Source organism: Nesterenkonia flava (genome assembly GCF_031432335.1).
Lineage (GTDB): Bacteria > Actinomycetota > Actinomycetes > Actinomycetales > Micrococcaceae > Nesterenkonia > Nesterenkonia flava.
Window position 1 is genome coordinate 33548 of sequence record NZ_JAVKGT010000008.1, and the last position, 54863, is coordinate 88410.

The 54863-nt window shown below is 64.5% G+C and carries 63 protein-coding genes and 4 tRNA genes (2 of these 67 running past the window's edge); 7 read left to right on the top strand and 60 right to left on the bottom strand.

Annotated elements, in window-relative coordinates; genetic code table 11:
- The 13 genes from RH857_RS04325 to ilvD form a co-directional block, all read right to left on the bottom strand.
- Positions 1-55: transfer RNA gene (locus RH857_RS04325), tRNA-Glu, on the bottom strand; it reaches 121 nt to the left of the window's first position.
- A gap of 91 nt (positions 56-146) precedes the next feature.
- Positions 147-219, bottom strand: a tRNA-Glu gene (locus tag RH857_RS04330).
- 92 nt (positions 220-311) lie between these two features.
- Positions 312-383, bottom strand: a tRNA-Gln gene (locus RH857_RS04335).
- Between the two features lie 125 nt (positions 384-508).
- Positions 509-2050: a glutamate--tRNA ligase gene (gene gltX / locus RH857_RS04340; RefSeq protein WP_310536745.1), complete on the bottom strand. Its 1542-nt coding sequence runs from the start codon at positions 2048-2050 to the stop codon at positions 509-511.
- A gap of 35 nt (positions 2051-2085) precedes the next feature.
- Complete coding sequence (locus RH857_RS04345; protein ID WP_310536746.1) at positions 2086-2859, bottom strand: fumarylacetoacetate hydrolase family protein; 774 nt, start codon at positions 2857-2859, stop codon at positions 2086-2088.
- A 32-nt stretch (positions 2860-2891) separates the two neighbouring features.
- Complete coding sequence (locus RH857_RS04350; protein ID WP_310536747.1) at positions 2892-3965, bottom strand: branched-chain amino acid aminotransferase; 1074 nt, start codon at positions 3963-3965, stop codon at positions 2892-2894.
- A 13-nt stretch (positions 3966-3978) separates the two neighbouring features.
- The gene (locus tag RH857_RS04355) at positions 3979-5058 is read right to left on the bottom strand and encodes a 3-isopropylmalate dehydrogenase (RefSeq protein WP_310536748.1); all 1080 of its coding nucleotides are present in this window, start codon (positions 5056-5058) and stop codon (positions 3979-3981) included.
- Positions 5058-6668, bottom strand: a complete 1611-nt coding sequence (gene metG, locus RH857_RS04360; protein WP_310536749.1) for a methionine--tRNA ligase — start codon at positions 6666-6668, stop codon at positions 5058-5060. The genes RH857_RS04355 and metG overlap by 1 nt, the downstream gene beginning before the upstream one ends.
- A gap of 55 nt (positions 6669-6723) precedes the next feature.
- Positions 6724-8313 carry a phosphoglycerate dehydrogenase gene (gene serA, locus RH857_RS04365; protein WP_310536750.1) on the bottom strand — a complete coding sequence of 530 codons (1590 nt, stop codon included), beginning with the start codon at positions 8311-8313 and terminating at the stop codon, positions 6724-6726.
- Positions 8314-8495: 182 nt separating this feature from the next.
- Entirely contained in the window at positions 8496-9524 is a 1029-nt protein-coding gene (gene ilvC / locus RH857_RS04370; RefSeq protein ID WP_310536751.1) for a ketol-acid reductoisomerase, read from the bottom strand.
- A gap of 80 nt (positions 9525-9604) precedes the next feature.
- A complete protein-coding gene (ilvN, locus tag RH857_RS04375; protein ID WP_310536752.1) occupies positions 9605-10141 on the bottom strand; it encodes an acetolactate synthase small subunit in 537 nt (178 codons plus the stop codon).
- Positions 10142-10152: 11 nt separating this feature from the next.
- Positions 10153-12033: an acetolactate synthase large subunit gene (locus tag RH857_RS04380; RefSeq protein ID WP_374761117.1), complete on the bottom strand. Its 1881-nt coding sequence runs from the start codon at positions 12031-12033 to the stop codon at positions 10153-10155.
- Between the two features lie 316 nt (positions 12034-12349).
- The gene (gene ilvD / locus RH857_RS04385) at positions 12350-14101 is read right to left on the bottom strand and encodes a dihydroxy-acid dehydratase (protein WP_310536754.1); all 1752 of its coding nucleotides are present in this window, start codon (positions 14099-14101) and stop codon (positions 12350-12352) included.
- Between the two features lie 160 nt (positions 14102-14261).
- Between ilvD and RH857_RS04390 the strand changes: the two genes are divergently transcribed.
- The 5 genes from RH857_RS04390 to RH857_RS04410 all read left to right on the top strand — a co-directional run bounded on the left by RH857_RS04390 (position 14262) and on the right by RH857_RS04410 (position 16931).
- On the top strand, positions 14262-14717 hold the full coding sequence (locus RH857_RS04390) for a hypothetical protein (protein ID WP_310536755.1): 456 nt from the start codon (positions 14262-14264) through the stop codon (positions 14715-14717).
- An 85-nt stretch (positions 14718-14802) separates the two neighbouring features.
- Positions 14803-15588, top strand: a complete 786-nt coding sequence (locus RH857_RS04395) for a hypothetical protein (protein WP_310536756.1) — start codon at positions 14803-14805, stop codon at positions 15586-15588.
- Between the two features lie 12 nt (positions 15589-15600).
- A complete protein-coding gene (locus RH857_RS04400) occupies positions 15601-15954 on the top strand; it encodes a DUF2243 domain-containing protein (protein WP_310536757.1) in 354 nt (117 codons plus the stop codon).
- A 116-nt stretch (positions 15955-16070) separates the two neighbouring features.
- On the top strand, positions 16071-16244 hold the full coding sequence (locus tag RH857_RS04405; protein ID WP_310536758.1) for a hypothetical protein: 174 nt from the start codon (positions 16071-16073) through the stop codon (positions 16242-16244).
- A gap of 18 nt (positions 16245-16262) precedes the next feature.
- Positions 16263-16931, top strand: coding sequence for a cytochrome c oxidase assembly protein (locus tag RH857_RS04410; RefSeq protein WP_310536816.1), 669 nt, complete (start codon positions 16263-16265; stop codon positions 16929-16931).
- Here the strand turns inward: RH857_RS04410 and RH857_RS04415 are convergent.
- The 5 genes from RH857_RS04415 to RH857_RS04435 form a co-directional block, all read right to left on the bottom strand.
- Positions 16912-17535: an ANTAR domain-containing response regulator gene (locus RH857_RS04415; RefSeq protein ID WP_310536759.1), complete on the bottom strand. Its 624-nt coding sequence runs from the start codon at positions 17533-17535 to the stop codon at positions 16912-16914. The genes RH857_RS04410 and RH857_RS04415 overlap by 20 nt on opposite strands.
- Positions 17536-17745: 210 nt before the next feature.
- Positions 17746-17828: transfer RNA gene (locus RH857_RS04420), tRNA-Leu, on the bottom strand.
- Positions 17829-17877: 49 nt separating this feature from the next.
- Complete coding sequence (locus tag RH857_RS04425) at positions 17878-18564, bottom strand: hypothetical protein (RefSeq protein WP_310536760.1); 687 nt, start codon at positions 18562-18564, stop codon at positions 17878-17880.
- Positions 18565-19725: a baseplate J/gp47 family protein gene (locus RH857_RS04430; RefSeq protein WP_310536761.1), complete on the bottom strand. Its 1161-nt coding sequence runs from the start codon at positions 19723-19725 to the stop codon at positions 18565-18567. It lies immediately after the preceding gene.
- Complete coding sequence (locus RH857_RS04435) at positions 19722-20048, bottom strand: hypothetical protein (protein ID WP_310536762.1); 327 nt, start codon at positions 20046-20048, stop codon at positions 19722-19724. Before RH857_RS04435 ends, RH857_RS04430 begins: the two co-directional genes overlap by 4 nt.
- Before the next feature lie 73 nt (positions 20049-20121).
- Between RH857_RS04435 and RH857_RS04440 the strand changes: the two genes are divergently transcribed.
- On the top strand, positions 20122-20511 hold the full coding sequence (locus RH857_RS04440; protein ID WP_310536763.1) for a hypothetical protein: 390 nt from the start codon (positions 20122-20124) through the stop codon (positions 20509-20511).
- Between the two features lie 6 nt (positions 20512-20517).
- Here RH857_RS04440 and RH857_RS04445 read toward each other — a convergent pair whose 3' ends face one another.
- The 16 genes from RH857_RS04445 to RH857_RS04520 form a co-directional block, all read right to left on the bottom strand.
- The gene (locus tag RH857_RS04445; RefSeq protein ID WP_310536764.1) at positions 20518-21258 is read right to left on the bottom strand and encodes an SOS response-associated peptidase; all 741 of its coding nucleotides are present in this window, start codon (positions 21256-21258) and stop codon (positions 20518-20520) included.
- A 262-nt stretch (positions 21259-21520) separates the two neighbouring features.
- Entirely contained in the window at positions 21521-21919 is a 399-nt protein-coding gene (locus RH857_RS04450; RefSeq protein WP_310536765.1) for a hypothetical protein, read from the bottom strand.
- A gap of 9 nt (positions 21920-21928) precedes the next feature.
- Positions 21929-23137, bottom strand: coding sequence for a LysM peptidoglycan-binding domain-containing protein (locus RH857_RS04455; protein ID WP_310536766.1), 1209 nt, complete (start codon positions 23135-23137; stop codon positions 21929-21931).
- Positions 23137-23349 carry a hypothetical protein gene (locus RH857_RS04460; protein ID WP_310536767.1) on the bottom strand — a complete coding sequence of 71 codons (213 nt, stop codon included), beginning with the start codon at positions 23347-23349 and terminating at the stop codon, positions 23137-23139. The genes RH857_RS04455 and RH857_RS04460 overlap by 1 nt, the downstream gene beginning before the upstream one ends.
- 82 nt (positions 23350-23431) lie before the next feature.
- Positions 23432-23689, bottom strand: a complete 258-nt coding sequence (locus RH857_RS04465; RefSeq protein WP_310536768.1) for a hypothetical protein — start codon at positions 23687-23689, stop codon at positions 23432-23434.
- 24 nt (positions 23690-23713) lie between these two features.
- Positions 23714-24166: a hypothetical protein gene (locus RH857_RS04470; RefSeq protein ID WP_310536769.1), complete on the bottom strand. Its 453-nt coding sequence runs from the start codon at positions 24164-24166 to the stop codon at positions 23714-23716.
- A 78-nt stretch (positions 24167-24244) separates the two neighbouring features.
- Positions 24245-25495: a pyocin knob domain-containing protein gene (locus RH857_RS04475; protein ID WP_310536770.1), complete on the bottom strand. Its 1251-nt coding sequence runs from the start codon at positions 25493-25495 to the stop codon at positions 24245-24247.
- 51 nt (positions 25496-25546) lie between these two features.
- A complete protein-coding gene (locus tag RH857_RS04480; RefSeq protein ID WP_310536771.1) occupies positions 25547-25948 on the bottom strand; it encodes a hypothetical protein in 402 nt (133 codons plus the stop codon).
- Positions 25949-26312: 364 nt separating this feature from the next.
- Complete coding sequence (locus RH857_RS04485) at positions 26313-26711, bottom strand: hypothetical protein (RefSeq protein WP_310536772.1); 399 nt, start codon at positions 26709-26711, stop codon at positions 26313-26315.
- Complete coding sequence (locus tag RH857_RS04490; protein WP_310536773.1) at positions 26708-27097, bottom strand: hypothetical protein; 390 nt, start codon at positions 27095-27097, stop codon at positions 26708-26710. The genes RH857_RS04485 and RH857_RS04490 overlap by 4 nt, the downstream gene beginning before the upstream one ends.
- Positions 27094-27450: a hypothetical protein gene (locus RH857_RS04495; RefSeq protein ID WP_310536774.1), complete on the bottom strand. Its 357-nt coding sequence runs from the start codon at positions 27448-27450 to the stop codon at positions 27094-27096. The genes RH857_RS04490 and RH857_RS04495 overlap by 4 nt, the downstream gene beginning before the upstream one ends.
- On the bottom strand, positions 27447-27809 hold the full coding sequence (locus RH857_RS04500) for a hypothetical protein (protein ID WP_310536775.1): 363 nt from the start codon (positions 27807-27809) through the stop codon (positions 27447-27449). Before RH857_RS04500 ends, RH857_RS04495 begins: the two co-directional genes overlap by 4 nt.
- Positions 27806-28186 (bottom strand): hypothetical protein, encoded by a 381-nt coding sequence (locus RH857_RS04505; RefSeq protein ID WP_310536776.1) that lies wholly within the window; start codon positions 28184-28186, stop codon positions 27806-27808. The genes RH857_RS04500 and RH857_RS04505 overlap by 4 nt, the downstream gene beginning before the upstream one ends.
- Positions 28187-28604: 418 nt before the next feature.
- A complete protein-coding gene (locus RH857_RS04510; RefSeq protein WP_310536777.1) occupies positions 28605-29435 on the bottom strand; it encodes a hypothetical protein in 831 nt (276 codons plus the stop codon).
- Positions 29432-29854 carry a hypothetical protein gene (locus RH857_RS04515; RefSeq protein WP_310536778.1) on the bottom strand — a complete coding sequence of 141 codons (423 nt, stop codon included), beginning with the start codon at positions 29852-29854 and terminating at the stop codon, positions 29432-29434. The genes RH857_RS04510 and RH857_RS04515 overlap by 4 nt, the downstream gene beginning before the upstream one ends.
- Positions 29851-30582, bottom strand: coding sequence for a hypothetical protein (locus tag RH857_RS04520; protein ID WP_310536779.1), 732 nt, complete (start codon positions 30580-30582; stop codon positions 29851-29853). The genes RH857_RS04515 and RH857_RS04520 overlap by 4 nt, the downstream gene beginning before the upstream one ends.
- A gap of 242 nt (positions 30583-30824) precedes the next feature.
- On the opposite strand from RH857_RS04520, the gene RH857_RS04525 reads away from it, so the two are divergent.
- A complete protein-coding gene (locus tag RH857_RS04525) occupies positions 30825-31781 on the top strand; it encodes an HNH endonuclease signature motif containing protein (RefSeq protein WP_310536780.1) in 957 nt (318 codons plus the stop codon).
- On the opposite strand, the gene RH857_RS04530 is transcribed toward RH857_RS04525, so the two are convergent.
- The 26 genes from RH857_RS04530 to RH857_RS04655 form a co-directional block, all read right to left on the bottom strand.
- The gene (locus tag RH857_RS04530) at positions 31782-32453 is read right to left on the bottom strand and encodes a LysM peptidoglycan-binding domain-containing protein (protein ID WP_310536781.1); all 672 of its coding nucleotides are present in this window, start codon (positions 32451-32453) and stop codon (positions 31782-31784) included.
- On the bottom strand, positions 32453-36685 hold the full coding sequence (locus tag RH857_RS04535) for a phage tail tape measure protein (protein WP_310536782.1): 4233 nt from the start codon (positions 36683-36685) through the stop codon (positions 32453-32455). Before RH857_RS04535 ends, RH857_RS04530 begins: the two co-directional genes overlap by 1 nt.
- A 254-nt stretch (positions 36686-36939) precedes the next feature.
- Positions 36940-37539 (bottom strand): hypothetical protein, encoded by a 600-nt coding sequence (locus RH857_RS04540; protein ID WP_310536783.1) that lies wholly within the window; start codon positions 37537-37539, stop codon positions 36940-36942.
- A gap of 155 nt (positions 37540-37694) precedes the next feature.
- The gene (locus RH857_RS04545) at positions 37695-38102 is read right to left on the bottom strand and encodes a hypothetical protein (RefSeq protein WP_310536784.1); all 408 of its coding nucleotides are present in this window, start codon (positions 38100-38102) and stop codon (positions 37695-37697) included.
- 33 nt (positions 38103-38135) lie between these two features.
- Entirely contained in the window at positions 38136-39593 is a 1458-nt protein-coding gene (locus tag RH857_RS04550; protein ID WP_310536785.1) for a hypothetical protein, read from the bottom strand.
- A gap of 2 nt (positions 39594-39595) precedes the next feature.
- Positions 39596-39958: a hypothetical protein gene (locus RH857_RS04555; protein WP_310536786.1), complete on the bottom strand. Its 363-nt coding sequence runs from the start codon at positions 39956-39958 to the stop codon at positions 39596-39598.
- A 49-nt stretch (positions 39959-40007) separates the two neighbouring features.
- Positions 40008-40622 carry a hypothetical protein gene (locus RH857_RS04560; protein ID WP_310536787.1) on the bottom strand — a complete coding sequence of 205 codons (615 nt, stop codon included), beginning with the start codon at positions 40620-40622 and terminating at the stop codon, positions 40008-40010.
- Positions 40619-41068 carry a phage virion morphogenesis family protein gene (locus RH857_RS04565; RefSeq protein ID WP_310536788.1) on the bottom strand — a complete coding sequence of 150 codons (450 nt, stop codon included), beginning with the start codon at positions 41066-41068 and terminating at the stop codon, positions 40619-40621. Before RH857_RS04565 ends, RH857_RS04560 begins: the two co-directional genes overlap by 4 nt.
- A gap of 3 nt (positions 41069-41071) precedes the next feature.
- The gene (locus RH857_RS04570) at positions 41072-41665 is read right to left on the bottom strand and encodes a hypothetical protein (protein WP_310536789.1); all 594 of its coding nucleotides are present in this window, start codon (positions 41663-41665) and stop codon (positions 41072-41074) included.
- Between the two features lie 5 nt (positions 41666-41670).
- Positions 41671-42186, bottom strand: a complete 516-nt coding sequence (locus RH857_RS04575) for a hypothetical protein (RefSeq protein WP_310536790.1) — start codon at positions 42184-42186, stop codon at positions 41671-41673.
- A gap of 6 nt (positions 42187-42192) precedes the next feature.
- Positions 42193-43098: a phage major capsid protein gene (locus tag RH857_RS04580; protein ID WP_310536791.1), complete on the bottom strand. Its 906-nt coding sequence runs from the start codon at positions 43096-43098 to the stop codon at positions 42193-42195.
- A gap of 20 nt (positions 43099-43118) precedes the next feature.
- Positions 43119-43514, bottom strand: a complete 396-nt coding sequence (locus RH857_RS04585; RefSeq protein ID WP_310536792.1) for a DUF2190 family protein — start codon at positions 43512-43514, stop codon at positions 43119-43121.
- A 3-nt stretch (positions 43515-43517) separates the two neighbouring features.
- The gene (locus RH857_RS04590) at positions 43518-45032 is read right to left on the bottom strand and encodes a phage protease (protein ID WP_310536793.1); all 1515 of its coding nucleotides are present in this window, start codon (positions 45030-45032) and stop codon (positions 43518-43520) included.
- A gap of 56 nt (positions 45033-45088) precedes the next feature.
- A complete protein-coding gene (locus RH857_RS04595) occupies positions 45089-46030 on the bottom strand; it encodes a hypothetical protein (RefSeq protein ID WP_310536794.1) in 942 nt (313 codons plus the stop codon).
- Entirely contained in the window at positions 46027-47430 is a 1404-nt protein-coding gene (locus RH857_RS04600; protein WP_310536795.1) for a phage portal protein family protein, read from the bottom strand. Before RH857_RS04600 ends, RH857_RS04595 begins: the two co-directional genes overlap by 4 nt.
- A gap of 694 nt (positions 47431-48124) precedes the next feature.
- Positions 48125-48331 carry a hypothetical protein gene (locus RH857_RS04605; protein ID WP_310536796.1) on the bottom strand — a complete coding sequence of 69 codons (207 nt, stop codon included), beginning with the start codon at positions 48329-48331 and terminating at the stop codon, positions 48125-48127.
- Positions 48331-49116 (bottom strand): antA/AntB antirepressor family protein, encoded by a 786-nt coding sequence (locus RH857_RS04610; protein ID WP_310536797.1) that lies wholly within the window; start codon positions 49114-49116, stop codon positions 48331-48333. The genes RH857_RS04605 and RH857_RS04610 overlap by 1 nt, the downstream gene beginning before the upstream one ends.
- 225 nt (positions 49117-49341) lie before the next feature.
- On the bottom strand, positions 49342-49551 hold the full coding sequence (locus RH857_RS04615) for a helix-turn-helix domain-containing protein (protein ID WP_310536798.1): 210 nt from the start codon (positions 49549-49551) through the stop codon (positions 49342-49344).
- A 574-nt stretch (positions 49552-50125) separates the two neighbouring features.
- A complete protein-coding gene (locus RH857_RS04620) occupies positions 50126-50260 on the bottom strand; it encodes a hypothetical protein (RefSeq protein WP_310536799.1) in 135 nt (44 codons plus the stop codon).
- A 454-nt stretch (positions 50261-50714) separates the two neighbouring features.
- On the bottom strand, positions 50715-51773 hold the full coding sequence (locus tag RH857_RS04625; protein ID WP_310536800.1) for a hypothetical protein: 1059 nt from the start codon (positions 51771-51773) through the stop codon (positions 50715-50717).
- 267 nt (positions 51774-52040) lie between these two features.
- Positions 52041-52451, bottom strand: a complete 411-nt coding sequence (locus RH857_RS04630) for a hypothetical protein (RefSeq protein ID WP_310536801.1) — start codon at positions 52449-52451, stop codon at positions 52041-52043.
- Positions 52445-52573, bottom strand: coding sequence for a hypothetical protein (locus RH857_RS04635; RefSeq protein WP_310536802.1), 129 nt, complete (start codon positions 52571-52573; stop codon positions 52445-52447). Before RH857_RS04635 ends, RH857_RS04630 begins: the two co-directional genes overlap by 7 nt.
- Entirely contained in the window at positions 52566-52907 is a 342-nt protein-coding gene (locus RH857_RS04640; RefSeq protein WP_310536803.1) for a hypothetical protein, read from the bottom strand. The genes RH857_RS04635 and RH857_RS04640 overlap by 8 nt, the downstream gene beginning before the upstream one ends.
- A complete protein-coding gene (locus RH857_RS04645; RefSeq protein ID WP_310536804.1) occupies positions 52904-53605 on the bottom strand; it encodes a hypothetical protein in 702 nt (233 codons plus the stop codon). Before RH857_RS04645 ends, RH857_RS04640 begins: the two co-directional genes overlap by 4 nt.
- Entirely contained in the window at positions 53598-54107 is a 510-nt protein-coding gene (locus tag RH857_RS04650) for a hypothetical protein (protein ID WP_310536805.1), read from the bottom strand. Before RH857_RS04650 ends, RH857_RS04645 begins: the two co-directional genes overlap by 8 nt.
- Positions 54107-54863: the 3' portion of a phosphatase domain-containing protein gene (locus RH857_RS04655; protein ID WP_310536806.1), read on the bottom strand. It continues 173 nt past the right edge of the window; only the last 757 of its 930 coding nucleotides appear in the window; the start codon falls outside the window, past its right edge; it ends in the stop codon at positions 54107-54109. The genes RH857_RS04650 and RH857_RS04655 overlap by 1 nt, the downstream gene beginning before the upstream one ends.

Consider the following 54863-nt stretch of genomic DNA (forward strand, 5'->3'; position numbering starts at 1 on the left):
AACCCGCGTTACCGCCGTGAGAGGGCGGCGTACTAGGCCGCTATACGATGGGGCCAAGTATGATGTTGTGCGCATACGTGAGCTGCACTCATTACCACACAGCTGAGGCCCCAGATCAGAAGATCCGAGGCCTCACGCGTGGTGAGTGACCCCAGCGGGATTCGAACCCGCGTTACCGCCGTGAGAGGGCGGCGTACTAGGCCGCTATACGATGGGGCCGTATGCTCTGCGAAGTCCTTGGACTCCGCTGTTCCCGTGACGAGAACGACGAAATCTTACCAGACCTCGTGATCGATTCGTGAATCGATCCGCTGGGCTACTAGGACTCGAACCTAGAACGACGGTACCAGAAACCGCTGTGTTGCCAATTACACCATAGCCCAATGTTCACTTTTCGAACCCGCGAGGCCCTCCCGGGGAGCGCCTCGCACGGGTAACTACTTTACACGCTGAATGGGCCCTGGCGCAAAACCGGACAGGACCAGGGCCCACCGCGCGATCAGGCGAATCAGTCCCGTGACTCCACGAGTGAGCGGAAGCGGTGCAGCCGTGCCATGGAGGACTCCTTGCCCAGCAGCTCCATCGACTCGAATAGCGGAGGTGAGACCTTGCGGCCCGAGACGGCCGAGCGCACCGCACCGAAGGCTTTGCGGGGCTTGAGGCCCAGACCATCGATCAGCGCCACACGCAACGCCTCTTCGATGCTCTCGGTACTCCAGGAGGACTCATCAATGCCCTGCAGCGCCGCGGTGGCGGCGTCGAGCGTCTCCAGGACGGCGTCTTTCTCGCCGAGGCCGCTGAAAGCCTTGTCCTCGATGGCCAGCTCTTCATCGGAGACAAAGAGGAACGCCATCATGTCGGCGCCCTCGCCCAGCAGAGCAATACGCTCCTGGACCAGCGGGGCGGCTCCATCCAGCAGCGCTGCCTGCCGCTCGGTGAGCTCCTCATCCACGAGTCCCAGGGCCTGCAGATAGGGTACGAGCCGGTCGCGGAAGTCACCGGGATCAAGACGGCGGATGTGGGTGCCGTTGATGGCTTCGGCCTTCTTCAGGTCGAACCGTGCCGGGTTGCCCAGCACATCCGCCACGTCAAAGTGCTCGACGAGCTCATCGACGGTGAAGATGTCTTCGTCGGCCGAGAGCGACCACCCCAGCAGGGCCAGGTAGTTCAGCAGTCCCTCGCGGACGAAGCCGCGGTCGCGGTGGTGGAAGAGATTCGACTCCGGATCACGCTTGGAGAGCTTCTTGTTCCCCTCCCCCATGACATAGGGCAGATGGCCGAAAGCCGGCATGTACTTGGCCAAGCCCACGGCATGCAGGGCCCGGTAGAGCGCCACCTGACGCGGGGTCGAGGAGAGCAGGTCCTCGCCGCGCAGCACATGGGTGATCTCCATCAGTGCGTCATCGACCGGGTTGACCAGGGTGTAGAGCGGCTGGCCGTTGGCCCGTGCCACCACAAAATCTGGGGTGGACCCGGCCGCGAAGGTAATCTCCCCGCGCACCAGGTCAGTGAAGGTGATGTCCTCGTCGGGCATACGGAACCGCAGCACCGGCTCGCGTCCCTCAGCGCGGAAGGCGGCGATCTGCTCTTCGGTGAGATCACGGTCGAACCCGTCGTAGCCCAGCTTGGGGTCGCGTCCGGCCGCCCGGTGACGGGCTTCGATCTCCTCCGGTGTGGAGTAGGACTCGTAGACGAAGCCGGTGCCCTTGAGCTTCCTCAGCACGTCCTGGTAGATCTCTGAGCGCTGGGACTGGCGGTAGGGCTCGTGCGGGCCTCCGGTCTCCACGCCTTCGTCCCAGTCGATGCCGAGCCAGCGGAGCGCCTCGAGCAGCTGCTGGTAGGACTCTTCGCTGTCTCGCTTGGCGTCAGTGTCCTCAATGCGGAAAATCAGCTTGCCGCCGGTGTGACGGGCGTAGGCCCAGTTGAACAGCGCGGTGCGGATCAGGCCCACGTGAGGTGTGCCGGTCGGGGACGGGCAGAACCGCACCCGGACCGGAGTGTCAGCGTCGACGGCAGGGATGTCTTTGGGGGGAGCTACGGGGGCGCTCATCGGGGTGAGGGGTCTCCTTGGATGGATTCGCGAGATTACGAGCGGAAGATGGTGGTGAGGGTGCCGATGCCTTCAACTTCGGCCTCGACGCGGTCACCGGCTTCCACCAGACCGACGCCGGCAGGGGTGCCGGTGAGGATGACGTCGCCGGGCAGCAGGGTGAAGGCCTGGGAGATGTAGGAGACCAGCTCGGGAATCCCGAAGATCATCTCGGAGGTGCTGCCGTCCTGCACCGTCTTACCGTTGAGACGGCTGGTGATCCGCAGGTCCTCAGTGTCCAGCTCGGTTTCGATCCACGGTCCCAGCGGAGTCGAGCCGTCGAAGCCCTTGGCGCGGGCCCACTGGTTGTCGCTGCGCTGCGCGTCGCGGGCCGTGAGGTCGTTGCCCACGGTGTACCCGAAGATCACCTCGGGCACACGCTCCACGGGAACGTCCTTGCAGATGCGCCCGATGACGACGGCGAGCTCCACTTCGTAGCTAATCTCCTCGGAGAAGGAGGGCAGCGTGACGGGTTCTCCCGGACCGACGACGGCGGTGTTGGGGATGAAGAACAGCAGCGGCGAGACCGGGGGCTCGCCGCCCATCTCCCGGGCGTGGGCGGCGTAATTCTTCCCTACACCGACGATCTTCGAACGCGGAATGATGGGAGCCACCAGCCGCACGTCGTCGAGCTTGTGGGTCTCCCCGGTCTGCTGGATCCCCTGGTAGAAGGGATCCCCAGCGAGGACGGTGATGGTCTCTTCACCCGGCTCCCCGGCGACGATGCCGTAGGCGGGGTCCGAGTCGTGTACAAAACGGGCAATGCGCATACCCCAACTCTAACCGAGCCGGGCAGCGGCGCTCAGGCCAGTTTGTGCATCCAGCCGTGGCGGTCCTCGACGGTGCCCAGCTGGATGCCCAGCAGCTCGTCGCGGATGGCCTGGGTGACCTCACCGGTGCCGGTGGAGGCGATGGTCTTCTCCCCGTCGATGAGCTCGCCGATGGGGGTGATGACTGCCGCGGTGCCGCAGGCGAAGACTTCGGTGATGGTGCCGTCGGTCACCCCGCGGTCCCACTCGTCCAGGGTGATGCGGCGCTCCTCGACCTGCATCCCGCGGTCCTTGGCCAGCTGTATGACCGAGTCGCGGGTGATGCCTTCCAGAATGGTTCCGGTGAGCGCCGGGGTCAGCAGGCGGTTGTCACTGGTGACCAGGAAGACGTTCATACCCCCGAGCTCTTCAATGGCGTTGTCATGCAGCGGGTCCAGGAAGAGCACCTGGTCGCACCCCTTCTGAGCAGCCTGCTGCTGGGGAAGCAGCGAGGCGGCGTAGTTGCCGCCGGTCTTGGCATCGCCGGTGCCCCCGGGTGCGGCGCGGGCAAAGTCTCGGGAGACCCAGATGCGCACGGGCTTCAGCTCGCCGCCAAAGTAGTTGCCTGCCGGGGAAGCGATGACCCGGAATGTCACCTCTTTGGCGGCCCGCACACCGAGGAAGGCCTCGGTGGCGAACATGAACGGCCGCAGGTAGAGCGCTTCGCCCTCGCCGGTGGGCACCCACTCCTTGTCCTGGGCCAGCAACTCCTCCAAGGCCTGCACGAAGACCTTCTCATCCAGCTCGGGCAGAGCCATCCGGACGGCCGACTTGTTCATGCGTGCGGCATTGGCGAAGGGCCGGAAGGTGTAGACGCCGCCGTCACTGTGGCGGTAGGCCTTCATGCCTTCGAAGATCTCCTGGGCGTAGTGCAGCACAGCTGCGGCGGGATCCAGGCTGATGGGCCCGTAAGGCTCTACCCGTGCGTTCTGCCACCCGTTCTGCGCCGTCCAGTCGATGACCGCGGTGTGATCAGTGAAGTTCACGCCGAAGCCGGGGTCAGCGAGAATCTCCGCCCGGCGCTGCTCGCTGGTGGGAGTGGGGTGGGTCAGAACGTCGAACTGCATGGTGGAGCCTTTCTTAGAGTGAGGCGATTCTATCGGCGAAGGCATCTCCGCGCTGGGTGGTCGTCAGGCCCTCTCCCCCGCCAGCGGCGGCCCACTCGCTCAGCTGCGCGTTGACCGCATCAGTGATTCGCGTGGCGGCGGTCTGAAGCCCGAGGTGCTCCAGCATCATGGCCGCCGAGAGCACCGCTGCGGTGGGATCGGCGATTCCCTGTCCGGCAATATCGGGGGCAGAGCCGTGCACGGGTTCGAACATCGATGGCGCGGTGCCTTCGGCGTTGATGGAGCCCGAGGCGGCCAGTCCGATGCCGCCGGTGATTGCCGCGGCAAGGTCAGTCAGGATGTCTCCGAAGAGGTTGTCCGTGACGATCACGTCAAACCGCTGCGGGTTGGTGACCAGGTGAATGGTGGCCGCATCCACGTGCATGTAGTCCCAGCTGACGTCGGGGAACTCCGCAGCCACCTCCGTCACGGTGCGGGTCCACAGACTGCCGGCGTGGGTGAGCACATTGTTCTTGTGCACCAGGGTCAGCTGACCGCGCCGCTCCTGGGCCCGGCGGAAGGCATCCACGACCACCCGTCGGACTCCGTGGGCGGTGTTCAGCGAGACCTCAGTGGCGATCTCTTCAGGGGTGTCCCGGCGAATGGTGCCGCCGTTGCCCACGTAGGGGCCCTCGGTACCTTCCCGCACGACGACGAAGTCGAAGTCCTCGTTCTTCGCCAGCGGAGTGGCCACACCGGGGTACGTGCGCGAGGGGCGCAGGTTGATGCTGTGATCCAGGGTAAAGCGCAGCTTCAGCAGCAGCTCACGCTCGATGAGCCCCGAAGGAATGGTGGCATGCCGCGGATCAGCGCCGACGGCGCCAAAGAGAATCGCGTCGTGACCCCGCAGCGCCTCAAGCGTCGCGTCCGTCAGCGTCTCACCGGTGGACAGCCAGTGCTCAGCGCCCAAGGTGTAGTCGGTGAAGGTCACCGACGCCGACTCCGGAACCAGGGCCGCCTTCAGCGCCTTGCGCGCCTCGGCGATCACCTCCGGTCCGATGCCGTCACCGGCGATCACGGCGATATCCAGGGTGGGGGAAGTGCTCTGGGCCATCAGTTCTCCTCTGCTTCCTCATGCCGCGGGAAGATCGGCTGAGGCTTTTCGATGGGGGTTCCCGGCTGGAGCGCCTGGTCGAAGGAGGCGAAGCTGCGTGCTCCGGCGCCCGAGGCGTTGGTGCGCCCCGCGTCGCCTTCAGCGGGGATGCCCAGGGCGTCCAGCAGCTTGGTGGCGGAGGAGGGCATGACCGGCTGGACCAGCAGTGCCACCTTGCGAATGATCTCGGCGGTCACGTAGAGCACGGTGTTCATCCGCTCCACGTCGGTCTTCTTCAGCTGCCAGGGGGCCTGGTCGGCGAAGTAGGCGTTGGCCTCCCCCAGCACGTACCAGGTGCGTTCCAGCGCATGGTGGAAGTCCTGGGTCTGGTAGGCCTCACGCGAGGTCTCCAGCAGTTCCTGCGCCTGAGCCAGAATGGCGCGGTCGGCGTCGATGTAGTCACCGGGCTGCGGAATCGCGCCGTCGCAGTTCTTGACGATCATGCTCAGGGAACGCTGGGCGAGGTTGCCGAGGTTGTTGGCGAGGTCGGAGTTCTTACGCCCGACGACGGCGTCGTGGGTGTAGGAACCGTCCTGGCCGAACGGGAACTCCCGCAGCAGGAAGAAGCGCACGGCATCCAAGCCGTAGGTGGCCACCCAGTTCTCCGGGGCGACGACGTTGCCCACGGACTTGGACATCTTCTCCCCCGCGTTGTGCAGGAATCCGTGAATCATCACGCGCTTGGGCAGCTCCACGCCCGCGCTCATCAGGAAGGCGGGCCAGAAGATGCAGTGGAAGCGGGAGATGTCCTTGCCGATGACGTGCACGTCTGCAGGCCAGAACTTCTTGAACCGCTCGGATTCGGTGTCGGGGAAGCCCACACCGGTGAGGTAGTTGGTCAGGGCGTCCACCCAGACGTACATCACATGCTTCAGGTCGGTCTCGCCGTCGGTGAGCTCTTGAGGCACCGGTACTCCCCAGTCGAACGTGGTGCGGGAGATGGAGAGGTCATCGAGGCCGTTCTCCACGAAACGGATCACCTCGTTGAACCGGCTGCGGGGCCCGCCAAAGTCGGGGTTGGACCGGTAGAACTCCAGCAGCTTGTCCTGGTACTGGGACAGGCGGAAGAAGTAGGACTCCTCCTCCGTCCAGGTCACCGGAGTTCCGGTCTCGACGGCGTAGCGCTGCCCGCCCTCGCGGACCTCGGTCTCATCCTCGGTGAAGAAGCGCTCATCGCGCACCGAGTACCAGCCCGCGTACTTGTCCAGGTAGATGTCCCCGGCCTCGACCATGCGCTTCCAGATGGCCTGGGAGGCCGCATAGTGATCCTCGTCCGTCGTCCGGATGAAGCGATCGTAGGAGATGTCCAGCACCTCGTCGTCGACGCGCTTAAAGGCTGCCGCGTTACGGGTGGCCAGCTCGTAGGGAGTCAGCCCCTCCTTCTCCGCAGACTGCTGCATCTTCTGACCGTGCTCGTCGGTGCCGGTGAGGAACATGACCTCGTAGCCGTCCAGCCGCTTGAAGCGCGCCATGGCATCGGTGGCGATGTATTCGTAGGCGTGGCCGATGTGCGGCTCTCCGTTGGGGTAGGAGATGGCCGTGGTGATGTAGTAGGCGGGTTTCTCTGCCATGGGTGTCCTCGTATCCTCGCGTCAGCTAGGAGGTGTCAGTCGGCCGTGGTGGGTGTCAGTCTTCGAGGTTGACTTCGGCGGCCAGGCTGGCGCCAACCTCGGCGCTGATGGTCTCCAGCACTCCTGCCGGCAGGGCGGAGTCCACGGCCAGCACCGCCAGTGCGCTGCCTTCCCTGTTCTGGGAGACCTGCATGCCGGCAATGTTGACCGAGTGCTCGCCGAGGATCCTTCCCAGGGCGCCGACGACGCCGGGCCGGTCCGCGTATTCGAAGACCACCAGGTGCTCGGTGAGGGTGATCTCCAGGTCATAACCGTTGATGCCGACGATCTTTTGGATCTGCTTGGGTCCGGTGAGGGTGCCGCGGACCTCCAGGTTGGTGCCGGAGGAGGTTGCCGCCCGCACGGTCAGGGCATTGCGGTAGTCCTCGACCTCGGTGGTGGTGCTCAGGCGGGTTGAGATGCCCCGCTGTTCGGCCAGCACGGGGGCGTTGACGTAGGAGACGGGCTCGTTGACCACGTCGGTGAAGACGCCCTTGAGGGCCGCCAGCTGCAGGGCGGAGACGTTGAGTTCGGCGATTTCACCGGCCGCCTCGGTCTCGATGTCGGTGAAGGCCTCGTCGGCCAGCGCATTGAGCACACGGCCCAGCTTCTCGATGAGCGGGATGCCGGGGCGGACCAGCTCGTCGATGGCTCCGCCTGCCACGTTGACGGCGTCGGGCACCAGCTCTCCGGCCAGGGCCAGGCGCACGGACTTGGCCACGGAGATGCCTGCCTTCTCCTGGGCTTCGTGGGTGGAGGCGCCCAGGTGCGGGGTGACCACCACGTTTTCCCGGGTGAAGAACGGCAGGTCGGTGGAGGGTTCGGTGGAGAAGACGTCCACGGCGGCCCCGCCGATGGTGCCGGCCTCCAGGGCGTCTTCAAGATCCTCCTCGTCGATGAGTCCGCCGCGGGCCACGTTGATGAGGAAGACGCTGTCCTTCATCTTTGCGAACGCCTCAGCGTTGAGCATGCCCAGCGTCTCAGGCGTCTTGGGCATGTGGATGGTGATGACGTCTGACTTCTCGTAGAGCTCGTCGAGGGTGACCAGCTGGGCGCCGAGCTGGTGGGCGCGGGCCGAGGTGACGTAAGGGTCGTAGGCCAGGATCTCCATGTCAAAGGCCTTCATCCGCTCGGCAACCAGACCGCCGATGCGGCCCAGACCGATGACGCCCAGCGTCTTGTCCTGCAGCTCCACGCCGGTGTACTTGGAGCGCTTCCACTCGCCGGCCTTCAGCGCCTGGTGCGCCGGAGAGATGTTGCGGGCCAGACCCAGGATGTGGGCGCAGGTGAGCTCGGCGGCGGAGACGATGTTGGAGGTCGGGGCGTTGACGACCATCACGCCGGCTTCGGTGGCGGCCTTGATATCAACGTTGTCCAGACCCACACCGGCCCGGGCCACGACCTTGAGGTTCTTGGCGTGAGAGAGGACTTCCGCGTCCACCTGAGTGGCGGATCGGACCATGAGCGCATCGGCCTCGGCGATGTCGGCGAAGAGGCGGGGACGGTCGGTGCCATCGGACTGCCGGATGTCGAAGTCGGGCCCGAGAGCCTCAACGGTGGCAGGCGAGAGTTCTTCGGCGAGGACGACGAGAGGGCGAGTGCTCACAGGTTCCTTCTTCTTCAACGTAGTGATTCTTCTGATGCGGTAGGCGGTGAAGACTGGTGGGGGCCGGCCGGTAATATCCGGACCAGCCCCCACCTACCTTAGTACGCCTTCTGGAGTGAAGGCCGCGGCCATCACACGCGGCCATCAGGCGAGCGCGACGTGTGCGCGCTGCCGAGACATGCTCAGCGCGCGGCGGTGCCCTCGGTGTAGTCGTCCTCCTGGTCGTTGATCCAGGAGAACAGCTTGCGCAGCTCGCGGCCGGTGGACTCGATCGGGTGGGACTCGTTCTTCTTCCGCAGCTCCGCGAACTCCTTGGCGCCGTTGCGCTGGTCGTCCATGAACCGCTGGGCGAAGGCGCCGGACTGGATGTCAGCCAGCACGGCCTTCATGTTCTCCTTGACCTCCGGGGAGATCACGCGAGGACCGGAGACGTAGTCACCGAACTCCGCGGTGTCGGAGATGGACCAGCGCTGCTTGGTCAGGCCGCCCTCGACCATGAGGTCCACGATGAGCTTGAGCTCGTGGAGTACCTCGAAGTAGGCGATCTCGGGCTTGTAGCCGGCCTCGGTGAGAGTCTCGAAACCGTACTGCACCAGCTGGGAGGCGCCGCCGCAGAGCACAGCCTGCTCACCGAACAGGTCGGTCTCGGTCTCCTCGGTGAAGGTGGTCTCGATGACGCCAGCGCGGGTGCCGCCGATGCCCTTGGCGTAGGCCAGGGCAATGTCCTTGGCCTTGCCCGAGGGGTTCTGCTCCACGGCGACCAGCGCAGGCACACCGCGGCCTGCTTCGTACTCACGGCGCACGACGTGGCCGGGACCCTTGGGGGCGACCATGGCGACGTCGACGTCGGCCGGGGGCTGGATGTAGCCGAAGCGGATGTTGAAGCCGTGGGAGAAGAGCAGTACGTTGCCTGCGCTCAGGTGGGGTGCAATCTCTGCGGAGTAGACGTCAGCCTGGTGCTGGTCCGGGACCAGGATCATGATGACGTCGGCGGCCTGAGCGGCCTCGGCCACGGTCTTCACCGTCAGGCCCTGCTCCTCGGCCTTGGGCCAGGACTTGGAGCCCTCCTTCAGGCCCACGACGACGTTCACGCCGGAGTCGCGCAGGGACAGGGCGTGGGCGTGGCCCTGGGAGCCGTAGCCGATGACGGCCACGGTCTTCTCAGACAGCACGGACAGGTCGGCGTCGTCGTCGTAGTAGAGGTCAGCCATGTCGAGATCTCCTCGTAGTTGGGGTTTCAGTGGTGGTGGTCTAGCAGGTCGTTGCTGGTCCGCGGAGGGTTCCGCGCAGGTCAGCGGGTCTTGGCCGGCAGGGCCTTCTCGGTCATCGATTTGGCGCCGCGAGAGATGGCCAGTGTTCCGGAACGCACGATCTCGCGAATCCCGAAGGGCTCCAGGACGCTGAGCAGAGCATCGAGCTTGTCAGCAGCGCCCGTGGCCTCCACGGTGAGGGAGTCGGTGGAGACGTCCACGATCTTGGCGCGGAACAGCTCCACGGCCTGGGTGACCTGCAGGCGAGCTGCGGCGTCGGCCCGGACCTTGATGAGCAGATGCTCGCGCTGCACGGAGCTGGTGGGTTCAAGCTCGATGATCTTGATGACGTTGATGAGCTTGTTCAGCTGCTTGGTGATCTGCTCTAGCAGCACGGCATCAGCATCCACGACGACGGTGATGCGGCTCAGGCCTTCCAGCTCGGAGGGGCCCACGGCCAGGGAGTGGATGTTGAAGGCGCGGCGGGCGAAGAGTCCCGAGACCTTGGAGAGCACGCCGGGGACGTCCTCGACCAGGACGGAGAGGGTGCGCCGGGCGGTGGTGTTGTTCTCACTCATAGTCGCTTGCCTCACTCCTCGTCGTCCCAGTCGGGGGTCATATTGCGTGCGACCTGGATGTCGCTGTTGGAGACGCCCGCGGGGACCATCGGCCACACCATAGCGTCGCGGGAGACCACGAAGTCGATGACGACGGGGCGGTCGTTGATCTCCATGGCCTGGGCGATCACCGTATCGATATCTTCCTCCCGCTCACAGCGCAGTCCCACGCAGCCGTAGGCCTCGGCAAGTTTGACGAAATCAGGGATCCGCACCACGTCGGCGCCGTCGGGGCTGACCGCCGTATTCAGGTGAGTGTTCGAGTAGCGGGATTCGTAGAAGAGGGTCTGCCACTGGCGGACCATACCGAGGCTGGAGTTGTTGATGACGGCGACCTTGATCGGGATCTTGTTGATCGCGCAGGTGGCCAGCTCCTGATTTGTCATCTGGAAGCAGCCGTCGCCGTCGATCGCCCACACCGTGCGGTCAGGCTGCCCCACGGCGGCACCCATCGCAGCCGGCACGGAGTAGCCCATGGTGCCCAGTCCGCCGGAGTTCAGCCACTGGCGGGGGCGTTCGTAGCTGACGAACTGTGCGGCCCACATCTGATGCTGCCCCACACCGGCGGCGTAGATGGCTTCAGGACCGGAGGCCTCGCCGATCTTCTGGATGATCTTCTGCGGCGCGATCTGTCCGTCCTCCGGCTCGGTCCAGCCCAGGGGGTAGGTCTCGCGCAAACGGGTCAGGCGCTGCCACCAGGATTCCAGGGAGGGGCGTCCCTCCGCCTCGAAGACCTGAGCCACCGCGGAGGTCAGCTCGGGCACGATCTCCTTCAGCGAGCCCACGATCGGCACGTCGGCGAACCGGTTCTTGGAGATCTCGGCGGGATCGATGTCCGCGTGGATGACCTTGGCCTCGGGGGCAAAGGTGTCCAACTGCCCGGTGACCCGGTCGTCGAATCGCGCACCGAGGGTGATCAGCAGGTCGGCCTGCTGCAGGGCGGCGACGGCGGAGACCGCGCCGTGCATGCCGGGCATTCCTACGTTCAGCGGGTGCGAGTCCGGGAAGGCGCCGCGGGCCATCAGGGTGTTGACCACCGGAGCTCCCACGGCCTCAGCCAGAGCCATGAACTCCTCGGAGGCTTCGGCCTTGATCATGCCGCCGCCGATGTAGAACACCGGGCGCGTGGACTGCTGGATCAGCTTGGCGGCCTCGCGGATCTGCTTGGCGTGACCGCGGGTGACGGGGCGGTAGCCGTTGAGCTCCATCTTCGGCGGCCAGGAGAACGTGGTCTGAGCAGTCTGAGCGGATTTGGTGATGTCCACCAGCACGGGACCGGGGCGACCGGAGGAGGCGATGTGGAACGCCTCGGCCATGACCTGGGGGATCTGGTCGGCGTCGGTGACCAGGAAGGCATGCTTGGTGATGGGGGTGGCGATGCCGACGATGTCGGCTTCCTGGAACGCGTCGGTGCCGATGACCTGTGCGTTGACCTGCCCGGTGATCGCCACCATCGGCACGGAGTCCATGTGGGCATCGGCCAGCGGGGTCACCAGGTTGGTAGCACCGGGTCCGGAGGTGGCGAAGCAGACACCGACTTTGCCGGTGGCCATCGCATACCCCTGGGCGGCGTGGCCCGCACCCTGTTCGTGGCGGACCAGAATGTGGTTGACCTTCTCCGAATCCATGAGCGGGTCATAGGTGGGCAGAATGGCGCCGCCGGGAATGCCGAAGACGTCGGTCACTCCCAGCTCCTCGAGGCTGCGAATGATGGCCTGGCTGCCGGTGACCTGCTCCGGCGCTACGCTGCGTCCGGGGCCGTAGAGGCGCTGGTCTGCGGTGGTGATGCGGCCCTCGCGGGGGGCGGCATCGGCACGGGCGGGGCTCGCGGCTGGTGCTGTGCTCATAGTCATACCTGTCCCTGTGGTGGTTCTCGTATACCCCGACACAGACGAAACCCCGGCGTCAGGAGCTTCCCTGTGGGGCTCTTGTGCCGGGGTCAACGGTTGGCGTGCGCGGTGCGTGAGCAGGCCGTCAGTGCCCGGCGGGGCTAATGACGGGTACTACTACTAGCTGGATGCGCATGGCTTCTATCCTTGCCGCCGGTGTGATGTGTGTCAATGCGGGATTATTCCCGTCTCATATTGTGGACAGCTCTGCCGGTAAAGCACTTCGCGGAGCTGACTCGCCCTGGGGCCGCGGTATTAGCGCAACCCCAGGGCTGGATGCTCAGCCGCAGTAGGCGCCCTCGGCTGCCGAGCGCACCAGCTTGGCGTACTTGCCCAGCACACCGGTGGTCACGAACGGCGGCAGGGGCTGCCAGGCGGGGTCTGCGCGACGCTCGGCCAGCACCGACTCCTCCACCTCGAGCTCAATGCTGCGGGCCGCGATGTCCACGCGGATGCGGTCGCCGTCAGCGATGTAAGCGATCGGGCCGCCGTCCACCGCTTCCGGGGCGATGTGGCCGATGCACAGACCGGTGGTTCCTCCGGAGAACCGACCGTCGGTGATAAGCAGGACGTCCTTGCCCAGTCCGGCGCCCTTGATGGCACCGGTGATGGCGAGCATCTCGCGCATACCCGGGCCACCCTTGGGTCCTTCGTAGCGGATGACGACGACGTCGCCCGCCTGGATCTTGCCCTCTTCCAGCGCCTTCAGCGCCGCCTGCTCTCGCTCGAAGACACGGGCCGTGCCTTCGAAGACCTCTGCGTCAAAGCCGGCGGACTTCACAACGGCGCCCTCCGGAGCCAGGGATCCGCGGAGCACGGCGATGCCGCCGTTGTGGTGCATGGGATTGTCCAGGGTGCGGATGATCTTGCCGTCAATGTCCGGCGGGTTGATCGCTTCGAGGTTCTCGGCCACGGTCTTGCCGGTCACGGTGAGCACGTCACCGTGGAGCAGTCCGGCATCCAGCAGGGCACGCATGACCACGGGCACACCGCCGACCTTGTCGACGTCGGCCATCACATGCTGACCGAAGGGCTTGAGATCGCCCAGGTGGGGCACGCGGTCGCCGATGCGGTTGAAGTCGTCCAGGGTCAGATCCACCTCGGCTTCGCGGGCGATGGCCAGCAGGTGCAGGACCGCGTTGGTGGAGCCTCCGAAGGCCATTGTGACGGCGATGGCGTTCTCGAAGGCCTTCTTGGTGAGGATGTCGCGGGTGGTGATGCCTTTGCGCAGCAGCTCCACCACGGCTTCACCCGACTTGTGGGCGTAGTAGTCGCGTCGGCGATCCGCTGACGGCGGTGCGGCGGAGCCCGGCAGGGACAGTCCCAGCGCCTCACCGATGCAGGCCATGGTGTTGGCGGTGTACATGCCGCCGCAGGCACCTTCGCCCGGGCAGATCGCGCGCTCGATGACGTCCAGGTCCTCTTCGCTCATGGTGCCGCGGGCGCAGGCGCCCACACCCTCGAACGCATCGATGAGGGTGACCTGCTTCTCGGTGCCGTCCTTGAAGCGAGCGATGCCCGGCATGATCGAACCTGCGTAGAGGAACACGGAGCTTAAGTCCAGGCGCGCGGCGGCCATGAGCATCCCGGGCAGGGACTTGTCGCAGCCGGCCAGCAGCACGGAGCCGTCCAGGCGCTCGGCCTGCATCACGGTCTCCACCGAGTCAGCGATGACCTCTCGGGAAACCAGGGAGTAGTGCATACCCTCATGACCCATCGAGATGCCGTCGGAGACGGAGATGGTGCCGAATTCCATGGGGTATCCCCCACCTGCGTGGACGCCCTCCTTCGAAGCCTTCGCCAGACGGTCCAGGGAGAGATTGCACGGGGTGATCTCGTTCCAGGAGCTGGCGATGCCGATCTGGGCCTTTTTGAAGTCGTCGTCGCCCATGCCTACTGCGCGCAGCATGCCGCGCGCGGGCGCGCGGGTGTAGCCGTCGGTGACCTGCCAGCTGCGCGGCTTCTCCGGAACGGAGGGGCCGGTGACGGGCTTGGGCGGGGTGAAGGGCGTTTCCTCAGTGGGTGCGGACATGACTTGATTCTATGCCTGGGCCTCTCGGGCGCGCGTGAGGGAACGCGAGCTGTCTCACTATCCGAGTAGCGCCCCTGCTGTGCACGGGCTCCCCTAGGTGGGTGCGGCATCGGCCGCTAGGGTGAGTAAGGGAACGGGCCATCTCGTGAACGGAAGCACCATGACGGATCAGCCGAAGCCGCCTCATTCCCCCGAACCAGACGCCGACGGGACCACACCTGAGGACTCCCCCACCCCCTCCGGGGCAGGGTCAGTGGAGCCGCAATCAGGCCCGCGACCCACGGAGACTGATCCCGAGACTCGGACCAGCCCAGAGTCGGCTGAGCAGCGGTCGGCGGGCCAGCAGGCCACTGCGGAGACGACCTCGCCACCGGCCGGGTCTGCACAGCCCCAGGCCGAGGCAGGCTCCGGCGCGCAGTCCTCCGTAGACCACTTCCCCACCGAGCATCTGCCCGCTGAGCAGTTCCACACACAGCAGCTCCACAGCCAGCAGCCGGGACCTCAGGAGTACCCTGCTCAGCACACGGGACACCAGCCGCACTTCGGGCAGCACGAGGGCTTCGGCGGAGCCGCGCCCTACGGCGGCGGCCAGCCCCCCTTCGCAGCCGCCCTATGACGCAGGCGCGGCCGGGCAGTTCGGTCCCGGTGAACCACCCCGCCCGGCCCGGAAATCCCGTCTGGGGCTGATCATCGCGCTGATCGTGGGCCTGCTGGCCCTGGCTGGCGTGGTGGTGACGCTGCTGCTGACCACTGACCTGCTCGATCGGGGACCCACCGGCAGCGAGGCGACCCTGACCTCCGAGGAGCTGGAGACGGTGCTGGTGGACGCCGAGGACTTTCCCGTGGAGGGTAGCGTCGTCGGCAGCCTTGCCCTGGATCCCTGGCCGCTGAACCTCTGGGCCGATGCTGATCTGGACGAGGCGGAGGCTGAGTTCCGGCAGATGCAGCAGGAGCTCGCCGAGGAACTCGACCGGTACGACGCCGGCTCCTCCTCGACCTTCGACGCCGCCGAGCTCTCCGAGCCCTGCATGACCTTCCTGCGCGACGTGGCCAATGATGATGAGATGGCCGCGAACTTCAGCCGTTTGCCCAGCACCATCGGCGGCAAAGCGGTGGTCTCCTCCCCGAGTTCCTCGCCGTCGTTCATGGTGGTGGGCATCGCCAGCTACGAGGACGCAAGTCCTGCCTTCGCAGGTCTGTGGCAGGAGGCCTCCTCCAGCTGCGGCGAGGACGTGATGGAGGCGCTGATGGAGTCTGAGCCGGACTCAGAGTTTGATCCCGAGGACCTCGAGTTCTTCGAGTACCGGGATTTCGTCGGAGTGACCCTCTCTGGCGACATTCCCCAGTGGAGCGGCTGGGGCACCCGCGATCGAACCATTTCACTCGCCATCATGGAGCACGGCAACAACTCCGTCTATGTCTACCAGGAGGGCTACGGACGCGAGGAGCTCGAAGAGCTCATCGACGCCCAGTTGGCCGCCTTCTAAGTGAGCTTTCCGATGACCCCGGTCCCCAACAGCGGCCCCCAGCCCCGGCGGTCCATGGGAGCTGCCGCGATGGTGGGTGTGGGGATCATGGCGGCGGTCGACGAGATCGTCTTTCACCAGCTGCTGGGCTGGCACCACTTCTACGACCGTTCCACCCCGGAGATCGGACTGTTCTCCGACGGCCTGCTGCACGCCGCACAGCTGGTGCTCATCGTGGCCGGGTTCTTCATGATTGCTGAGCTGCGGCATCGCAGGGCCCTGGTGCTTCGGCCCGCCTGGGCGGGATTCTTCCTCGGCGCCGGCGGGTTCCAGCTCTTCGACGGGCTGGTCAACCACAAGCTGCTGCGAGTGCATCAGATCCGGTAGGACGTCGAGAATGTGCTGGCCTACGACCCCGCCTGGAACGGTGCAGGAGCCCTGCTGCTCCTCATCGGCGTGGTGCTGGCTGTGCGCTCCCGGTCCCCGAGGAGTCCGGAGTCTTCGTGAGGCTGGCCCACGTGCATGCCCCCGCTACACCTACAGGTGCCGTGGACGGCGTCGGGTGGATCCTGCCTGCCGCGCTGGTACTGGTTCTCGCTGCGGGGTATCTGCTGCTGCTGGTGCGTCGGCGACTTCAGCTGGAGCGCGGCTGGAACCCGTGGCGCACCGGCAGCTGACTCTTCGGCGCCGCGCTTCTGGGCTGGGGTCTCTCACCGGCGGTGAGTGCCGCAGAGGCGACCGGGTATATGCTTCAGCACCTGCTGATCGGGATGTACGCCCCGCTGCTGCTTCTGCTCGGGGCACCGGTGACAGTGGTGCTGGGGGCGGCCAGCACCACCTGGCGCGCTCGTCTTGGTCGGGTGCTGAAGAGTACAGGTCTGCACCTGGTGTCCCATCCCGCCACGGCCGCGGCCCTGCACATCGGGCCGCTGTTCCTTCTCTACCTCACACCGGTCTACACCCTCATGATGACCTCGTGGGCTTGGCACGTGATCTTCATGGTGCACTTCGTCCTCGCGGGGACACTGTTCGCCTGGTCCATCGCCGGGCCTGACCCCGCGCCTCGCCGACCGGGAGTAGTGACCCGAGCCGCGGTGCTGGTGCTCAGCGGAGGCCTCCATGCGTGGCTGGCCACCCTCATCTACTCGCGGGCCGAGTCCCTGCCTACTGCCGCACATCACGGCGCCGATGGCGCGGCAGGAGCCGAGGAGCTGCGCAGCGCAGCTCAGCTGATGTACTACGGCGGTGATGGAGCCGAGATTCTGCTGGCCATCGCGCTCTTCGCGGGCTGGTACCGCAGCCGGACTCGAGGGCCGATTCGGCGCCGGGAAGCGGGCCGGCGCCTCAGCCCATCTGGTCGATGACGGTCTCTGCGACCTCTCGCATCGTGAGTCGACGGTCCATGGAGGTCTTCTGGATCCAGCGGAAGGCCTCGGGCTCCGAGAGCCCCATCTTGGTGGTGAGCAAGCTCTTGGCCCGGTCCACCAGCTTGCGGGTCTCAAACTTGTCCGCCAGGGAGGTGACCTCCTGCTCCAGGGCACGGATTTCATCGAAGCGTGCGACGGCGACCTCGATGGCGGGAATCAGATCGTTCTCTCCAAAGGGCTTGACCACGTAGGCCATCGCTCCAGCCTCGCGGGCTGACTCGACGAGGTCCCGCTGGGAGAAAGCGGTCAGCATGACGACGGGAGCGATGCGCTCCTCCGCAATGGTCTTTGCTGCGGTGATGCCGTCCATGACGGGCATCTTCACGTCCATGACGACCAGGTCAGGCTCGGTCTCGCGCGCCAGCTCCACGGCCCGTTCGCCGTTCTCGGCCTCGCCGACCACGTCATAGCCGGCACCGGTGAGAATCTCCACGATGTCCAGCCGGATCAGGGTCTCGTCCTCGGCCACCAGGACGCGGCGGGGAACCTCGCCCTCCACGGAGGGCTCGCCCTGCTGCTGGGTCTGGTTCTCTTCAGTCACGGGGCTCCTTCAGGAATGCTCACAGGTGTGCCCGCGGTGGGACTCGAACCCACCAGGCCGCCTGATTCTCCGGGCTGGGCCACTCCTGACCCCTTGCAACCAGTAAGTCTACCGTTGCGAACCATTGCGCTGAATCGCGCTCATGGTTGACGGCGTCAACACCGCTCTGAGGCCCTCAGAACCTTGTTGACACGGTAGGAGTGAGGGTTGTGCCCGCGGGGAGACTCGAACTCCCACGGCCTCGCGGCCGGCGGATTTTGAATCCGCTGCGTCTACCATTCCGCCACGCGGGCAACCCCACAAGCATAATCACCAGCCCCACAGTGACGCGACTCGAAGGTTCTACTGCAGCTCGACCCCGGCAGAGTCAGAGTCCTGCCACGTGCGGATGTTCCCCTGGACTTCCTCCCAGGTCTGACCCGCGGCGGCCTCCCACTGATCCCATGTAGCCAGCACCTCCTGAAGGCGCAGAGCATGCCCCGCCGGGATAACCCCCGCTGCACGGATGCGTTCTTCGAGACGAAGATAGTCACCCCCTGGCACATCGGACTTATTCACACCGATGATGAGGGTCCACGGGAACTGTGACGACGCAAACACCTGGACTGGAGCACCGGGACGGAGGAAGCCCCGCACAGTCTCAGCAATGTGGCCCCTCGTCCCGACCGGATGTCCACCGCCACTGACGTGAGACCTCAGACGCTCCCTGAGCTGCTCCGATGATGCGCGGCGCTGCTCCTCGGGGAAGCCCAGCAGGTACGCGAGCCACGGCAGCAGACGATCTGGGGCCCCATCGAGGTCCAGGAGCTCTCCTGACCACATGCGGTTGTTGAGGTCCCGGACCTGCCCGGCCAGGTGCCCTACACCGTCGAGGTAGCGAAGCAGCGGCACGGGGTAGGGCCGCTGAACGCGATCCAGCTGCTGGTAGACCTGCGGGAGTCGACCCCACCAGTCCCGAGTGAATGAATGCACAGGCGCGTCGTGCTCGTCAGTCCAGGACAGGGGTTGCTCGAGGGGCTGCTCAGACATTCAGCTCACCCCATCGCGCACAGTCACGGTGAGATCCTGCAACCTCGGAAGGGGAGCAACACCCTCCAAGGGGATGTCTTCTGAGACGCTCACGACGCCAGCGACCTCGGGCACGTTCAGCACCTGACCCACGACGTCGTACTGGCGGACGGTATCCCCCCAGGCCCATTGCGATGGGGAAAGCCAAGCCTCGAGGCGCCGGACCACTGCATCGCGTACGGTGTCGACAGGTACCCCTAGCCGGGCCTGCACCTCCACCTCGATAGAGACGTCCGTGTACGTCGGGGCCACTACGTGCACCACCAGGGAAGCCAGAGCCTGGTCAGAGATCCATTCCGCGATGTCGCGACGCTGTACCTCTGTCAACGGCTGCCCATCGTTGTCGGCCACCACCACCGTTACATGCCCAGGGTCCTCCCCCGGTGCCGTGTTTGGGCTGGTCGGGTCATAGACGTCGACGATCCTCGCGCGGCCCACCTCCGGGCGGGACAGCACCGCCTGCTGGAAGTGCTCCGGCATCACCAGGGTCGAAGTCAACCGGCCGAATGTCGACGCCGCCCGGGAATGCAGACTCGCGTCCGTCTCCACGTCACGGCCACCCACCGTGGTCTCCACCAGCGTCACCCGCTCCACGAACGGCAGGTTGTCGACCAGCTCCAGGCTGGCGCCCCGCGGCAACTGGTTCAGGTGCCGGCCGGATTCCTCCGCCCGGACACGCACCCGCCCCGACGCCCCCTCAGCGATCAGGATCTCCAACCGCCCGGTCGTCAGGAAGTCAGCTGTCTCCCCCGTCGACTCCATAGTGACCCGAAGCCGAGTCCCCGAAGGCACCTCATAGACGGGCCCGTACCCGGCCGTGTCGAACTGCACCACACCAGTCGCCGGAGCGCCCTGATCCCGGTGGATACCCTGCAGTGCGAGGATCTGCTCCACCAGCCGGGTCGGGACCTCCTGCACCGCGAACGCCAGCGGCGCCAGACCCAGGGCGAGGGCCTCGGCCAGCACCACTTCCATGTGCCCAGCGCGGGGCTCGAACTCAGGCACCACGGCGCGCAGATGCTCGAGGATGGTGTCCAGCAGCTGCTCCTCAGATGCCCAGTCCAGAAGGTCAGGGACCACCGGCTGTGGCGCGTCCGGGGATCCCGTGGGGATTTCACTCATACGGCCTCGTCCTCGACTTCCTCTCGCGCCCATCGGACGGAGTACGCAGACTGTGTCTCTGAGATGACCTGCTCCTCAACGTCCTCGACTTGGATCCCCTCCGGTCCGTATGTGCTTAGACCGGTCTCGATATCGCCGGGACTGATGCCGTTCCAGGTGGGGTCGTTGATCCCGAAGTCAGGTTCCATGACTCGCTCACCGACCTTGGTCAGGGTGAGCACTGCTATGGCCTCCTCGACCTCCTGGTCTGAGCCGAAGGGCGCGATGGCCGCGGACCCCTGAGGGGTGAAGCGGAACGGGAAGCTCAGGACGCCTTGGGTCATAGGCGCATGATGCCTGCCCGCCGCGGCCCCCGGTGGGAGGGACCGACCGGCTCACGCTTCTACACTGGGCGGCATGGATGGTGTGGACCGGACCAGTGAGGCGACCAGGCTGTACGCGACCATGCTGCAGGCCCACACCGAAGGGTTCGGCGAGCCCACCGAAGAGCACAAGCGGTACTTGTGGGGACTCGCTCTGCAAGTCGTCGGCCGGGAGCGGCTGCGCCTGAAGTACGGGCTGATGCGGCCGGGTGCCGCGGTCGCACGAGAATTCCATGGGCGTGGGTACGCCGTCGGCCACCGTGACCGCAGTGATGAGCCGTCGTGGGTGGCCGTCCAGTGGGAGTCGCACTGGCTACCAGAGGATGAGGCGGAACGGGACGCTGTCCTAGAGCAGCACGAGACGGAGAAGCAGGCGGAGGAACGGCGCCGCGTGGAACTGCACAAGCGCTGGTACGGCAGCTAAGTCGGACTAGACCGGCTCCAGTAGCCCCGGGTGGTTATTCCGGACGTTCCCTACGTCTCTGCTGACCTCGTAGATCTCCCAGTCGGCGGCCACGGAAAGCGCCTCACCGCGGACACGCTCCACCAGGGTCTCCGCGTCTGTCTTATCCAGGTCGCCCGGCTTGATCCAGTCCTCCACGGTCTCTGGTGATAGTGGCAGTGGCATCCGGTCGTGAAGGCCGGCGAGTTCACCGAGTAAGCCGGCGTGCCCGTGGTCGGGTGAGGGGCCGGTGAGAATCGTGCATGAGAGGATCCAGGGCTCATCGTCGCCGGCGTTCTTGTCCCGCCACCACTCATAGAGTCCAGCGAACAGGTGGGGCTGCCCGTCTTGCCGGCGGACCGCGTAGGGGCGTTTGTTGCCTTCGGGGTCTTTCCACCACTCGTAGTAGGCATCAGCTGGGACGGCGCACCGTTTGGTCCGGACAGCGGACCTGAATGTGGGCTTCTCGATGACGGTTTCTGAGCGGGCGTTGAAGGCCCGGGCGGACTGGGCTTTGTCTTTGGCCCAGATGGGGAGCAGTCCCCAGCGTGCGGTGTGGAGCTCCCGGTGAGGGGTGCCGGTGTCGCCGGGGCGTTCCAGCAACACAGGTACGTCCGTCGTTGGCGCGACGTTGTAGGACACCCGCTCGTTGTAGCCGTCGCCGAGGTCAGCCCGTAGCAGGGTGGCCAGCTCAGCGCCAGACCGGCTTGTGACGTATCGCCCGCACATGCGCCCAGCGTAACCGGACGGCGTAGCGGTCGCACGTGCAGAGCCCCCGTGACTCAGCCAGGGGCGATTCACGGGGGCTCTTGTTTGCCGCCGGTTCTTGGAGGTGGACGCGGGAGGACGTCACCGGCGGCCGCACCAGGGTACAGGATCGGACTTGTTCGCTGGGGCGCAGGTACGCCTAGCCATCAAGGAACACGTTGGCGTCGTGAGCGTCCTTCACCGCACACATGGACAACCGGTGTTGACGCCCCAGCGAAAGTTCTCAGTGGCCGGTGTCGCGTGCCAGCCGGGCCTGCTTCTGCTTGTAGGACGCCTCCAGCTCCACCCCGGTACCCAGACCAATGTGGATCAGCCACGCGTTCACCAAGGGGTTGGCCATGATCCTGGTGACAGCACCGGTGGTGGCGACACTGAAGGCCAGGAACGCCTCAGTGGAGGAGGCGAAGTCCGTGCCAGTGGTGGCCTCGACTGCGATCTCCGCCAGAAGGGTCAGTAGCCCACTGGTCACCAGGCCGATGACGGTGGCGACCACAGTGCGGAGGGTGGCCTTCCAAGGGTGGACCTCTTGAGTTGACGGCCCGGGGTTACGCTTCAGCTCATCACTGCCCTCGACCACATGCTTCTTCGGCTTGTCGTTGCCGAGGTATTCCTGCTCAGTCACGGGGGTCTCCTATCGGTTGTAGGCGCCACGCTGGACGTTGAGGCGTGCGGTGAGGGCCCACCAGGTCATGGCGCCGGGCTGCCCGTCGATGGCACCGGAGTAGCGGCGGGATGCTGGCTCCTGGGAAAGGACAACCTGCACGGCCGCCCAGATGCTGCGGGGGTTGCCGAAGGTGCCGCCGCCGAGGCGCTGCACATCCGCCCGCTGAGTCACCGCACGGTGTGATCGCAGCAGCCACTGGCGGGCGAGCTCTTCGTGGCCCCATTTGCTGGTGCTGGTGGGGGTGAACCCGGCGCGGCGCAGCCACTCGAAGAACGCCGCCGAGTGTGAGGCGGGGACGACGTCGAACCAGGTGTTGACCGGCAGACCCGACTTACCCCGGAAAGGGTTGCGGTTGGCGGTGAAGATCTGATCCAGGGGGCGCCCTGGCCACTGGGTCTCAGCACTACGCCCAGCAGGGCGGGAACCACCCGAGGACGAACCACCGGAAGATCCGCTGGTTCCGCCGGGGATAGTGAGCCGCTGGCCCACGCGAATCAAGTCCACGTTGGTGATCCCGTTGGCGGAAGCCAGAGCACTCACCGTGGTGCCATGGGCGGAGGCGATACCACCGAGGGTGTCCCCAGCCCGCACCGTGTACGTACCACCCGGGCGGGCAGTGCTGGACCCGGTGGAGGCCTGGGGTGTGGTGCCCCCGAAGTCCAGCTGCCCAGCGGTGATGACCCGCCGGATCGGCTGACCCGCGCAGCTGGTCGCGTTGCCGGGCATGTTGCCGTGGTCCACCGGACGTGTCCGGAGGTTCGGGAAGGCGGTGCGCTTCAGGTGCGCGGCCAGGGCACGGAAAGCGGCACGAGCCGCAGCCGACGGGGCCTCATTGTTGCCCACAATGAAGAGCACACCGATCGCGGTGAAGTTGTTATTCAGTGCGTGGGCGGTGGCGTGAGAATGCCCGGAGCATTCATAGATCCGGCCTGCCTGGTCAATCGCGTAGTCATAGCCCAGATCAGCCCACCCATTGACGCGAATGTGCATGGACCGCCAGCCACGCAGGCGTGCACAGGACTGAGCCTGAGACTCCGCCCCGATGATCACATTCCCTACCGCGGGGTAGTGCGGGGTAACGGTGCGGACGTTGGCGGGGGTGCGGCGACGGTTGCTGATCCGGGTGAAGCCCTTGGGCTGATCGGTCCAGGTACGGCGGGGCAGGATGGTGACCATCAGATGACCTCCTCGCCGTCGAAGATGTCGCGCTCGTCGGCGTCTTCCTCTTCAGGGATCGCGACATGCTCGACCTCCACGGGCTCAGCGAGTCCCGGCTCCGGATCGGTGTCGTAGTCGTCCAGGTCCGGGGTCGGCACGTCTTCATCGGTAGGATCCCCACCGAGTTCATGGGTGGGTGCGAGTTCGTCTTCGGGCGGAAGCTTCGGCACTGGTCTGCCCTCCTGGCAGGATCGGTGACTGGAATGTCACCCCCAGTACGCGTCAGATCCCGGCTCACCTGTGGGACGGTCCCTACTTGGGTGCCGGCGGCATCGGCATGTCGCCGAATTCCTTGCCGGTCTCCCGGTGCCATTGCAGGCGGGTCTCGTGCAGGACTTCTTCGTATTCGCGGCGCAGTTGTGCTTCGATGTCACGCTGCCGCCACGCGTTGCGTTCTTCCTCGTCGCGGCGAGTGATCTTGTCGATGATCCACTGCACGAGCTTCGGCAGGATCGTTCCAAGTCCGAGGGCCGTGGCCAGTGGGATGATGGTCTGCAGTGCTTCCGTCATGGCGGGCACCCCTCCTGTCCGCCGTTAAAGTCGACCTTGGCCGAGTACTGTCTCCCGGGCTGGTGCGATGGGGCGCTGCCACACGTAGACCGCGCGCGCGATGATCCCCAGCAGGCCGATAGTGACTTCACCGGCCTGGAGTAGCCGGTTTCCGCTCCCCTCAAAATGCAGAGCGATGATGACAAGCACATAAATGAGAGTGCCGATGCCGGCCAGCAGTGCCGCCCATCGTTCGAGCTTCCATTCCCCGAACAACGCGGTCGGGGCGCCGATGAGCCCACCAATGACCAGCAGTGCGGAGAGGGAGTACATGGACACCCCACCAACCGCGCCTTCAAGGGAGCTTGGCTGATTGATGATCGCGTACCCCCCGGCGGCGAACGCCACCAGGTAACCGATGGTTGAGAGGATGGTGAGCCACTTAGGTGTCGCGACCCTGGACCAGAACCACCGCGGGATCCGTCGATGAGGGCTCATGGGGAAGTCTCCCGTGTCGTATGGGTCATGCCCGAACCATGACAGGAGACCTTGCCGCCCGGTGGGACGGGGAGCCCTTCAGGAAAGCTCTATCCAGGACCGCCATCCCGAAGTGTGCTGCGTCCTGAAGTAGAGGCGGTTCTGGTTCATGTTGAAGAGCAGCTGAGCAGTCATGTCGTCATGGTGCGGGGCTGCTATCACCAGCAGCAGCGATGCGGTGCCGGCGGTGCTGGGCATGTTCGCGTTGGACCCGGTGATGTAGTAGAAGCCTGCGCGGATGAGGGTGTTGAGGTTCGCTGTGGTCGAACCACCCCAGTTGACGAGGTTCTGCAGCTCCACGACCCCGGCAAGGGTGGCAGCCGCGGCGGGCAGGCGGCTTCGGTCGAGCACCCCGGAACCGATTTGGGATGCAGGCAGGGCAGGGATACGGGCTAGTGCAAAGGAACCGGTGGTGATTTCACTGGCCGCATGCGTGTGTGACGACGGCGCTCGGGTGTTGATCTGCTGGGTCACATAGTCGCGGTTGGTGGGGTGTCCTCCGCTGGTGGGGGCAGGGATGGCGAAGTGACCTGAGCTGTTCCGCTGGACCAGGGTGCCTCCGGTGTTGTTCGGGGTAGCGGAGGACAGCATAGAGAAGTGCGTGGTGCTCAACGCGCCGCGGTTGCTGACAGTGGCCAGAGGCAGACGGTTGCTGTTGAACTCTCCGCTAGTGACCCGGGATGCAGGAAGGTCAGGGATACGCGCCAGAGCCAGGGTCCCGGTGATGTCGCCAGCGGGATGAGTATGAGATGACGGTGCCCGGGTGTTGATCTGCTGGTCCACGTACTGCTTGTTGGTGATGTGAGTGGAGTCGACCGGGCTACTGATCCGGGCCCTGCCGTCGTCGTCTCGCTCCACGAGGGTGTTCGGGGTGCCGGCTTGGGTGGACCGGTCCAGCTTGGCCTTGTCTCCGGAGCTCATCCCCCCGTGGCTGGTTGAGGTGGCCAAAGGCAGGGGGTGGACGTGGTCCGCCCGGGCCGCCTGGCGGGAGGTACCTTCGCTGCCACTTCCGCCGAATGCGGGAGCCGCTGGGGTGCCGCCTTGGCCGATACGGTCGACCCTCTCCCATTCCGTCCCGGTGTCGAGGTAGATTTCCCGCCGGTCGGTGGAGTACCAGATCGTGCCCCGTATGCCTGCCGTCGGGCGGTCTGCGTGCGCGCCCTGCCGAGTGATGGCCACAAGGGAATCCAGCAGCTGCATCCGGTCATTGAACTCAGTCCGGGTCGGGTGCATATCCGTGCCCGACGTGTAGGTCGACAGTGCCAACCGGTCGGTGTACTCAAGAGCCATACCCAGAGAATGTGGCGCAACGGACCGTCCCTGTGGGACGGCAAGGCTTAATCAGACCGTTCCCCTGGGGTACGTGATTGTGAAGACGAAGGTCTCCCCTTGGTAGGTCTGCGCGCGCGACCCGGGATAGAGCACGTTGTGTGGGAGCACCACCCGCCGGTCACTCCACACCTCGACTTCAGCAGGACCGACCCCGCGCACTGTCGCTGATGGTGAGGACTGGGTGCGCCCATCGTATGGCCGGTACCGGTCAGGCAGCTGTGTGCTGATCACCCGGTCAGTGCCGATCCTCAGCCTGCCAATGATGGTGGCATCATTTCCGACGATCTTCCCCCGCAAGTACTCGTGGTGCGGGTCCACAATCGACCACCCGTTGGTGAGATGGGAGGCGAGGTCTTCCCACCCGTGTACATCAGGGTAGGGCTGGCCAGGGAGTACCTGTGACACCGTCATGCCTGCCTCCTCGGGTAGCTGATACTGAAGCTGTAGTAAGTCCCTCGGAGCTGCTCAATGGTCGTGCCGGCGGGGAAGCTACTAAGCGGCAGGACGAGTGCACCATTGCCCCAGATGCTGACCTCGCACGCGGCCCTGATCCCGCGAGAGAAGGCCGGCTCCTCTACTGGTCGGGACGGGCGTATCTCCGCGGGCAAGGTGCCGATTGTAACGACGCTACCCACACGGAGCCTCGCGCGCAGATGGACCGTGTTCGGCTCCGTCTTACAGAGCAGGTAGGTCGCAGAGTCAGTGACGTCCCAGTCGGCGCCCGTGACGATGTGTGAGACGTCATCCCAACTAGGTAAGCCTGGGTATCTGGCGGTCATGCAGCCCTCCTGAGGTATTCGTGGCGGATCAGCACCGTCCACTCCCGACCGTTGGCGACGTCTGCAGCAGCGTCGTCGAAGTGCAACCGCCCGTTGGTCTCAAAGAACATGCGCACGTCCCCTCGGGATTGGGTCCAGGCGGTGAGGACTTCCTGCCCCGCCGGGCGCACCTCAGGGGGAAGCACGTTTGCTGGGATCAGATCCATGCTGGTGCCGAGTCGCGTACGCACGTGTAGGTGCCCCAGGTTGTGGCTCAGCAGAGCTCGGCAGTGCCATGCGCTGCCAGCGTCGGCGCCACCCGCGCCTTCCCACGACGAGTCCATGTAGGGACGTAGATCCACAAACGCTCCCACGCCGGGAAACGCTTGCCCGGGAACCATTGGCAGCTCGCTCATGCTGCCCTCCAGGTGGTCATTGTGAAGTTCAATTGCGGCACTTCCGACGGCGTGGGGGTGTTCCTCAGTGGCGCGATGATCCGGCCCTGGGGGTTCGCTACTACCTGCCCAGCTGCCCCGTTGAGGTTCGCGTAGGCCGAAGTCATGGATCCCGCCCGCAGGTGCCTAGGGAGGCCGGAGAGCAGCACGTAGCCGCCGTCCTGAGTGGGTTGCTGATACTCGGGCGTGACCAGTAGCCAGACCGCGTAATGGATCGTGTTCCCGTCAATCTGCGCTGCTACAGCGCCCGTAGCTCTGGGCTGCAGACCAGCAACCAGGTAACCGCTGAGGTCCACCCATGGGTGTTGAGTCTCGTAAGCCTGACCGGTAAGTGCTGTATCGCTCATGTGTACCTCCGGAGGGCTCGGAGCGTGAACTGTAGCTGCCAGCCGTCACGTAGGTTCAGGCCCGCGATGCTGGCGGCACCGTTCCTTCCGAAGACGACGCGGACCTGCTGAAGGTCCAGCCATGCCGTCGTCACCGTATTGGCTTCCGGCACAAGCCGGAGCGGTAGCCCCTGCAAGAATCTCTGATCTGGCAGCTCCGGGTTAGCACGGTCGATGTTGAGCCGGATCAGGTAATCGATCATGTTCCCGTCCTGCACCGCCTGCGCAGACGTCGGCTCGGTCGCTGACACGGCGGCAACCAAGTACGGTCTGAGGTCTTCGGGTGGATTCTTGGCGGGATACAGCGGGCTCATGCGCCCCTCCTCGCCATGAAGTCCAAGGTGAGCTGCGTGGAGCTTTCTAGGTTCGGATTCGAGCCGACCACTAAGAGCCCACCGGCGCCGCCCCAGTCGAATCGGACCAGGTCACTTCCGATGAATCCGCTACGAATAGTCTGCGATCGAGGCCTCGCATCGGGTTCAACAGCGAAGTTCCGGAGCACCGTCCGGGAGTCCTGCAGCTGCGCCCGGGCGATGCGGACACGAAGCGAGACGTAGAGCATCTCCCGACCCACTGCGATGAAACAGTCCCCCTCATTCCAAGGGGAAAGCCCCGGTGCCAAGGCTTCACTGATGTCCCGGACATCATCCAGGTTCGGGTATCGGGCGCTCACACAGACCTCCGCTGGTGCAGGATGCTGAAGGTCACCCGATCACCTGCCACCAGCACGGGATATGCCGTGGTGGATAGCAGGCGACCCGAGGTGGTGATTGATAGCCCTAGGGGCTCGACGAGATTCCGGTGGCCCTGGATGGCCTGCCCGCCGACTGGTGTGACATTCGGAGGTAGACCCTCAGAGAGCACCCGTGTGCCAGATGCCTCTTCCTCCACGATGATGTCCAGGGAGAGGTGCCCGACGTTAGCTGATACCGGTGACCACCACGCGGTGCGGGAGTTCACCGCGACGATCCCCGGGGCGAGAAAGCTGCGCAGGTCGGCTACACCGTCGATGCCGGGGTACCGGGCCGGAAGCAGAGGGAGATCGGTCACGAGACTGCCCTCGCCGTTGTGAGTAGTACCTTCAGGCACCCGCCTTCACGGAGATAGCGACCTCGTGCCGAGTCCAAGTGGATGAATCCACTCGTCTGGAAGACCACAACTGCGCTCGTCGAATCACCATGCAGCGCCGTCGCCTGGTCCAGCGCCAACGGACGCAGTCCCTCCGGCAGTCGCACGAAAGTCGTAGCGTCCAAGGGAGTCTGAGAAGTCGGCGCCACCCAAAGAGAGTAGGTAACCTGATTGGCGCCCACGAAAGCGTGACAGGACCCAGGTGTGCGAGCCCGTACACCATTCAACAGGTAGGGCTCGAGGTCTAGCGGCGCACCCAATCCCGGATATCGGGCAGGGAGAGCAGTCAGGTCTGTCATGCCCCGATGATGAAGACCGCGTCCCGCATGATGTGGGAGGGTCAGGCGGAGACCTCGATGGGGGTAGTCAACTGGACCCGGGTGACCCCTACCCGTCCTGCCTTCCCCGCCATGGTGCCGCCCAGCACTGCCACGCGCAACTGGATCTGCGCATTGGCCGGCGCGTTGAAGTCCTGAGCGAACCGATACCGGTGCCGGTCCCCCGCCGAGGTGATCTGACTGACCGTCACCGTCGCCTGTCCGACCCCATTGACCTGGGGGCGCGCCCAGAACCTCGTGAAGTCCCGGAGCCCGTCAGTGATCACGTCATACTCCACCCGATAGGACCGTGCCACATTCTGAGGCGTGTAGCCAGGGATCACGAAGTCCCGAGTGGTGGCACCGTTTCCGTCGAGACTGGTGACACTGGACATGTTCCACCAGGTGATGGTGTCGAGCATGTTGGCGGTGAAGATGTTCTCAGCTACCTGTAGGGCGGCCTCGTAAGCGTTAAGGCGAGCGAAGACAGTGCCGCCGAGCTCTTCGGTATTCGCGGCGACCTGGGCCTCCAGAGAGTCCACACGACCCGCCAGCGAGGGATCCACCCCGGCCCCGGGGTTGATGACGATGAAGTCATCTTTGCGTCCCTCCACGGCGGCAACCAGGACACGGTCACCCACCGACGGAGCCACACCAACCCATGGAAGGGGTCCATGGTGCGCCTGACCCGTCAACCGGGGAATGACCACATACACACCGGCACGGTGATCGTCCTCATCACGGTCACGGACCACACTCACCTGGGCACGCCACACCGCCGGGATACGGCTCTCCCCCGACTCCGTACGGCGAGACTGCCGGGCCGCCTGCGTCGCTCTGCTGATCGCGCTCACGACTGCTCCTCCACCTCACGTGCCGTCCTCACACCCATGTACCAAAGCCCAGGCAGACAGAAAACCTCCGTATACCGGTCCTCCTCAGGGGACTCCACCAGCGCCAGATGCTCCCCAATGGACTCCACAGCCCCAGCCGGCGTCAGCAGCGCCACACGATCCTCATCACGGACACGCGCGACCATCCACCAACACCGCCGAGACCCTGCATGACCGCCCCGCCGCAGGAACTCCAGCAGCCGGGCATCCGTGTCCGGGACCCTCACGTAAGGGACACGCTCGAGCACCTGAGCAACCTCCACCGTGTGCACGTTCCCAGGCCGCCAGAAGTCCGCATCCAAGTCGAAACCCCGCCCGTACCGGTAAGCCACCAGAGGCAGGACCTCACGGCCGAGCACGCCCGCCCACGCCCGGCTCACAGTCGCGGCCTCCGCGCAGTCAACCGCACAGCCTCAGACCGATGTAGCGGAATGCTGACCTCACTGATGACCCACTGCCCATTGGCGCGCCCCAAGATCCCCGACACGTCCAGCCGGTCGCCCGGCCGCAGGGCATCCGCGTCAGGAGTCAAGCACCCCACCTGAAATTCCTGATCCTCTGGGGTATGCCCACTGAACCGGTACTTTCCGTCGAACCCATCCGTGAAGTCACCAGGCCCGTCGTACCGGAAGCCGACACGCGCCGCGCTACGGGACGCCACCCATGAGGGCTTCCCGAACACGATCCGGTCACCAGTGTCGAAGAGCCAGCAGTTCAGCTCCGACGCCATGGAGGTCATCACATCCCACGTCGATTCACGCCGGTCACCCTCCGGCTTCTCCCGCACGAACTCTTTACTGCCCAGACCATCCTGGACCGCGTGCTTCACACCGACCTCATCACACCGTGCACGTACCCACTGGGACACCGACTGCTTCCCCCAGTTCCTCTCCCCCGTCTGGCCGCGCAACCTCGCTACCCACAAGCTAGGAGCCTTCACGGTCAACATGGGCACACCAGTACGCCCGTCCAGTGTCGGACCGTCATCGCTGAGGCGACCACGCCACCCCGACACGCCCCCATACCGGAGCGTCTGCCCGGGATTCAGCACACCCGACCGGAAGATCTTCAAGTCACCCGAGTCTTTGAAGGTCAGCTCCATCTCCATGACCCGCGTGATCCCCACACTGATGGACGCACGAGTACACGCTTCCTGCAGATCAGCGCTTAGGTTGTTGCCACTGATCTGGATCTTCTGGAGACGACTTTCTTTGTCGAGAGCACTCACAGTCCGGAGAATGCCCCAGAATCATGCGTCACGGTGGGACACCAGCAGTAAGATCATAAAAAGCCCCGCGACGGCTGCCACCGCCCGGGGCCATGACCAACACTTGAAAAGGAAGTGCCGGTATGGAAAAGGCTACCTGCAATATCGAAGACTGCACCAAGGACGTCTACGCCCGAGGGAACTGCAACCCCCACTACCAGTACAACAAAAAGCACCACCCAGAGCTCCTTGCTCCACTGAAAGAACCTGAAACCGAATGCTCTGTCTCTCAGTGCCAGAAGAATCCCAGGGCACGCGGCATGTGCCCCATGCACTACGCCCGCTGGAGGAAGTACGGAGACCCCACCCTTCTAAGGCCGAAGCAGAAGGATGAAACCTGTTCGATCGAAGACTGTGACGGACAGGCCAGCAAGCGAAAAATGTGCACCAAGCACTACCAGCAATGGCGTAAAGAGAACCTCCCCCGTACCCCTAAACCTCCCTGCTCTGTAGAGGACTGTGACGAGCCCGTATATGCAAAAGGCCTCTGCACTCACCACTACAACCGCATGCGCTATACCGGTGCGCCCACCACGGGAACTCGTCGCACAAGGTACAAAACCCCGCAGGACTCTTTTGCCGCCCGCACGCGTCAGGAAGGGGATTGTCTTGTCTGGAGGGGAACCCTCTATGGCAACGGGTATGGGGAGATTAGTGTGGGCAACGGAAAGAAGCGCCTCGTTCATCGATGGGCATGGGAGCAAGAAAACGGCCCCATCCCCGACGGGATGCAGATCGACCACATGTGTCACAACCGAGCTTGTGTCAACGTGCGACATCTGCGCCTCGCTACCCCAAAGCAGAACCTAGAAAACATGCTCCGTGGGAACCTCGATAGCAAAGCTGGCGGTCTCCGAGGCGTCAGTTGGGACGAACTGCGTCAGAAGTGGCACGCAACAGTGGGGCACGACGGTAGATCCATCAACTTGGGCCACTACGACTCGAAGGAAACAGCCGCCTATGTCGCTCTCGGTGCACGACTGGCTCTGTTCAAGTTCAACCTCGCAGACCAATCCATCCTGATCATGTCCAACGACTAATCACTTAGGCGGGATTCGAAACCTTTGCCCGGGGAAGATGCGATCGGGGTTGCCGCGCTTGTCGATCTCGGCCTTGTTTGCGCGGTAGATACGCGGCCATTCCATCGCATTGCCGTAGTAGCGTTGGGCGATCTTGGAGAGCCAGTCCCCTTGGACGACGGTGTGCCACCGGTACGTGCTCTGTTTAGCGTTCGCGCCCCGAGGCTTCGGTGGTGGCGGGGACTTTACGATCTTCGCCGTGGTCTCTTGGTACTCGACGCATCGCCAGTGCAGGGTCGCTCGGGAGATCCTTGAGTTGTCGGGGTTCATCCGGTGCACGTCGATCCGGAGGTCCTCGATCAGCCACCACCCCCACCACTGTCGGGGCATGTTGGAGAAGCGGACGGGGATGGCGTGCACGGCCTTGTCTCTGAACCAGTTCACGTCGCCCTGCACACTGGCGTAGGGGCTGGGGTGGGCCATGGTCTGCTCGAATTGCAGCCGCAGGAGGTCATCGCTGCTGCGCCGGGTGACGGGTTTCATGCCTGGCCGGTCGAGCTCGCTGATGTGGGCGTTCCCGTCGAAGGTCCATGTGTTGGGGACGATCCGCATGGGCCGGGTGGCGCCGCCTTTGGCTGTGACGGTGACGCTGCGGTGGGACTGTCGGCCAGCGAGGATGCGTGCGGTGGGCATCAGGAGGAGCCTCCATAGTCTCGGGTCTCGGAGTCGCGCAGGATCTCCTCGAGGGCTTCGCGGAGCTGCTCGAGGTTGACGTGTCCCTGCTCGTTGGCTTGGACGGTGACGCTGATGGGCGCTTCGACTCGGGTCTCGTACCGGACCAGGGTGGTGGTGCCTCCTCCGTTGCCGGTATGGGCAGGGGCGGATGGTGCCGGAGCTGACGTGGCGGGTCGGCCGCCGTTGGCGTATGCCTCGATGGCGTGCAGACCGCGGTCCAGGTATCCCGGGTCGGCGGCGAGGTGCTGAACCATCGGCGAGTCCTGGTTGATGAGGCCCAGCACCCGGTCGTACTTATCGGAGGCTCCCCTGTTGATGACCCATTCCCGGTCGTCGACCCACGCCAGGGGTGTCCCATCCCCGGTGACACCGAGGATCTTGTCCTGGCCCAGGCCGGTGGCGGGCAGTCGGCCACCGGTCGCCAGGGAGGGTAGTCGGCCGCCGGTCGCGAGGTTCGACCGGAGGTTGTCGACGATGCTGCTCACACGAGAGGTGACGTTCTGCGTGACATTGGCGACGATGCTGACTGTCCTGGTGCGGGCGAGGTTGTTCAGCTCAGTCTCGGCGGCGCCGGTCAACGCTTCCGCGATCACGGACGTGGACCAGGATGTGCCGGTGAAGGCGTTCATGGTCCCGCGGGCCTGCATGTCTTCGGCGAGGATCTGGGCCATGGCACGGTAGTCACCGTTGGTGAAGGCGGTGATGACAGCGTCGGCGTCAGCGCTGTCGCCCATGATGTCTACGACCGCTTGCATGTTCCCTGACATCAGGGCTGCGATGATTTCTTGGGCGTGCTGGTCATCGCCCATGATCTGCACCGCGGTCTCGAAGTCACGCAGCTGCAGTGCCTCGAGTGTCGCCTCAGCCTCTTCGACGTCGGCGCCGACACCCATGAGGATCTGCCCGTCCTGCTCCATCAGACCCCGCAGGGTCTCCTCCATGATGGACACTTCCTGTTCGAGGGCCTGCTGGTCGACGTGCGCCTGAATCTGGGCCAGGAACTCCTCATTCTCAAGGGCGCTGAGCACTGCCTGCGCGTCGGCGTCGTCGGCGATCATGTCGATCCACGCCTCATGGTTGCCGTCGGTGAAGTGGACCATGGCCTGCGCGGCCTCGAAGTCGTCGGCATAGAAGTCGATGGCGGTCTCCCACTCACCGTGGGCGAACTCCCGCATCATCCGCTCAGCGTCCTGGATGCGCTGCTCTGACTCCTTCATCTTCTGCTCGTCGACAGCGATCTCGAAGTTGAATTCTGTGCCCTCATGCTCGCCCAGGGACTCGAGCATCCCCTGAGCGGCTTCGAGCGCCCAAGTATCGGTCTGAAAATCGATGGACGGGTCGATTCCCGTCATTCCGTGGATCAGCTCGTCCACTTGGTCGGCTGCAATGCCGTTTGCTTCTGTCCAATTTGTGATTGCCGTGTAGGCATCATTGAGGTTCGCGGCGACGGTCTCCGCCGACTCCCCAGCCATTGCGTTAGCCTGCGCCAGTGCGAATCCCTTTTCACCGACTTCGGTCAGTTCTTGGAAGTTGCGGAAGCCTGCCTCAGTGGTGACGTCCAAGGTCGGCACGAAGTCCTCGGAGGTGGAAAGTTCTGCCAGTTCCCGGAGCTGGGCGTGGTAGTTGCCCAGGGCTTCGGTGGCATCACGTTCGACGAGACCAAGAATGCGCAGTCCCTCGATGAAGTTGTCCAGGGCCGCTGCGGATTCGCTCACGGATTCGGCGAGGTCACTGGCGGCTTGCTGCGTGGCGGAGAGGTCCGGTTGCGCGTTCTCAAGCTCCTCGAGCTCCCCGGCGAGATCGGAGGCTGCGTACTCGCCGGACCGGTAGGCGTCGACGACGTCGCGCCACGCGGCCCCTGCTCCCAGAGCTTCCAAGGCGGCCTCGCTGGTGGCGATCTTCAGCAGCTCTTGGTCGGAGACCGTCTGCCCGGCGGCTGTGGCTGCGTCTCGGATGGCGTCCACCATCTGCGGGTAGTTCGAGGCGATCTCATCGGCGGACCAGCCGAGGTCCTTGGCTTCGTCGGTGATCAGCTTGAATCCGGCTGCGGCCTCAGCGAAGTTCCCCTCATGGAACGCACCGAGGATGGCTTCGTCGAGGTTCGCGACGGCCTGGTCGGCAGCGTGAGACGCCGTGGTGATACCGACAAGGTCGCCGGTCCAGCGCTGCAGGTTCCGGAAACCACCGGAGTCGGCCAGTCGCATGGCCTCGGAGAGGTCGTTGACGGATCGGCCCATGGAACCGATGGCTCCGTCGAAGTTGATGATCATCCCGGCGTCGAAGTCGTTACCGGATGCCATGCGCCCCAGTTCGCGGGAGAGCTGGGAGACGCTCGCGGTGACGTCGTCGACGTCGTGGGAGAGGGATCGGGCGATAGCGAGACCACCGAGGAGCACCGCTGCGCCGGCGGCTACCGGCCCGATCCGGCGGAGCATACCCATGAGCCCTTGGCCGCCAGTGGCCAACCGTCGCATAGAGTCCCAGGCGCCGGAGAAGCTGAAGCCGAGGGTGCGCATCGCTTCGCGTGTGTCCGCGATGCGGGGCAGGAGGAGGAGGAAGGAACCGGCAGCCAAGGCGCTAACACCGGCGATCCCGGAGATACCGACCACGGCGGCCTGCACAGGGCTTGGGAGCAGCTGGAATCCTGATGCGAGGTTACCGACGGCGCTGATCATTCCGCCGATGACAGGTGCCACGTATGCGCCGGCGTCGATGGCGGCGTCCTGGACCTGCGCCCATGCTGCGGTGATCTGCGCCTGGGTGGTGTTGTAGACGTGCCCGGCCTCGTTGGTGAGGGCCACGTTCTGCGCCCATGCGTCGTTGCCCCGGTTGATGGCGTTGCCGAGTTGGTCACCGGCGAGAGCCATGTTGGCCAGGGACCGGACGGTGCGCACCTCACCGAGCCCGACCTCGCTAAGCACGGACTGCAGGTCTCGTCCTTCACTGGCTGCGGTGCCCAGACCGAGAACGAATGCTTCAAGTCCAGCTGCGGCGTCTTCCTGCCAGAGCGCCGAGAGTTCCTCAGAGCTCATGCCAGCGATGTCGGCCAGTCGCTCGAGGTTCTCGTTGCCTGTTGCGACGGAGGAGTTGATCTCGTACATGGCCTTGGAGACCGCGGTGCCGCCAGCGGCGGACTCGATGCCGACCGATGCCATAGCGGCAGAGATGCCTAGCACGTCGCCTTCTGTCATGCCCATCTGCCGGGAGGCGCCGGCGAGGTTCTGGGCCATGTCCATGATTTCGGACTCAGTGGTCGCACTATTGTTGCCGAGGTCGACGATGGCGGAGCCGAGCCGGTCCATGTTCGAGGTCTCGGTGCCCATGACGTTGGCGAACCGCTGCATGTTGGTAGCGGCTTGCTCTGCAGTCATGTTGGTGGCGACACCCATGTCGATCATGACTCGGGTGAAGTCCTCGACGTCGGTGACGGCCACGCCTAGCTGTGCGGCGCTGGCGGCGACCTGGGTGACCTCGGAGTGTGTGGTGGGGAGCTCGCGGGCGATCCCGCGCAGGCTGTCCTCAAGTTCGTTGAGCTGCTCGGGGGTGCCGGCGGTTCGACGCATCACGTCGGCCCAGTCGGACTCCCACTGGATCGCCGCGGCACCCGCCAGTCCGAGGGCGCCGGTGATCGCTCCACCGACACCAATGAGGGTGGTGCCGAGCTGCCTGAACTCTGCCTCGTTGGCTCGCGCCGAGTTCATGAGGTCATCGAGGCTGCGCCGGGACTGCTCACTGGCAGGGGGTATCGATTGGAGACCCTCAGCGACGATGGACACGGAGTCCCCTGCGCCGTTGAGCTGGCCCTGCAGTCCGTCGACGGTGACACCCAGTTCTGCCGCGGATTGGCCGGCGAGGCTGAAGTTCCCGGCGCTGGTGCCTACCGCGGTGCCCGCAACCAGGGCAGCATCGGAGATACCGGTCATGCCTTTGCCGACCCCGGTGGCCGCCTTGCTAGCCTTGTCTGCTTCCCCGGTCAGCTGGGTGGTTGCCTTACTAACCCCGGTGACGGCCTTAGTGACCCCAGTGGCCTGGGATTCCATCTCACGGGTGGTCTTCCGGGAGGCGTCCTGCGACCGGCGATTGGCGCGCTTCGAAGTCTTCTCGAACTCAGCCAGGCTGGCGTTGATCTGGTTAAGGTCGCGGGTGGCCTGGTCTGCCACTTCCACAGTCAGGCGGACTGCTTCTGCCATTCCGGGCCACCCCCGATCCTTCAGTTAGTGAGGCCGCCGTTTCCGGGCTTCGGCCTCTTGTTGGCGTTTCTGTTCTGCGTCCGCCTTGGCTTTCTTCTGGCGGTCATTGATCTCGTTGACGGCTGCTAGCCAGATGGCCTGCCTCCACGGGGACCTCTCCTCGAGCACCTGCACCGGGTCCACGCCCACCAGTTGGTGGATGGTGACCGCGAGCTTGAATCGGGGGTGCTCTTGGATGGCCTCCGCGAGGCGGGCTAAGGGTCCAGCGGCTCGGCAGAGATCCCGAACCCGGCGGCTTCAAGCACTGCGGTAGCCAGGCCGGCGATGTAGCCGGGGCCGATGAACTTCTCGACGGCCTCGTATGTGGTGGTGATGTCCTTGCCCCAGTCGGCTTTCTGCACGACTCGTTCCAGGAATTCGGGGTGGGTGAAGGTCAGCGGGTGCCCGTCGCTGGCTTTGATGGGCTGGTAGTCCTCGTCGGTGGCTTCATCGGCGGGCTTGCCAGAGAGGTTGAACCGCAGGCCGGTGTTCTGGTTCTGGAGAACCGCACGGTGGAGCCGGAAGAGGTCAATCTCGCCCTTCTGGTTACCGCGGCGTCCGGCACGGTTCGGCGCCGGCTTCCGGGAGGCCTCACGCATCTGCTCCAGCTCATCGGGGTCGATGTAGATGCTGAAGTCCGCGTGCCAGTTGGGACGGAAGTCCAGGGGCCAGGTCTTGGATTCCTCAAGCTTGCCGGCGATGTCCTCGACCATCAGGTCGAACGGGGACGGCTGCGTCTCCTGGGTGACGGGGACGTCTCCGAGGCTGCTGTTGACCTCGTCGGGGACGCCGTAGGTGTTCTGCTCGTCGCTCACGTGAACCTCTCTCAGGGGTATCCGCTACACACCCCGGTTGGGGTGCTGGGCTGAGAATGGTCCGGTTCCGGATACAACTGTGGGACGGCACCACACCAACGGCGAGAGGGGTGGTGCCGCCCCACAGTTTTGGGCGGGAGAGGGAAGGGGTTGGTCTAGCGTGCGGGCCCGGTGTTGGCGAAGGTCAGGGCGATCTGGCCCGGAGAATTCGAGCCAGCCTGGGACTCCATCTCCTGCACGCCGGTCAGCAGGCAGTTCGGGTAGGTGACGGGTCGGCCGACCTTCGCGCCGGTCTCATCGAGCTCCTGCACGGTGATGGTGCGGCGCACGATGTTGGACTTGTCCCGGAACTGTCGCAGCCACGCTTCGTCCTCGTGTCGCTTGTCCCGGGTGAGGGTCAGGTCGGTGAAGGTCGCCACACCTGCGAGCAGGTCGTAGTTCGGAGAACCACCGTTCCAGGAGATCTCCGAGCCGCGCTCGAGGTTTCCGCCGGACTTCTGGTTCCACTGGTGAGGGATCCCGCTAATACGGACATCCACACTGTGCTGATTCAGCTTTCCCACTGGTCTTGATCCTTTCTAAGTGAGTGATTCTTGTCAGAGGGATGCCGCCAGCGGCACCTTCGTGATCTCGACGTTGATGAGCTTCGCGACCGGGGAGAGCTTCACTGCCACATCGGCGTAGAGCTCATTGCGGGACAGGGTCGTGGTCGTGTTGTTGGTGGCGTCGACGTTGACCCGGTATCCGGGGTGGAGGAGCTCCCCGGCGCTGTCCTGCTCGGCGTAGAGACCACCGGCGTCAGCGATAGGGGCGAGCACACCCTCGATCTCGGATTCGATCTGCCCCAGGAGGATCCCGTTGCCGTCGATGGTGCGCCAGATGTACTGCTGCAGCACTGACTGGAAGAGCCGCTTGAGGTTGTTGATGATGTCGCGGGACTTCAGCAGGCCCCAGTTCTCGCGGTCTGCCGAGAGGCTGGACCAGTTGTTAAGGAAGACGGGTCCGCCGGCGGACTCGATGCCGTTGACGAAGGCGTCATCCAGGCGGTCCAGGACATCACTGGTGATGGGGGTTGCGGTGCCGGTGACGTAGCGGGCCCGTGCGGGCAGTCCGGCGGGAGTCGTCCAGAACTCTCCACCCTGGAAGGCGCGGGCGCGCACAGCGGCCACGTAACCCTCTGGGGAGATGAGCCGGGTGGAGTTGCCGTCGGGGATCCGCACCCAGGGGTAGAAGAGTCCCGCGTACTCGCCGGGCAGGGTGGCCTGCAGCTCTGCGGAGAGGGTCTCAATCTCTCCGACGGTTGCGTCACGCTCGCCAGCCAGCAGGGCGATCTTCCGGTGCTCCTGCGCGTAGGTGGCCAGTTCCCCGCCGATGACATCAGCCGGGTAACCCGGGACTGCGACGGCGCCGCCTTCACCGGACGTACCAGCATCGTCCAGAGCCTCCATGATGGAGGCCACCGTGATGTTCTCCCGGTCATCGGCGCCGCCGGCCAGGTCGAAGGTCCCGGTGGCGAGGTTGAAATTCTCGGGCTCCTCGGTCAGGGACTGGATCGTCCAAGCACCGGTGTAACCAGCGCGCTCGACCAGCTGGGCCACGGAGGTGATACGGGACCAGGAGGCCACGACTTCGCCGGTGGTGTCGAGGATCCGGACGGTGTAGGCGCCGTCGGTGCCTTCCACCTGCACCTGGTATCCGTTGGCGAATCCGCCGGCGAAGGCAGCCTCGACACGCACCAGGGGGGTGAGGTCTTCACTGGCGGTGGTGAGCTCCACTGCGGCGGGGGTAGCGGCGGGGCCGACCACGCGGGACACCAGGAGGTCGGCGCCGCCTTCCTGGAAGAAGACGCGGGCGGTGTCGAACATGTCCGCGGAGTAGGCCGTGCGGGCGCCGTAGACGTCCTGGTAGTTGGCGAAGGATCGGATGTGCTCCGCGCGGCCGGTGGGGCCTGCCTGGGTGGCGCCTGCGATGTGCAAGATGCCTGCCGGTGCGGAGATGTTGGTGGGTCCGGACTGGGTGCTGCTGGTGAGGTTGACACCGATGTTTCGTGCCATGGTCAGCTGGTCTCCTCTGCGGTGGTTTCGCTGGTGGTGGTCTGGGTGTCACCGGTGTCGGTGCTCCCGTGATCCCCGGATTCCTCCGGGGTGGTCTCGGTGGGGGCGGGGATCTGTGTCTTGGTCTCCGCAGGGGCGACGTGGGTCTGCTTGCCGGAGCTGCGCCGCTTCCGAGGGGTCGGCTCTGGCATGGGCTCCTCCTGTGCTGGGGCGGTGGCGCCAGGGATCAGGCGGCCGCGAGCCAGGAGACGGTTCACCCGGTCATCTGCGGTGACAGTCCGGGTGGTGTGCGGCGCGAGACTGTGTCCCTCGCTGGTGAAGACGACCGGCTCCCCGTTGGGGTTGTGCACGCTGATCTGTGTCATGCGGCCACCATGTGACCGGCAGAGCGGCGCGTGTGGGACGCCAGCTTGCTTAAGGGATCAGGCCCGTCTCTGGGGTGTGTGCGGTCTCAACGAGGCCCACGGGGATACGAATGTGAGGGGTCAGTTCTGTGGCGATCACGTCGAAGTCCGTGAAGGCTTCCAGCAAGTGCTTCTCGGTCTTGGTGCTGTAGGACTGACCGCCGACGATCTCCACGTAGTTGGTGAAGTCGATGATCGCTTTCTCCGTCGCCATGGCAGGAGTCTCGTGGTTGGCGTACAGCAGCTTGGTCTGGACCAGAATGGTCCGAATCACCAGCAGGAGCCGGTACCGCTGCCGGGCAGCTTTGTACTCGTCCCCGTCGGTCACATGGGTTGCGATACGGAAGGGGTAGGTCCACCGGGTTTCGTCGTAGACGCCGTCGGACTCACGTATCTGAGTGGTTCCACCGCGGGTCGGGGTGTCCCTAGGCACCACCATCCAGGTCGGGAATCGACCCTTGGAGACGATGTCTGCCCAGGCGCTATGAATGTCCTCGCCTTTGGGGGTGATGATCGCCCCGGCCGGAACCTCCGGGGTGTGCTTCTCGACCAAGCGCGCGACCGGCTCCCCCTGCGTGTTCAGGAGCCGGACCAGGGCGCGGACGATGGTCTCGTGGCCGATCATGTGCTGACCCCTTGGAAGGCGTGCTGATGGAGGATGTCCGCGAATCGGCGTTCGAGCTCACCGGGCATGTCGTCGACGATCTTGCGGACAGGGTTATTGCCCATCCCGTTCTGGTGGTACTGGGCGTACTCGACCTGGGTGCCAGCGATCAGTCGGTGGTTGCTGATGTCCTCGACACCGAAGGGTCGGGTGCTCATGGAGTCGCGTAGCTCACCAGTACGGGTCAGGATCGGGGCACCCGGGTAGTGGGCGTTCTTCCAGGCCGCGTACTTCAGTGACAGTGGCGCCCAGTTTCCAGCCGCGAACCGCTCTGCTTGTTCCCCTGCGTAGGCGTCGGCCATCTTGTCCAGGGCCGGTCGCATGTCGCTGACATTGTCGCCGAAGCGGTCCAGCATCATCCGGAAGGGCTTGAGCCCGGACCCGTCGAATCTGAGGGTGTACGGCATCTGTCACCACCCACGTCGCAGGTAGTCGGGCACCTCTGCGCCGGGCGCGACCCCGTCGAAGTCCTCGGGTGTGTTCTCCCGGACCCATTCGTCTCGGAAGATCGGGGGCGGGAATCCCCCGGCGGGGCCTAGCCGCGGCGTGGGGTCCTCAGTGGTGGGCGGGTTCGCGATCAGGTCATCGAGTGCTTCCTTGAGGTCCTCGAGCATTACCCTGTACCGCTGCCAGAGCACGTTGCCGTAGGAGGCGTTGTCTTGGACTCCGGCGCGCTGGGGGTAGGCGGCGTCCACCAGGATCGCGGCCGCATGGGTCTTGACGACCGTGGGCAGCGCGGACTCAAACTCAGTGAGCACGTCGACGCCCAGACGGTGCCGGCGCATCAGGGCGATGCTGACGGCGTTCCCGGCGTCGAGAATCCACTTCTCTACGACAGACGTTTTGATGCGCTTATTGATCTGAGCCTGGGCGCCACCGAAGACATCATCTTCTACGGGGATCGTTTCCCCGGTGGCGTCTGGGTGCACATCGGCCTGGGAAGCCAGCGCCACCACGTCGGTGACAGTGACTCCCCAGGCCGGCGCTGTGGGGGTTTCGGGCATTCGCCTTAGACCTTCTGGAGGAATCCGTGCTTGACGCCGCGGTCGATCTTCTCCGCGGTAGCGATGACGGTGTCGCCCTTGTGGGCCTGCTTGCGCACACCGTCCTTGGTAGTGAGCTGGTAGACGCCCTTGACGACGATGGCGTGCACTGTTCCGTCGTCGACCTGGACCTCATGGCCATTCGCTGCGGGTGCCGGTGCCTCAGTCTGGGCGTCACCCGCGCCGGCGACCACACCCTGGGGTGCAGTAGCCGGCGCGCCGGTGAACTTCGAGAAGTCCGGGACGGCCGGGGCGGCTGGGGCCTCGACGTTCTCGGTCTCCTGACCGTCGTTCTCGGTGGTGTCCTCCGAGGGGGCAGAGGTGTCAGCCGTCTGCTTGGCTCGGGCTTCCACCAGCTCGCGGATCTCATCACGGGTGAGGTCCTTGAGCTCGGCTTCCTCCACGCCCTTGGAGATGGCGTACTCCGTCCATTCCTTGGTGGATGCGTTGCCGCGGGGGGCGTCGCTGAGAATGTCAGTCACTGACGATCACGCTCCTGCGAATCCGGTGACCTTGACGATGGCCCCGGGGTCGGTGATGTAGGGGACCACGCTGCGCCATGCCTGGTAGACCTTGACGCGGCGCTTCTTGTCGTCCCACTCGTCGGTCTGGATGCCGTTGTCCTCGTCGCCGAGAGCACCGGCCTTGTCGCGGTCGATCAGCCACAGCTGGCCGGCGCGGACACGGTTGGAAGGCACCCAGTTCAGGCCCAGGTAGCCCTCGAAGTAGGGGTCCACGATGGGGCTGGTGACCTCGGTGGCCTTGGTCAGCTCCTCGCGGATCTCCTTACGGGCCCAGAGGTACCGGCGCAGGTCTGCGGGGTTGATGACCACGGTGTTGATGTTGTAGGCCAGGGCCGGGTTGTCGGTGGGGTTGTCCTCGGCCTGACCGCGGGCGAGGATCAGGTCGCTGATCGGGTCGGAGGTAGCGGAGGCCCACTCGGTGTCGAGTCCGTACTCGTGGATGTCCTGGTCCGCCTCGAGCTTGGCCATCGTGATTCCGTCGATCTTGCGAATGACGGCATCTGCCAGGTGGCGCACGTAGCGCTGGATGGCCCGGTTCTCGCTGCGCTTGATGGTGCGCAACGGAATCTCGATCTCAGCACCGTACTCCTTGGCGACGTCGTAGAGGGGCTCCACGTCGCCGACGTCGATCTGCGTGAACTCAGTGCCCGGGGCACGCTCTTCAGCGCCACGGGTGCGCTGGTTCGCTGCGGACTCGGGGGTCACACGGTCGTACACGACGCCGCCGTTGTTGGCATCCCCGGGGGCGAAGATGAAGTCAGCGAGGTTGTTCTGGAAGGTCAGATCCTCCAGGACCCGGCGGACCCGTGTGGGGTTGGTGATGAATTCCTTGCCGTACTCGGCAGGAACCTTGTTCGGGGGGTAGATCATGATCGGTTTCCTTCCGAGGGTCAGGAGAGGTTGAGCTTGACGACGGCGGCGCTGTTGGCTGCGGCGGGGCGAACGTACACGCCGACGTGGGCGTTGGCGCCGGCGGCGGAATCGGTGGTGACACGGCCCTCGGCGTCTGCATATGCTGCCTGACCCTTGCGCGCCTCAGTGGCGGTGAGGATGGGCTGCACACCAGAGACCGCCACGTGGGTGGTCTGACCAGCCGGCACGGCAAATCCCACGACACCGGCAGGGATCTCCCCGGCTTCATCGCGAGTGGCCTGGACATGCACGATCTGGTCGGATCCGGCCGGCGGGGTGGCGAAGTATGCGATCCGCTCAGCGGTCACGTCGGTGGTGGCCAGACCTGTGATGTCCTGACCTGGACGGAAGTAGGCGACAGTCTTTGCGGGCATGGTTCACTTGCCTCCCTTGAAGAAATGGGTGTCCATCTCGGCGGTCTTCTGGTCGATGACCTCGTCGGCGTCGTGCGCGTAGGCGGCGAGGTCAGAGCCGAGCTCCTCGGTGGAGAAGCTGTGGCCCTTGGGCAGGCTGGAGAGCAGCGACGCGGTCAGCTGCTCGTTGTCGTCCAGGCCCTTGCGCCACTTCTCTGCCTCGCTGGGGACGATGCGGCCGGTCTTCAGTGCGGAGCGAATGATGCCGTCACGGCGCTCTTTGTCCTTCTCCGCGCGGATGTCGGAGAGCTGGGTGAGCGCTCCGGAGAGCTGGGTCTGCATCTCGTTGAACCGGGCCTCGCTCAGCAGTACGGTGCCTTCGGGAGCCTTGAACTGTGCGGCTGCGGCGAGCTCTGCGCCCTGGCCGTTGTCGTTGTCCTCAGGCGCCTCGGGAGTCTCCGGGGTCTCGTTGTCGTTGTCCTCAGGTGCCTCGGGCGCCTCAGGGGTGTCGTCGTGGTTCTCGATGGCTTCGAGGACTTCCTCAGTAGTGGCGTCCTCGGAGAGCCCGAACTCAGCTCGCAGCACCCGCAGGTGCTTGTCGGTGAACATCTGCTGTTCTCCTTCATCCGGTGTGGAGGACGCAGGCTCGGTCTGCTGTGATGCGCCCATGGCGGCACCATCCGGCTTCTGGGAAGGCTCGTGTGGGACGCCAGCACCCTGGGAGAAGGAGGGGGTCGGTACCGGCTCGTAGGTGCGCTTGACCTGGACCTGGACCGGTTGCCCGTTGAGGACCACGGCTCCCGTGTCCTGGACGGTGTAGGTGTCCTGCCAGGAGCTGAAGGAGAAGTCCACGTCCCCGGTGGCGTCGCTGGTCTGGGTCTCGATCTCGTACCAGACGTGCTCGTCGTCGAAGTCCTCTACCCACGCGAATCCGTTGGTGACGGCGCCCTTGACCGCGTCGCGTAGCGCCTTGCGCAGGGACTCGGAGGTGTGACCCCCCGGGTAGGCGAACCGGGCGGTCAGGCGCGTGGACTTACCGGTGTGGTGAATGCTGAGCTGGGACTTGCGCTGCTTGAAGGCGGCGTGAACATCCGCCAGGCCCTTCACGGCCGGCGGGGTGGCGCCCAGCAGGGACACCGCCGTCATAACGACCGGGTAGGACTCGACGACTTCGTCCTTCTCGTTACGAAGCTCTACCTGCCAATCGATCTCCACGGATCGCTGCGGATAGGCGGAGGGCAGCTTCTGCGCCAGTTCGGCGGGCACATTGATGTAGTCACCCACGAGGGTGGAGCCGGTCTCAGTGTCGACGATCCGGAGGTTGTCGACCTGACCGTAGGCGGGCTCACCGTCCCAGTCGGGGTTCTCGAAGCGGGGGTCGGTGTGGCCGATCTTGATGACTGCCAGTGGAAGCGTGCGGGCCTCGAAGGCGGTAACGATGTTCTGCAGGTCGTCCCGGGTGATGGTGACTTCACCTGTGCTGGCCTGCCAGGTGCCGGTCTTCAGGAGTTCGACGTTGGCAATAGTGACGTGGTCCATGTCCCGGAGCATGGGAAGGCCCCCGCTTCCCGTGTGGGAGGCGAGGGCCTGGGTTGTTACGCGGAAGCCGAGGGGTCGCGGAAGATGAAGACGAGCAGACACCGGCACCGGCCGCCGCCCTGACACATGATGTTCTGGCCCTGCGGGAAGTAACTGCGAGCTTCCTCAAGCGTGGCGAAGTAGACCCCGTCGAAGCCACCGCAGGACTCGCAGGCGTACCCGTCCATGATCGCGGAGGCCCAGATCTCATCTGGTTCGAGTTCATCGTTGGCCTCGACAGTTTCGATCCGGCCAATCCCGCCGACTCCGTTAATCTGCTGGCGTGCTTCATCCTTGGTGCCGTCGACCACGATGGTGTCCATGATTCGGTTCACGTCTCGGCGACTAACGGACCCCCGCGTGATGGTCTCCGGCCGCGTGAACGTCTCCTCGACTTTGCCGCCGATCCTGCGCCAGGGGTGTGTGGTGACTGCGCGGGCCCCTGGTTGGAAGGTCTCGCTGCCGACCTGGGAGGGGGTGGTGTTGCTGGTGGGGATGCCTTGGCGTTCGGCTTCCTGGATGACGCGGCGGCCGCCGAGCACGTACTGTGCGGCCAGGACCCCGGCGATGACGGGTAGGAGTCGTTGCTCGGCTTCCTGCACCTCTTCGGGCTGGTGTGTGGTCAGGTGGTGGACTCGCTGGATTGCCTCGTCCGCTGGGAGTTCGGCGTCGGGGTCATCGTCGTCGCCGAAGAGCTCGCGGGTGTAGGTGTCTTTGATCAGGTCGTGGAGGGCCTGCAGTTCGGGTTCTAGCTGGGCGATGGCGGCGTCTCGGTCACTTTCGAGGTCAGCGAACCGGGCTTGGGCGCGCAGCTCGTGCTCGTGGAGTGGTCGGGTGGCGTTGGAGGGTGCGAGGCCGGCTGCGTGTTGGTCCTGCAGGAAGATGAGTTGCTGGTCCTCGTCGGCGGCGAGGAGTGCGGCGAGGGTCAGCTGGTCGCGGACGGTGAAGGGCGGTGTCATGCATCTGCCTGCCGGGATGCGTACCAGCGGCGCCGGGCCGCGGTGTTCTGCTTCAACTGCTCGGTGAGATCCTGCAGACCGGGCAGCTCGTCTTGGACCACGGCAGTGTCGGAGTACGAGGGAGCGGGCACGGGCTGGTTTGCCTGTGGTGTCCGGGTGGTCTCAGTGTCACGTTCGGGGAGCCCGTACTGGCTGCGCTGATGGTCCTCAAGCTTGTCGTCTGGGCGGATGATCCCTGCGTCGACGAGGGTTTTGAGATGGTCTACGGCGATCCCGCGTGCGGCCTTCAGGTCTCCGGCCACCAGTTCCGGGTATGGTTCCTCGTCTCCGAAGTTCAGGCGCACGAGATCCCGCACGATGTGCTCGGTGGCGGTCTCGGCGATCCCGTCAGCGAATGCTTGCACACTGTCCATGAAGACTTCGAGGATCGGCTCGGCTAGGGCGCGGGAGCCGTTCTCGTTGCTGGTGATGTCTAGGAACATTGCCAGGGCGCTGCGTGCGATCTCCTGGTCGTGGTACCGGATCCGGGGCACGAGGTCGACGGTGTTCCCTTGCACGCCGATGATCGTGAGTTTCATGCTCTGGGGCAGAGCGACGCCTGCTGTGGCACCGGCGCGGAGGTTCTCCGCGATGTCCTCGGCTAGCTGCTTCTCTTCGGGCTTGTCGTAGTTCACGACGGGGATCCCCATGCTGCCCCGCTCGGCGGCCTGGGCGTCTAGACGCAGCAGCACGTCCTTGATGAGCCAGTGCTTGTAGGAAGACCGGAGCATGGACCGCCCTGTCCAGTCGGCCCCCTCCTTCCGGTGGGTGTACATCACCAGTCGGTCTACGGTGATGCGCTTCTCTTCCAGCAGCGAAGCGCCCGGTGACCACACGGGTGTCTGGTAGATGGCTTCTAGGCCACCGTCCTGACCGACCTCGATGTTCGTGATGGTCCGGGGCGGTCGGGGGGCGAGCTTCCGCAGGTGCACCCGCCCGGTCGCTTCGTCGACGACGTAGACCTGTTCGAAGGGCATGAAGCCTGCCCACAACAGGGTGGCGGCGCACTGGGACACGTGCTCGCGCCAGGAGATCCCGTAGCCGAGGTTCCGGGCCCGGGCCTCCCCTGCTGCCGGAATGCCCAGCGAGTCACGCACCAGCGCCATGACCTCTGGTTTTACGTCCCCAGTCAGTTGCCAATCGGCTTTCAGCACCGGGAGGGTAATCGCGGAGATGATGGACTCGATGTGCCCATCCTGGGAGCGCATCCGGTCGTAGACGGGGATGGACTGCGGGAAGCGCAGCTCCCGGTTCTCTTCGAGGGGGTCGACCTCGTACGTCGTGTTACCGGTGCGACGGTTCCGGGTAGCCGTCAGACCGCCGGGGGTACCAATCTCACGGGTAGGGATAGTGGGCGCCATACCCCCGAGGTAACCCCAGGAGTACGTTCACCTGTGGGACGCGTGTCTCCCTTACGGTTGTTCACGCTGAAGTACGCTGGCCTTAAGGTCTATGAAAGGAATTTCATGTCTGCAAGGGCGCGATTCACGGTGCGGCGAACCTGGGAGGTAGATGCCGCGCAGGCGGCAGTCCTTTTGGCCCTCAATCGGGTTGTTTCTAGGTTGCAGGTCACTGTGGAGGTGCGTTTGGGTTCGCCTGATGACGGAGATCCAGTCATCTTGAATCTTAGCCCCGAGGCAGAGGTTGACGTTGACTTCCTTGAGCCGCTTTCTGAGGATGATGCGGCCCGCGCTAGAGAGCGCGTCAACGACCTCGTGAGCATTTTGGAACAGGACGGGACTGCGACGATCACCTTGTAGGTACTTCCTGCAGCACTTTCTCGAGTTCGCTGCGAACAGCAGAGCTCAAGTTCTCCTCGTGCGGGGTAGGCGATCCCGGCGCGTTCACCCGCACTTGTATTTCGGTCCCGTTGCTTCCTGTTCTTGCGGTCATATCGTAAGCATGACGGTCATCTTCCAACTTGGTGGGATGGACGCCAATGGCCCTCTTCGGTTGGCCGCATATTGAACGAGGTCTGGCCCCGCAGTGTGTGTTCTGTGGGGCCAGACCTATCAGGTGGTGCTGGGGTGCTTGGTGGTTTAGTGGCTCGGTTGGTCAGTCCGTGCGGGGGTACATGCGGTCGCACCAGAGGAGGAGGTCGACTGCTGCCATGTCTTCGACGAAGGTATCTTTGTCCCATTCTTCTCGGAACTTGCGAGTCTCGTTGATGAGATGGTCGTGGGTTTCGCTGTCGATTTGGATGACGAGTTCGTATCCGCCGTCGACTTTGCGGACTTCGTTGCGGTGGAGGGTGGTTTTCATCAGGCTGCCACCCCCTCGAGTGCCGGCTGTTCGGTTTCCTGCTTGGCGAGGCGTTTACGGATGGCGTCGATGCCTTTACCGGTGACGCGGACTTGAGGGGCGGTGCTGATCTTCTTCTCGCCGGTCCACCGGTCGGTGTAGGTGGTGGCTTTCTCGACGAAAATTCCTTGTTCGATCTTGGCCTGCTTGGCGCGTACTGCGGGGGTTTTGCCTTCGCTGTTGGTGTTGGGTCGGTATAACCACCCCCATTCGAGGCATTTGTCGATGAGACGGTTGCCGCCGATGCTGATGACTCCGTGCTCATGGAGGACTTTCGCCGCGTCCCGGAAGCTCATGGTCCCTTTGGCGCCGACGACGTCGTCCCACGCCTCAGCTTTGGGTGCCAGTTCCGCGATCTTGGTGTCTTTCTCCGCGAGGAGCTTCTGCGCGGCCTGCAAGCCGAGCGCCATCTGCTCCGCGGGAGAGATCTCCTTCGGCTGAAGAGCCTTCACTCTGCGTTCGCACTCGATGAAGTATTGGCGGGCCTGCTTGCCCCGCTCAGTGCGCTGGATCATGGAGAGTTCCTTCGCCATGTCCAGGGTGAGCGCGTGATCCGTACTGGGGCGGCCTCCGGTACTTTCTGACAAAAATGTTAGAAAGTCCTGGCCCTCAGTGAATCCGTACTCGATCATGCGAGAGATCCAGGTGGTGTATGGAGTGGTGACCTCAAGGAAGGAGTGGAGGTCGCGGCCACTGACAGCCTGGCGGCCGTCCTGGTCGCGGATGGGTATGAGTTGTGCTGACATGACCAGTGTCTCGCTTTCCGGATGTGCCGATAGAATCGACGCACCCTCATCGGGTGCCACATCAGGTGTTCCGCCAAGAATCTTCCTGGTGTGGCTGAACCCCGGTATGCGCCCTGACCAGGCGTGTATCGGGGTTCTTATTGACCTTGAATGTACCCGGTGCAGGTACACAGCCAACTATAACCCTATACCTGCACCCTGTACAACCACTCCGGGAAGGTGTGTCTACTCGCCTTTGAGAATGCGGTAGAGAGTCTGCCGATGAACGCCGAGAGCGTCGGCAATCTCCTGACGCGGCATCCCTTCATCCATTGCCTTCCGAATGACGCGACGGCGTTCAGCGGACGCGGCTGTTGCTCGCGCGCGGGCTACCTGCTGATCTGCATGCGATTGCTGCAACTCTGCGATGAGCTGTTGCTTCATCTTTTCGTCCACATTTCTATCTTAGTTGGGGGCCCAGTCAGGTGGGGTTTAAGTAGGCTGGTCCGAGTAACTAGCGAAAGGGACCCTATGCCAGCGATTCTTAGGGTGATACGTGAGGGACACACCTACGAACGCGAGGTTTCCGATGAAGGATGGCTCACTATCAGTGTGCTCCTTCGGGTGAACGGGTGGCACGGCCGGTCGCTCTGGCTGCGATTCGCGCCAGACCAGATAGACCAGTCTCCCGGACCTCACGATGAGGTCATGATCGAAGTTCTTCCCGAAGCTCAGGTCGTAGAGTTCGACACAAACGAGACACCAGACTTCGATCACGGGGCGCACGCTCTGTGGTCACGCGTTGAGCCCTTACTGCTTGAAGCTCGAGCCGCGATCGTCTTGACCGTCGGTCCAGATGGTCACGTCAACCTCGGGTAACTCGTTGACAATCTCGATAAACGCTTTGCGGCAGTCCGTCATCCACTCGTCCTTCGACATAAGGACAGTGCACCTAGAACCTGCGACCCCGTGTGGGATGCTCCGCGTGGGATGTCTCTAAACCACGTGCTCGGCGGGTAGGGATCAAGCATCAGTCCTCCGCTACGAACCGGACCTCCCACCTGTCTTCGTATCCCCAGTAGGCACGGTACTCGCCCCATCCGGTGGTCCCTCGGCGCTCACCCGGGGCGTCACTAAAGATGCGGTCAACGTCAGAGGGAGCCATATCGAGCTGCTGCCCTATACACCGGGCACTCGAAGCATCAGCAGCTGTCACGTGACGATCTATGGTCCGGGATACATCATGACGATCAGAGCAATGATCGTAGGCGTTCCGAAGTTCCTGTACTGCTTCGGATCGTCCAGATTCACCTCCCCCTCCTTGGGTGATCCAAACAATGAGCATGAAGCCTGCAACCGTCGCCATCAGGACGATGCTGCTCTTCTCTATGATCGATTTGGAGGACCAGAATCCTCTCAAACCTTTGGGTGCGTTAGGGGCGTTGTCTTCTGCGGCGTTCATGGTGGTCCTTCCAGGTGTCCGAGTGCTTGCCTTAAGGCTATCGAGCTGGGGGGACAAGGGAAGAGGATGTGGCGCACCACGGTAAGGGTTTGGTGCCAGTTAGACCTGGTTCTTGATGATCGCGGCGATGAGCTCGGCCTCTCACTTTGCGTGGTCTCTAGATTTCATAGTGTGCTTGAACTTCACCGTTTCCGCGGTCCCCTCGCGCGTGGTTTGACCAGAAGAACGTGCCAACGTGCTGGCCGAGCAGCTTGTTTTCCTCGGTGTAGGTCTTGAAGTGGCCGCGTACGAAGTGCAATCGGCCGAGCCCTCTCTCTCCTTTTGTCGACGAGTCTCCAGGGCCAGCACGGTCTAGGTTGATGACGCTATAGACGTGCTCCTTCTCCCCATCAGGACCCAGATTTTTGCGCAGCTGCCGGGACCGTACTCGGCCCTGCTCCTCGTCAAGGGTGACGTTACGACAGTTTGCCAACGACAGGGTGTACATAGCGGAGAACGCCGCATCCACTGCGAACTGACGAAAGTCCGTGGCAGGGCTCATGCCGACGTCCTGGTGGGCCCTGTAGTAAGCGAGGTAAGCGAACGGATCGGCTGCATCAGGCTCTTCGAACATCGGCGCATCCGGCTCAGGAGTACGCCCGACGAATCCTCCGAACTCATCCACCATGACCTTTACCACGGGGAAAGTATCTTGGGAGAAGCCTTTGGCCGTTTCTACGTAGGTACGGACTTCGTGCACCCAGTGGGTGCCCTCCAGCTCTTGTTCTTTCGCTTGCAGCTCGCGCAGTTTCGCCTCGGCGAGGACGTCATTACCTGCGAGCAGTGCTGAGTCATACTCGCTTCGGTACGCCTGGAGTATGCCGTCTGCGCGCTGTGTAGCGATATGAGTGGCGATCTTCCGGCGTGGATTCTCTGCGTAGTTCTTGCCTTGCTCCATACGCCGCTGTGCTTCCATCGCTCTGATCCGGTGATCAGGCAACCGGGTGAGAACTCTACTGAGCGGAACCTCGGGCTGCGACTCAGTCCATGTGTGGTCGGCCATAGGCGCCATGACTCCCAGGTCCTTTTCCCAGACCCATTCGTCCCTGGGAAGGCTCCAGAACGCTTCGGCAGGCCCTTGGTTGTAGACGAGAGGGTAGGGGTTGAGCCTCATTTCGCCGGAGTCCGCGTCCCTCTGCTGCGCATGCTTCAGGTAGAGGGGGAACTTGTTCTCCAAGTGGTTTCGCATAGCGATCCCTTTCAGGGGCCTGCCTTGTCCGAGTATCCGGGGGATATCTTCCCTGGTCATCAATCTCTCTCACGATAACTGTTGGCGGATGGCCCATACGGGGCCCCCTTGGCGGCGCGCTGTTCTCGGATGGTGAGGTCAGCCCATCCTGGGGCGAGGGCGGCGAGTTCTCGGCGCAGCTCATTCAAGTCACGGCGCACTGCGAGCCGCCACAGGTGGCGTGCTTGCTGTGGTGAGAGCTGCCCGGCGCGGGGGTCAGCCATCTAGGTCTCCTTCCGCTAGGTCACGGTCTGCGAGATAGGTGCTTCGCAGTTCGGGGGTGGAGGGTTCCCCCTCCGAGTCTTGGATGACGAACTCGACGCCGTTGACGTTGAACTGGTCGGTGCAGCCGGGCGGCAGTCGCCGGCCTGTAGTCCTCTCGACCTCGATCCCGATGGTGCCTCCGATTGTGGCGAGGACGGGCTGCTGACGGATCACGGCGTCGGCGTCGTTGAGGAACCATGCGATCTGCTCGTCAGTGGGGGCCGGGTTCTGCTGGAACAGTGACGCGAGGAGACTGGCCAGGTGGAACACCTCGGGGGTGTGCTTGTGGAAGCCCTCGCAGGTGTCGGCCCCGGTGAGGTCGGGGTAGGCCGCTCCCATGTATCGGCATTGCAGGGTCACCATTCCGGCACCTCGAATGCTCCGGCGTCGCGCATCTCGTCCAGTTGGGCTTCTATAGAGTCCTCGTCGAGGCCCTGAGCTTCGAGCTGCTCCCGGGCTTCCTGCTCCAGGATCTCGTCATGCATCGGCGCTCCCCTTCTTGTGGCCGGTGATGTTGAGGCGGACCTGGTTGCGGTGACTGATACCCCACCCGTACTCGCCGGTCTCTAGCTGCTCGATAGCCTCATCAATATCGGGATCTGGGCCGCTGATTGTCTTGATGCCAAGCCCGCCGCCGATGATGTTCATGGCGCCGCGAACCCCGGCGGACTCGTCGATGATCGTGTAGTAGACGTCACCGAACATTGAGGCGGTGGCCAGGGCGTAGCGCCCGTTCTCGGTGATGCCGCGGACGAGCCAGCCGGTCCTCTTGCCGTCGAACTGCAGCCGGTCCCCCGGCTCGATCTTCTCGGGGTTCATTCCTGGTCTCCGTCCTGGTCTGGGAGTTTGCTGTTGCGGAAGTTCTTGAGGTTCCGGATGACGAGCTTGAAGCCGTCCTCCTGGATGGGGGTGATGATCTTGTTCGCCAGCCCCATGTCGAGCGCGCCATCGAGTAGATGGATGATGCCGTTGAGGTAGTCGATCTGCTGGGTGGCGAGGGCCTGCCGGGTCTCGGTGAGTTCCTCGGCGAGGTCGTCGTAGGACTTCTCGGCGCAGCCTGGGTGGACGTACTGGGCGCCGGCGCACCACTCGCACTCTGCGTAGGCCCCTGATGCCTCGCAGGCGGCCGCGTCGACGCCGCTGCCGTGGCAGTGCTCGCAGAGTTCGGTGGCCAGGCGTTCCCCACAGAGTTCGCAGTGGCGGGGACACTCCCGGTGCTCGCGGGCTTCCTCCTCGATCTCGCCCCAGATCCGGACGATGTCGTCGACGTCGGCAGCGGGCTCGGTCCGGCCGTCGCCGAAGCCCAGCCGCTCGCTCAGCTCCCGGGTGAGTTCGGCCTTGGCCTCCTCTTGGACTTCCCTGATGGCCTGCTCGCTGATGCTCTCGGCGTCCTTGGCGGCTTGGAAGAGGACGTGGGCGACGCCGTGCTGCCCGGCGTCCGCGTGGCGGCCGGCCCATTCGCGCAGCTCGTCGCTGTCCACGGTGACCTTCACGTTGATGGTGTTCTTCTCAGTCATCGTCGTCTCCTGGGTCGGTGGCGTTGGCGGCGTCTCGGAGGAGCTTCACGACGACGGCGTTGAGGTTGGAGCCGAAGGGCTTGTGGAACTGTTCGAGCTTGTCCGCGGCCTCGTGGAGGTACATGAAGGTGGCCTGGTCGGGGGTGAGGTAGTCGGGACCGTGCAGGACTCGGGGCCGGGGGATGCTGATGTGTTTCTCCCCCTGGGTGACGTTGAACCGCTCGAGGATCCGCTCGGCGATCCGTTCCTCGGGGAACCTGCCGGTCATGGCGTCACCGTCGAGGGTGGTCTCCTGGATGGCGTCGACGAGAAGTTCTTTCGTGGTCTTCGGGGGCGCGAACACGAATCGTGCGGCCGGTGCAGTGCCGTAGGCGCGGCGGTAGATGCGCTTGGCGATAAAAGCGAGCTTCTGCACCTTCGGGGCTTCCGGGCCTATAGCGATTTCTTTGTTCCCGGCCCAGGCGATCATGCCCCACTGGTGGAGCTTTAGGGGTGTTCTCATCAGAAGTTCCCTTCAGCGACTTGGAGGACAGTGAGTCCCAGGGATCGCCACATCTGGACTACGCGGCTTCGGTCGTCGAGGACGCTGTGCACGTTGTAGTTGTGGCGGATGTGTTCGTTGAACAGACGGAGCTTGACCTTGTCATCGCGGACTCGGTCCTCGTGTTCAGCATCTGAGCGCATGTAGAGCTTGGTGAAGTGCCAAACATGTTTACTGAGCCAGTCCTCTGTTTCTGCGCGGCACTGTTCGGGCCGCCCAGATACGAAGATGACTGCCGCTCCGGTGTTGTCCGCGATGGCGTGCATGTATTCCAGTACGGGGGTGTTGGGGAGGTCTTCTCCGACTCGGGTGTAGTCGTAAGGGCTGCGTCCGTTCATCTTGGCGAGGGTGCCGTCGATGTCCACGATGATCGCTGGCGGTAGCGACTCATCAGGCACGTAGGGGGCACCGGTCACGGTGTCATGGTTGCTGCCGACGGGCTCCCACTGCTCTGGGGTCTTTGCTCCGCCGGCGACGAACTTCTGGTGCATGCGCCGGATTACGTCCTCAGGAACCGCGTGCTCGCGCTGGGCGTTCTGTCGTAGCACGGTGTCGAGGTTGAGGTTGGTGAAGTCGCAGACGTCCCAGGTGGCGGCGCACTGTTCTGCGAGGCCGAACCATTCCCTGACCCTCCGGTGCGGGAGGTTCGTGTCGTCCACGTAGACGTGCTTGTCGGCTCCGAGGAGGGTGCGCACGGCGTGATGGCTCATGGCAGTT

Bases quoted from the DNA above. Each gene is read 5' to 3' on its own strand.
- gltX (WP_310536745.1), bottom strand. From the start codon at position 2,050: ATGAGCGCCCCCGTAGCTCCCCCCAAAGACATCCCTGCCGTCGACGCT.
- RH857_RS04345 (WP_310536746.1), bottom strand. From the start codon at position 2,859: ATGCGCATTGCCCGTTTTGTACACGACTCGGACCCCGCCTACGGCATC.
- RH857_RS04350 (WP_310536747.1), bottom strand. From the start codon at position 3,965: ATGCAGTTCGACGTTCTGACCCACCCCACTCCCACCAGCGAGCAGCGC.
- RH857_RS04355 (WP_310536748.1), bottom strand. From the start codon at position 5,058: ATGGCCCAGAGCACTTCCCCCACCCTGGATATCGCCGTGATCGCCGGT.
- metG (WP_310536749.1), bottom strand. From the start codon at position 6,668: ATGGCAGAGAAACCCGCCTACTACATCACCACGGCCATCTCCTACCCC.
- ilvC (WP_310536751.1), bottom strand. From the start codon at position 9,524: ATGGCTGACCTCTACTACGACGACGACGCCGACCTGTCCGTGCTGTCT.
- ilvN (WP_310536752.1), bottom strand. From the start codon at position 10,141: ATGAGTGAGAACAACACCACCGCCCGGCGCACCCTCTCCGTCCTGGTC.
- RH857_RS04380 (WP_374761117.1), bottom strand. From the start codon at position 12,033: ATGACTATGAGCACAGCACCAGCCGCGAGCCCCGCCCGTGCCGATGCC.
- ilvD (WP_310536754.1), bottom strand. From the start codon at position 14,101: ATGTCCGCACCCACTGAGGAAACGCCCTTCACCCCGCCCAAGCCCGTC.
- RH857_RS04390 (WP_310536755.1), top strand. From the start codon at position 14,262: ATGACGGATCAGCCGAAGCCGCCTCATTCCCCCGAACCAGACGCCGAC.
- RH857_RS04400 (WP_310536757.1), top strand. From the start codon at position 15,601: ATGACCCCGGTCCCCAACAGCGGCCCCCAGCCCCGGCGGTCCATGGGA.
- RH857_RS04425 (WP_310536760.1), bottom strand. From the start codon at position 18,564: ATGTCTGAGCAGCCCCTCGAGCAACCCCTGTCCTGGACTGACGAGCAC.
- RH857_RS04430 (WP_310536761.1), bottom strand. From the start codon at position 19,725: ATGAGTGAAATCCCCACGGGATCCCCGGACGCGCCACAGCCGGTGGTC.
- RH857_RS04435 (WP_310536762.1), bottom strand. From the start codon at position 20,048: ATGACCCAAGGCGTCCTGAGCTTCCCGTTCCGCTTCACCCCTCAGGGG.
- RH857_RS04440 (WP_310536763.1), top strand. From the start codon at position 20,122: ATGGATGGTGTGGACCGGACCAGTGAGGCGACCAGGCTGTACGCGACC.
- RH857_RS04445 (WP_310536764.1), bottom strand. From the start codon at position 21,258: ATGTGCGGGCGATACGTCACAAGCCGGTCTGGCGCTGAGCTGGCCACC.
- RH857_RS04455 (WP_310536766.1), bottom strand. From the start codon at position 23,137: ATGGTCACCATCCTGCCCCGCCGTACCTGGACCGATCAGCCCAAGGGC.
- RH857_RS04465 (WP_310536768.1), bottom strand. From the start codon at position 23,689: ATGACGGAAGCACTGCAGACCATCATCCCACTGGCCACGGCCCTCGGA.
- RH857_RS04470 (WP_310536769.1), bottom strand. From the start codon at position 24,166: ATGAGCCCTCATCGACGGATCCCGCGGTGGTTCTGGTCCAGGGTCGCG.
- RH857_RS04475 (WP_310536770.1), bottom strand. From the start codon at position 25,495: ATGGCTCTTGAGTACACCGACCGGTTGGCACTGTCGACCTACACGTCG.
- RH857_RS04480 (WP_310536771.1), bottom strand. From the start codon at position 25,948: ATGACGGTGTCACAGGTACTCCCTGGCCAGCCCTACCCTGATGTACAC.
- RH857_RS04485 (WP_310536772.1), bottom strand. From the start codon at position 26,711: ATGAGCGAGCTGCCAATGGTTCCCGGGCAAGCGTTTCCCGGCGTGGGA.
- RH857_RS04490 (WP_310536773.1), bottom strand. From the start codon at position 27,097: ATGAGCGATACAGCACTTACCGGTCAGGCTTACGAGACTCAACACCCA.
- RH857_RS04495 (WP_310536774.1), bottom strand. From the start codon at position 27,450: ATGAGCCCGCTGTATCCCGCCAAGAATCCACCCGAAGACCTCAGACCG.
- RH857_RS04520 (WP_310536779.1), bottom strand. From the start codon at position 30,582: ATGGAGATGGAGCTGACCTTCAAAGACTCGGGTGACTTGAAGATCTTC.
- RH857_RS04525 (WP_310536780.1), top strand. From the start codon at position 30,825: ATGGAAAAGGCTACCTGCAATATCGAAGACTGCACCAAGGACGTCTAC.
- RH857_RS04530 (WP_310536781.1), bottom strand. From the start codon at position 32,453: ATGCCCACCGCACGCATCCTCGCTGGCCGACAGTCCCACCGCAGCGTC.
- RH857_RS04535 (WP_310536782.1), bottom strand. From the start codon at position 36,685: ATGGCAGAAGCAGTCCGCCTGACTGTGGAAGTGGCAGACCAGGCCACC.
- RH857_RS04550 (WP_310536785.1), bottom strand. From the start codon at position 39,593: ATGGCACGAAACATCGGTGTCAACCTCACCAGCAGCACCCAGTCCGGA.
- RH857_RS04555 (WP_310536786.1), bottom strand. From the start codon at position 39,958: ATGACACAGATCAGCGTGCACAACCCCAACGGGGAGCCGGTCGTCTTC.
- RH857_RS04560 (WP_310536787.1), bottom strand. From the start codon at position 40,622: ATGATCGGCCACGAGACCATCGTCCGCGCCCTGGTCCGGCTCCTGAAC.
- RH857_RS04565 (WP_310536788.1), bottom strand. From the start codon at position 41,068: ATGCCGTACACCCTCAGATTCGACGGGTCCGGGCTCAAGCCCTTCCGG.
- RH857_RS04570 (WP_310536789.1), bottom strand. From the start codon at position 41,665: ATGCCCGAAACCCCCACAGCGCCGGCCTGGGGAGTCACTGTCACCGAC.
- RH857_RS04580 (WP_310536791.1), bottom strand. From the start codon at position 43,098: ATGATCTACCCCCCGAACAAGGTTCCTGCCGAGTACGGCAAGGAATTC.
- RH857_RS04585 (WP_310536792.1), bottom strand. From the start codon at position 43,514: ATGCCCGCAAAGACTGTCGCCTACTTCCGTCCAGGTCAGGACATCACA.
- RH857_RS04590 (WP_310536793.1), bottom strand. From the start codon at position 45,032: ATGGACCACGTCACTATTGCCAACGTCGAACTCCTGAAGACCGGCACC.
- RH857_RS04595 (WP_310536794.1), bottom strand. From the start codon at position 46,030: ATGACACCGCCCTTCACCGTCCGCGACCAGCTGACCCTCGCCGCACTC.
- RH857_RS04600 (WP_310536795.1), bottom strand. From the start codon at position 47,430: ATGGCGCCCACTATCCCTACCCGTGAGATTGGTACCCCCGGCGGTCTG.
- RH857_RS04605 (WP_310536796.1), bottom strand. From the start codon at position 48,331: ATGAAAACCACCCTCCACCGCAACGAAGTCCGCAAAGTCGACGGCGGA.
- RH857_RS04610 (WP_310536797.1), bottom strand. From the start codon at position 49,116: ATGTCAGCACAACTCATACCCATCCGCGACCAGGACGGCCGCCAGGCT.
- RH857_RS04620 (WP_310536799.1), bottom strand. From the start codon at position 50,260: ATGGCTCCCTCTGACGTTGACCGCATCTTTAGTGACGCCCCGGGTGAG.
- RH857_RS04630 (WP_310536801.1), bottom strand. From the start codon at position 52,451: ATGGTGACCCTGCAATGCCGATACATGGGAGCGGCCTACCCCGACCTC.
- RH857_RS04635 (WP_310536802.1), bottom strand. From the start codon at position 52,573: ATGCATGACGAGATCCTGGAGCAGGAAGCCCGGGAGCAGCTCGAAGCT.
- RH857_RS04640 (WP_310536803.1), bottom strand. From the start codon at position 52,907: ATGAACCCCGAGAAGATCGAGCCGGGGGACCGGCTGCAGTTCGACGGC.
- RH857_RS04645 (WP_310536804.1), bottom strand. From the start codon at position 53,605: ATGACTGAGAAGAACACCATCAACGTGAAGGTCACCGTGGACAGCGAC.
- RH857_RS04650 (WP_310536805.1), bottom strand. From the start codon at position 54,107: ATGAGAACACCCCTAAAGCTCCACCAGTGGGGCATGATCGCCTGGGCC.